Here is a 40,856-nt window from a genome sequence, read left to right on the forward strand (position 1 = left end):
GTCCTCAGTCGAGCCAGCGGTCCCGTGCCAGTTCGTCCGTCCTGGACGGGTCCTCGAGCAGCGCGGCGACCTCGAAGCGGCGTGGCCACTGGCCGGCCGCCCAGGCGAGGCCCGCGGCGACGCCCTCCACGGTGGCGGCGTGCAGGACTCCGTCGCGGGTGCGGCGCCAGTCGAGTTCGGTGCCGCCGACGAAGAGTTCCTCGTGCTCGACGTACGTGGTGGGGGTCGAAGGGCCCAGCAGGACCCGTACGGAATCGGGCACGTCGTGCTCGACGCCCTCGCTCGTCACCTCGCCGGTCACGGACTCGCTCAGCCGCCGGACCTGGAACAGTTCGGCGAGGTCGGCGGCCCGCGACGGCCGTACGGGAAGCAGGGGCGTGCCGCCGGTGAAGGGCAGCAGATCGGGCGAGTCCACGACCACGGCGTCGGCCGCGTCCACGACCGTGACCTGCCCGTCCACGACGGCCCGCAACTCGTCCGGCAGGGTGACCTGCTCGGGGTCGAGGTCGGCCAACGCGCCGTAGAGGGCGTGCAGTTGGGGCGCCGTGACCTCACGGTCGGGGTCGGCCAGGCGGTCTAGGAGCTCGGCGGCGCCGCCCGGCTCGGCGAGGAGTGCGGCGACCGAGGTGCGGACGCCGAGGGCCCGCAGCACCTGCTCGTCGTCGAAGCCGGTCGCGTCGGCGGCGTCGTACAGGCCGTGCAGGAGCGGGTCGCCGCCCTCGGCGCGCAGGCCTGCCGGGCGGCGGCCGTCGAGGACCGGGTGCCCGCGCAGCCACCAGGCGGTGTAGGGCCGGACGATCTCGTGCGTTCCGTCGGGCAGCAGGATGCGCACCGGCTGGGTGATGGCGTCCCGCAGCGGCGGGCGGGAGAGCAGGGCGAGGGCCTGGGGCCAGCGGTCGTCGTCCACCAGGTCGAGATCCCGTACGGCGACGATCTCCGGGGCGACCGGCGGGACCGGAGTCTCAGGGAGCCGGTCGAGGACGTCCTCGCACCACACGTCGACGGCGTCGAGCAGTCCCGCGTCGTCGGGCTCGGCGAAGTCCCCTTCCCTCGGCTCCAGTTCGTCGGGGTCGAGGACGACGTCGGTGGCGCGTACGAGGGTGAAGCTGGCCAGGACGCCACAGGCGGCCAGCGGCTGCTCGCCCCAGCGGTCGGCCAACTCGGCGTCCACGGAGGCGAGTTCGTTCTCGCGCATGACCTGGGCGAAGTGGCTGCCGGGGAGGACGAGTTCGCCGGCCGGGGCGAGTTCGCCCTCCTCGTCGGGGAGGGCGAGGGCGCCGAGCCAGGGTTCGTCGCCGGGTTCGAGGTTGGCGTCACGGACAAGGGCGAGGACGGTGTCGGCCAGCTCCTCGGCGTCCGGGGTGTCCTCTTCCCAGCCTCTGTCGTCGTCGAGGGAGGCGGCGACGGCCGCGCGGACCTGCGGGGTGGTGAGGACGGCGCGGGGCGTGGCCGGGAGGGCGCCCAGCTTCTCCAGGAGCGGGTGGGCGGCGTCCTGGTGGGCGACCTTGAGGCCGAGGCGGGCGAGGGTCTCGGAGGTGGCGGCCCAGGTGTCGTCGGGGGTGGGCCCGTCGGGGACCGGCAGGAGGATCTGGCGGGGCCCGATCGTCGTACGCCCGTCCGCGAGCGGCACGGGCAGCCCCGACAGGCGCTCAGGGTCGACCCCGGCGAGGCTGTCGTACAGCCGCCGCCACCAGTCCGGGGCCTTCTCCAGGCCCGCGAGCCGGTCGATGGCTTCCGTCAGCGGCACGCGTGCCACGCCCAGCGTGCGCAGCTCCACGCGTCGTTCGAGCCCGGCGGGGAGAAGGCTGGGCAGCACTTCTGCGAGGACGCGTACGGTCTCGGCTCCCGCCCCCTCCACCACCTCGGCGTCGCGCGGGCGCAGCGCCTCGGGGAGGTCGGGGTCGTCGCCCGGCTCGACCGCGGGCGGCAGGAAGGCCGTACGCGGCAGCCGGTCGAGGATCGCCTGGCGCAGGGACCCGTCCAGCTCACCCTTGCCGAGCGGGCCCGGCACCAGGCCGATGATCCCGGGGGTCACCGGCCGCCAGGCGGCCAGCAGCTCGGCGTACGCGTCCGCCGCACGCTGCACCAGGAAGTCGGTCAGCGGTCCGGGGGCGGCGTGGCGGCGGGTGGTGTCGAGCGGGAGGGAGGCGATGAGCAGGGCGGGTACCCCGAGGGCTTCGTCGCTGGGCGTGGGCGCGTGCACGACGGGGCTGGTGCGGGGGCGAATCGGTGCCCCGTCGGCGTCGACCGGGACGGCCCAGGTGACCGACCAGTGGGGGCGTAGCCGCTCCTCTACGGGCCGGTCGGCGAGCAGGGCGGGCTCCAGCGGGCCGTGTGCGGAGACGGTGCGCCAGCGGGTCGTACCGTCGCGGGAGTCCTCGACGAACACGCCGCCGCCCTCCGCGTCGGCACGGCGCCGGATCGTCCGTACGCTCCCGTCCCCGACCTCGACGACGACTTCCTCAAGGCCCGGCAGGGCGAGCAGCAGGGCATCGTCGACGGCGCCGAGGAGCCGCTCGGCGAGATGCTCGGCCGCCGGGTCCCGCAGCGGCAGGATCACGACGGTGTCGTACGGGTCCGGGGCGGTGCCCTCGGCCGCGAACGGCAGCCGGAGCAGGGGCACATGGCCGTCGCGGCGCCGCAGCTCGTCGCCGAGCCCCGGGCTGTGGCGGGCGGTGTCGACGGCGAGTTCGCGGGCCTCGGCGAGGGACCAGCGGACTCCGCCGTGCCGCCCGACGAGGGCGGGCTCGTCGGTCACGGCGAGCACGGCCGCGAAGCCGACGCCGAACCGGCCGACCGCGCTGTCGTGGTCGTCCCGCTTCGCGGAGGCACGCAGCGTGGACAGCGACTCGACGCCCGTCGCGTCCAGCGGGGCGCCGGTGTTGGCGGCGACGAGGACGCCGTCGCGGAGGGTGAGCCGGAGCCGTCCCGGGACACCTGCCCGGGCGGCGGCATCGGCGGCATTCTGCGCGAGCTCGACGACGAGGCGGTCCCGGTACCCGCCGAGAACCAGGTCCTCCTCGGCGTTGGCGTCCTCGCGGAACCGCGCCGGGCTCGTCGCCCAGGCGTCCAGCACCCCGCGCCGCAGCCTCGCCGTCCCGAACGGGTCCGCACCCTCGGCAGCCGGCCGCACGAACTTGCTCACGGTTCACTCTCCTACTCGGGTTGTACGGCCGCACGCGGTGGCTCGGTCGCGGCAAGAAGGTACCGCGCGGGGTGGGATGCGGGTTCCCGGAGTGAGGGCAGGTAATGCCCGACTACCTAGGGGCGCGAGGCCGTGACATTTGCGGCTCCGCCGCGTGGGCGCGACCAGCCACACTCAGCCCGCACTCGCCAACGCACTGCTCCCACCACCCCCGTAGGCGTACCGCCCAGCCGCCGGAGGTCAGGAGTGGCCGAACTCCGCAGACGGCTCATCCGGAGTCAGTGGCACGGACCCCGAGTCCGGCGACGGACGCAGGGGGAACGGGTCAACCCGGGTCTCGTCGATCACCGGCGGAGCCGGCCGTGGCGGCTTCGGCATGACCGCCGCCTCGGAATGCCCCCCGCACCCGTAGGACAGCGACACCACACGACCGTCCGCAGGCGAGAACTCATTCGCACAGACACCGAACGCCTGCCCGAGCGAGCCGCCGATCGGATTCAGGAAGCCGCAGCTGACGCACGTGGCAGGCGCGGCCTGGGCCATCGCCGTCTTGGGCCCGTACGACTCCTCCCACCGGTCCGCCGCGACATGCAGCCCGTACCGCGACAGCACCCGCGCCCGCCGCATCCCGAGCTCCTCCGCCACGGAGGCGATCGAACCGCGGGTCGGCACGGCGGGAAGGCTGGCCGGCGTCCCGGCCGTCACCTCGGCGTCCTCCGCCTCGGCGAGCTCGGCCATCTCCTCGGAGATCGGCGAGTTCGGGGCGGGTTCGTCCTCGCCGGAGTACCCGGGCTCCAGACGCAGATCCTCCGCGTCCGTGGGAAGAAGATCACCCGGGCCCATGTCCCCGGGCCGGAGCCGCTCGCTCCACGGCACCCACTCGGGTGCGAGGAGGGCGTCCGGGCCGGGCAGCAGCACCGTCTCGTCGAGGGTCACGACCTTCGCCCGCGAGGCCCTGGCCACGGTCACGGCCCAGCGCCAGCCTCGGTAGCCCAGTTCCTTGCACTCGAAGAAGTGCGTGACGACGCGATCCCCTTCGCTGACCATCCCGGCGTGCTCCCCGACCACGCCGGGCGCGGCGGCCTCCTCGGCGGCGGCCCGGGCGAGGTCGATGGCCTCGGCGCACAGACGGTCGGGGGTGCGGCTTCGCGTTGTCGCGCTCACAGGTATCGCTTCTCTCCTACGCCGTCTCACGAGTGCGCCGTCCCTCGACGGGGGTGCGGACGGAGCGGACCAGTGGGCCGCGTCGACGTCCGCGCCCGATCGCACTCGGGCGCACCTACACCACCCATTCTGCGGGATGGCTGAGAGGCGCGCGGCCGAGAACAACCGCCGCGGGCGCGCTACGCACGCTACCGTCTCGCTGGCGCTTGGCCTACACCGCGGTCTCTTCGCCGCTCCGCGGCGTGGCCTTTGCCGCTCCGCGGCCCGGCTTTGCTCGCTCCGCGAGCTGTGTCTTCGCCGCTCCGCGGCGTTTTCCCGCCCGCCCACACTTTTTTCGACCGCTCCGCGATCCCCGTCACCCGCCGCTCCGCGGCGAACTCACAGCGTCCACTCAGCCCCTATACGCGCGGTAACCGCACTACATACGCCATTCTCGGGGCACTATTGCGGAGTGGCAGCCGCGAGGTCGCCCCAAGGTGCCACCGGGATCGGTGGAGGCGGGGCGGGACGTACGAGCGGGTCGGGCCCGGTGCGCGGGGCCGTCCGGTCCGTCGGGCGTGCCCTGCATCTGCCGTTCACGGGGACGGCGAAGGGCATCAGAAAGGCGACTCACGCGCACGGCGCGGGCGAGTCGGGCCTCGGCAAGCTGATCGAACTGCATGGTGTGAACGGCGCCGGCGACATGATGATCACCGTGGCGCTCGCCTCGACGGTCTTCTTCTCGGTCCCCACGGACGAGGCCCGCGGCCGCGTGGCGCTCTACCTCGCGATCACGATGGCCCCGTTCACGCTCCTCGCCCCGATTGTCGGCCCCCTCCTGGACCGCCTCCCGCACGGCCGCCGCGCGGCGATGGCCGGCGCGTTCATCGCTCGCGCCTTCATGGCGCTGCTGCTGTCGAGCGCGGTCGTCACGGGCAGCATCGAGCTGTATCCGGCGGCCCTCGGCGTCCTGGTGGCGTCGAAGGCGTACGGCGTGGTCAGAAGCGCCGTGGTGCCCCGGCTGCTGCCGCCCACGTTCTCCCTGGTGAAGGCGAACTCGCGGGTCACGCTGGGCGGTCTGCTGGCGACGGGTGTGGCGGCCCCGATCGGGGCGGGGCTCCAGGCGCTGGGCCCCCGCTATCCGCTCTACGGCGCCTTCTTGATCTTCGTGGCGGGCACGGTCCTGTCGTTCCAGCTGCCCCACAAGGTCGACTCGGCGAAGGGCGAGGACAAGGCCCTGCTCGCCGCGGACGAGCAGCATCTGCACGGGCCGCACCTGAAACCGCCGAAGCGCCCGGGCCTGCGTACGGTCGGCACGGCGGTCACACACGCGCTCGCCGCGAACGCCGCGCTGCGGTGCCTGTCCGGGTTCCTGATCTTCTTCCTCGCCTTCCTGCTGCGCGAGCATCCCCTCGCCGGTGCGAGCGCGGCGGTCTCGCTGGGCATAGTGGGCGTCTCCGCGGGCGTGGGCAACGCGCTGGGCACGGCGGTCGGGGCGGCCCTGAGATCGCGGGCACCGGAGCTGATCATCGTGACGGTGGTCGCGGTGGTGATGGCGGTGGCGATCACGGCGGCGGCGTTCTTCGGAGTGATCCTGGTGGCGATACTCGCCGCGTTCGCCGGGTTCGCCCAGGCGCTGTCCAAGCTGTCCCTGGACGCGCTGATCCAGCGGGACGTACCCGAGCTGGTGCGGACGTCGGCGTTCGCGCGCTCGGAGACGCTGCTGCAGATGTCGTGGGTGGTCGGCGGTGCGATCGGCATGGCGCTGCCCCTCAACGGCACGCTCGGGCTTTCGGTGGCCGCCGCGATCGTCGCCGCCGGCTGGCTCACCACGGTCCGCGGCCTGCTGAGCGCGGCCAAGAGCGGCGGCCGACAGCACGCGCGCGTGGCGTGAACGGGGACGTTGTGGGGCGGCGTGAACCGGACGTGCGGGCGGCATGCGCCTAGCCTGCGGGCGGCGTGAGCCGGACGTGCAGGACGGCGGGAACCTGGCCTGCAGGTGGCCCACGCGGGGACTGCGGCACGCCGCGTACCCCACCCACGTAGCCGGGCCGCAGGAGGCGCCCGATAGCCTTCGCCCATGAGCTCCCAGCGTCCCCTTGCGCGCCGTCGCCGCGCCGTCGCCGTCGTCGGCGCCGTTTCCGCCGGACTTCTCGTCCTGTCCGCCTGTGACAAGCCGACGCCGATGGCCACCGTCACGATCGGCAAGAACTCGGTCAGCACCGAGGCCGAGTGCTACAAGGACGGCGAGAACATCGGCCGCGAGGAAGCGACCAAGTGCGCCGCCGAGAAGGCCTCCGACACGATCAGCGTCCCGCAGGGCGAGACGCTGCGGATCGGTGTCGACCCGGAGATCGCGGACGAGGGCTGGGCCCTGTGGCTCAACGGGCAGCAGGTCACGTCCCCGTTCAAGAAGACGTACTACGCCTTCGAGGGCGTCGACCTCTTCGCCGACCAGCAGGGCCAGGCCGCCCCGAAGACGATCAACATCAGCATCGTCCAGCAGAACAAGTCCGGTTCGCAGTTCAAGGGCGTCTGGAACTTCAAGCTCGAGAACGCGGACGCTTGAGCCGCCTGATCCGCCGCGCATGCGTGTCCTGGTAGCCACCGCGGTCCCCGCCGAACGGGACGCGGTGGCCGCGGCGTTCGCGCCGTCGGCGCGGGAGTACACGGTGCCGGGAGCGAGCCTGAGCAGGGTGGCGCCCCCGGACGGCCGCTCCACCGTCTTCGATCTGCTCGCCGCGGGCGTGGGCCCCGCGGCCGCCGCCGCGTCGACCGCGGCCGCGCTCACCGCCGCCGCCCTCGCCGAAGCGCCGTACGCCCTCGTCGTCTCCGCGGGCATCGGGGGCGGCTTCCAGCCAGACGCGCCCGTCGGGTCGCTCGTGATCGCCGACGAGATCACCGTGGCGGATCTCGGTGCCGAGACCGCGGACGGGTTCGTGCCGGTCACCGAACTGGGTTTCGGGGTCGTCACCCATCGTCCGCCGGAATCACTCGTACGAGAGGTCGCGGCCGTCACGGGAGCGCGTACCGGTGTCGTCCTCACCGTCAACACCGTGACCGGAAGCGCCGGGCGCGCGGCCGGGTTGCGCCGGTGCCATCCGCGGGCGCTCGCCGAGGCGATGGAGGGGTTCGGGGTCGCGGAGGCGGCCGCCGCGCACGGCGTGCCCGTGCTGGAGATCCGTGCCGTGTCCAACCCCGTCGGCCCCCGCGACCGCGCCGCCTGGCGGATCGGCGATGCCCTCGCGGCACTCACCGGGGCGTTCGGGAAGCTCACGCCCGTACTGGAGAGTTGGAACCCACATGACCGCACCCACTGAGCCCCTGCAGATCGCGTACTCCCCCTGCCCGAACGACACCTTCGTCTTCGACGCCTGGGCCCACGGCCGGATCCCGGGCGCGCCCGCACTGGACGTGACCTTCGCGGACATCGACATCACCAACGGCATGGCCGAACGTGGCGAGTTCGACGTCCTGAAGGTGTCGTACGCCGTCCTGCCGTACGTCCTCGACGAGTACGCGCTGCTGCCCTGCGGAGGCGCGCTGGGGCGGGGCTGCGGGCCCCTGGTCCTCACCCGGGAGCCCGGCGTGGACCTCACCGGGCGCACGGTCGCCGTGCCGAGCGAGCGGTCGACGGCGTACCTGCTGTTCCGCCTGTGGGCCGCGGACACACTGCCCGGAGGGGTCGGCGAGATCGTGGTCATGCCGTTCCACGAGATCATGCCGGCCGTACGGGACGGCAAGGTGGACGCCGGACTCGTCATCCACGAGGCCCGCTTCACGTACCAGAACTACGGCCTGCACAAGCTCGCGGACATGGGCGAGCACTGGGAGTCGACCACGGGTCTGCCGATCCCGCTGGGCGCGATCATCGCCAAGCGGTCGCTGGGCGAGAACACGCTGAGGCTGCTCGCCGAGTCCGCCCGCGCGTCCGTACGCGCCGCCTGGGACGACCCCGAGGCCTCGCGCCCGTACGTCATGGAGCACGCCCAGGAGATGGACCCGAAGGTCGCCGACCAGCACATCGGCCTGTACGTCAACGAGTTCACGCTCGACCTCGGCGAGGACGGCCATGCGGCCGTCAGGGGGCTGCTGACGCGCGCGGCGGCCGAGGGGCTTGTGCCGCCCCTCGGCCCGGATGCGCTTGCCTTTCCCTGAGGCTCTCGGTCCCCGAGGGTCAGACGTCCAACTGGTCGGCGACCGCGCGGAGCAGGCCCGCGATCTTCTTGCCGGAGGCCTTGTCGGGGTAGCGGCCCCTCTCGAGCATGGGCGTGATGCTTTCGAGGAGGGTCGTCAAGTCCTGGACGATGGACGCCAGTTCGTCCGGCTTGCGGCGCTGCGCGGCCGCGACGGACGGCGTGGGGTCCAGGAGCACCACCGAAAGTGCCTGGTCACCGCGCTGTCCGGCGACCACGCCGAACTCCACGCGCTGACCCGGCTTGAGAACATCGACTCCGGCGGGCAGGACCGAGGAATGAACGAAGACGTCGCCGCCGTCGTCGCGGGAGAGAAAGCCGAAGCCCTTCTCGCTGTTGAACCACTTGACCTTGCCGGTAGGCACGTCTGTCCTCGTCCTCGTACTCGTCGGAAACTGCGTCTGACTTCGTCTGGAAACTGCGGCTGAAACTGCTCGGGAAACGGGTCCGTATAGCACTACAGCGGGTCGTCGGACCCGCCGGTACCAAGGCTAATGGTCCGGCGGCTGCTGACAAGACGTCGCCGGATTGTTCCTCCGCGCTGGGAACTACCCTGGTCGGGTGCGTGACAAAACCCAAACGAATTCCGCCGCGACCGGAGACGGACTGATCCGTGCCGGTGCCATCGTGTTCTTCGTCGGTGCGGTGGCCACGTTGGTCACTGTGGCCCCGTTGCTGCTGGGCACGACGCCCTTTCCTACGTACATGTTCGGTCTGAGCATGTTGATGGGGGTTGGTTTCCTCATCGCGGGGGCGGGGGTGTTCCGGTCGATCGCCAGCGGGCGTCGGCAGGCACGTGGCGGATTGTGAGCTGCGGGTCGTTCGTCGGCTGCGGGTCGTTCGTGGCTGGTCGCGCAGTTCCCCGCGCCCCTAAAGGGGCGCCGAAGCCGCTCAAGCCTGTGAAGTCCCCGGAGCCTGCGTCCCCCGAAAACCCGCCAGCCACGCCGGGAACTCCGTCAGGTCCGTGAGCACCACGTCCGCTCCCGCCTCCCGTAGTTCCTCCGCGTCGCACGGGCCCGTGGCCACCGCTACCGACAGCGCCTCCGCCGTGCGGGCGCCGCGTACGTCGCCGGTGTGGTCGCCGACGTAGACGCCGGCCCCGTACTCGCGCAGGGCCTCGGCCTTGCGCTCGGCCCACAGGTCGCCGATGACGGCGTCGGCGTCGATGCCGAGGTGGCTGAGATGCAGCTTGGCGTTCGGCTCGTACTTGGCGGTGACGACGATGGCCCGGCCGCCGACCGCCCGCACGGCCGCTATCGCCTCGCGGGCGCCTGCCATCGCGGGCGTCGCGGCGATGGCGTGTGTGGGGTACATCTCGCGGTAGACGTCGGCCATGGCCTCGACCTGCTCGGCCGGGAACCAGTTGACCAGTTCCTCCGCGAGCGGCGGCCCGAGCCGCGTGATGGCCAGATCGGCGTCGATGTACGTCCCCGTGTGCGCGGAAAGTGCCTGGTAGCAGGCGTGGATACCGGGGCGGGAGTCGATGAGGGTCATATCGAGGTCGAAGCCGACGGTCAGCGCGCGAGATGTCATATGGGCCATTGTGCCCAGCGGACATTGCGCTCATGGGTCCGTGCGATGCAACGAAGGCAGGGCGGACTCCCTGGGCTGCGCTGCGGGCTACCGAGCCCCGTCAGGGGCGCGGGGCTGTGGACACATGCGGCTCCGCCGCGTGGGCGCGACCAGCCACAACCCACCCGCACCCGACGAACGACTCTGCCCGGCCACATACACTCAGCCAAGCCTTACCAAACCAGCCACCCCTTCTCCCGGAGCACCAGCCCATGCAAGCCAGACGAACCGCCGCCCTGGCGGCAGCCGTCGCGGCGCTGGCGCTCGCCGTGCTGTTCAGCCTCGCTGTCGGCGCCCGCGCGATCCCCCCGTCCGCGGTCTGGGACGCCGTCCTGAACGGCGGCCACAGCGACGCCGCCGAAGTCGTACGGGGCCTACGCGTACCCCGTACCCTCATCGGCCTCATGGTCGGTGCGGGACTCGCGCTCGCGGGCACGGTCCTGCAGGGCATCACCCGCAACCCCATCGCCGACCCCGGGATCCTGGGCATCAGCCAGGGCGCCTCGGTCGGGGTCGTCCTCGCCATCGCCTTCGCGGGGATCCACACACTCACCGGGTACGTCTGGTTCGCCTTCGCGGGCGCGGCGATCGCGTCGGTCGCGGTGTACGCGATCGCGTCGAGCGGGCGGGGCGGCGCGACGCCGGTGAAGCTCGCGCTGGGCGGCGCCGCGATCAACGCGCTGCTCGTGTCGGTCACGACCGCCGTGCTCACCACCCAGGCCTCCGCGCTGGACGAGTTCCGGTTCTGGCAGGTGGGTTCGCTCGCGGGCCGGGACGCGGAGATCGTCGGGCAGGTGTGGCCGTTCCTGCTGGTCGGGGCCGTCCTCGTCCTGTCGGTGGCCCGCGGCCTGGACGCGCTCGCGCTCGGCGAGGACGTGGCGCAGGGGTTGGGACAGCGGGTCGCGAGGGTACGGATCGTCGGCGGGCTCGGGGCCACGGTCCTCACCGGTGTCGGGGTCGCCGCGGCCGGTCCCCTCGCCTTCATCGGCCTGGCCGTCCCGCACATCGCCCGCGCGATCGTGGGGTCCGCCCATCGGTGGGTGCTGCCTCTCTCGGCTCTCCTCGGCCCGACCATGCTGCTCGTCTCGGACACGATCGGCCGGGTGCTGTTCCCGCCGAGCGAGGTCCCGGCGGGTGTGATGACCGCGCTGATCGGGGTGCCGTTCCTGGTCGGGCTCGTCCGCAGGAAGGCGGTGCCCGCGTGACGACGGCCGCGACGACCAAACCGACTACGACTACGACTACGACCACATCCGCCGGGTATTCCGTGTTCCGCGCCCGGCGCGCCACCTTCCTGCTGCACCGGCGGGCGGCCGCGGTCGGCGCGGGCCTGGCCGTGCTGCTCGCGGTGACCTGCCTGGCGTACCTCTGTGTGGGCGAGAGCTTTGTGGCGCCCGGTGAGGTGTTCAAGGTTCTGACGGGGCGGCCGTCGCCCGACGAGTTGGTCGTCGGGACGCTGCGGGCGCCCCGGCTGGTCGTCGGGCTGCTCGTCGGGGCCGCCTTCGGGGTGGCGGGCGGGCTGATCCAGACCGTCGCCCGCAATCCGCTCGCCAGTCCGGACATCATCGGGATCAGTCAGGGCGCGAGCGCGCTGACGGTGGGGGCGATGACGTTCGGCGTCACCTCGTACGCCGTCCTGCCGTATCTGTCCGTCGTGGGCGGGCTGCTGGCCGCCGTGCTCGTGTACGTCTTCGCGTGGCGCGGGGGGCTGCACGCCACGCGGTTCGTGCTCATCGGGATCGGCTTCGCGATCGCGCTGCGCTCGGTGACGACGCTCTTCATGACGAAGGGCGACTATCTGGTCGCCCAGCAGGCGCAGATCTGGATGACGGGCTCGCTGAACGGCCGCGGCTGGGCGGAGGCCGCGCCCCTCGGCTGGACGCTGCTCGTCCTCGTACCGGCGGTGGCGTGGGCGGCGCGGGCCCAGCGGACGGTCGGCCTGGACGACGACACGGCGACGGCGCTCGGCGTATCGCTGAACCGGGTGCGGCTGGGGCTCGTGGTGCTCGGGGTCGTCCTCGCCTCGGTGGCGACCGGGGCGGCGGGACCGGTCGACTTCGTGGCGCTGCTCGCTCCGCAGATCGCCCGCCGCATGACCCGTACCGCACAGATTCCTCTCGTCTGCTCGGCGCTGCTGGGTGCCGTGATCGTCGTGCTGGCCGATCTGCTGGCGCGGCGGGTGTTCTCGCCGACCGAGGTGCCGGTGGGGGTGCTCACGGCGGCCGTCGGGGCGCCGTATCTGATCTGGCTCATCATCCGGAGCCGTACCGTCCGTTCTGGAGGCAGGGCATGAGGGGCAGGGCATGAGCAGGCTGTCGGCGCGGGAGCTGACGCTCGCGTACGAGGACCGCACGGTGGTGCGCGAGCTGGACCTCGCGATTCCGGACGGGCGGGTGACGGTCATCGTCGGCCCCAACGCCTGCGGTAAATCGACCACTTTGCGGGCACTCGGGCGGCTGATGAAGCCGAAGGGCGGTGCCGTGCTCCTCGACGGGACCTCGCTCGCCAAGCTGCCCACGAAGCGGATCGCGCAGCAGATCGGGCTGCTGCCACAGACGCCCGTCGCACCCGAGGCGATCACGGTCGCCGATCTCGTCTCGCGTGGCCGGCAGCCGCACCAGAGCTGGTGGCAGCAGTGGTCCGACGCGGACGAGCGGGCCGTGACGGAGGCGATGGAGCGGACGGATGTGGCCGCGCTCGCCGAACGCAACGTGGACGAGCTGTCGGGCGGGCAGCGGCAGCGTGTCTGGATCGCGATGGCGCTCGCGCAGGAGACGGAACTGCTGCTCCTGGACGAGCCGACGACGTACCTCGACATCGCGCACCAGGTGGAAGTCCTGGACCTCGTACGCCAGTTGAACCATGACCGGGGCCGCACGGTCGTGGTCGTCCTGCACGACCTCAACCAGGCCGCCCGCTACGCCGACCACCTCGTCGCCATGAAGGAGGGCCGGATCGTCGCTTCGGGGGCGCCGTCGGAGGTCGTCACGGCGGAGCTCGTAGGGGAGGTCTTCGGGCTGGAGTGTGTCGTGGTGCCGGATCCGGTGACGGGGTCGCCGTTGGTGGTGCCGGGCGCGCCCTGGCGTGGCGACGCCGGTGTCCCGGCCCAGGGGGACACGCGGGAAGACACCCAGGAAGGCACCGCTACCTCGACCGCTGTGACCTCCACACCAGGTACAGCGCCGAAGCGATAGCCGCGCCCCGCAGCACCCACGGCCACGTCTCGGCGACCGCGTCGCTCATCTGCCCCTCCGCGATGGGATCGCCCCAGCGGCCCTCCGTACGGCCCCAGAGCCAGACGATGCCCGCGGTGACGACGAGGCCGGGTACGCCGAGGACGGCCCATTTCGACTCGGTGGGGCTGAGACGGCGCGAGAGGTAGGCGATGAGCCAGCCGAGGCCGAGCATGACGAGGTTGCCGATGGCGGCGCCGGCGACCAGGAGGGCGGCGGCGAGCAGGAGGAGGGGGTTGGTCCAGCCGCCGCCCGCGGGGCGCAGACGGGGGCGGGGGACGAAGCGGCGGGGTTTCTTCGTGGCCGCGTCGACCGGCTCGGCCGCCTCGACGGGCGCCTCGGGTCTGACGACCGGCGGCGCGGGCTTCGGGTCCGGCTCGTCCTCCTCCCCGGGCGGCGGTTTGAGCAGTTCGGGGATCTCGATGCCGCCCACGAAACCCGGCACGCTGTCCGTCGTCCCGAACGGGCTGCTGTCCACCCGCCACCAGTCGGGCTGCTCGGACCCGAGCTCGTCCGTACTCGCGAGGTGCGGCGGGCGGGGCGCGGGCTCGGGCGTCTCGGGTACGTCGGGTTCCGCGGGGCGTGGCCGCGGGACCACGCGACGCAGGCCCTTCGGCCGCGGCTCGGGCTCCTGGACGCGCTGGACGGGGACGGCGGCCCTGGTCTCTGTCGGGCTGTCACCGCTGCCCTTGTCGGCGTTCGCGGCCGCCACCACCGACTCGGGGCTGCCCAGGCGGTCGAGGATGCGGCGGACCGCGGCCGGGCTGTCGACGGTCGTCTTGGCCCGGCGCCGGTCGATCTCGCTGCGCAGCTCGGACACGAGCCGCATCCGCGTCCCGGACGGCAGCTGCCGCTGCTGGGCCAGGTCGCCCACCCGGCTCAGATAGTCGAATACGAGCTGATCGCTCTCGATCCCCACGAAGTCCCCTCCGGGGCGGCTGTGTTGGCGTCCTCGGGCGCGGGCCTCAGACACGTCCTGGGGCACCCCGACCACAACCGACCGTACCGCGCCCGCCACAGGTCACGTGGGTCGGCACAGCAGCGGCTTCGCCAATTCCGAGCAGGGGCGGTGCCCGTGGGAGCGCAGGATGTCCTTGCCGACCTCGTTGGCGAGGTAGCGCAGGAAACCCGCGGCGATCGAGTCGGCGGGCGGCTCGCCGTACGTGTACGCGAACTCGGTCTGCCAGTACGGGTACGCGCCCTCGTCGGCGCCCTCCAGCGTCGCCGGATATCCGTCGATCCGCACCTGCTGGACGCCGTCGTGCGCGGCGGCGGCACCGACCTCGCTGTGCCCGAGGGCGCCGCGGGTCGTGGCCACGGTGTTCAGGAGTGTCCCGGTGTCGCCGACCTCGCAGCGGCCGGGCCGGTCCTGGTCCAGGGCCGCGCAGTCGTCGACGGTGACCCTCATCGGCTGTTTGCCGTCGAGGACTTGGCCGACCAGCGTGGTCCGGGTGCCGGAGCCGGGGCTGCGGCTGACGAGGTGGACGGGTACGTCATTGCCGTTGGCCTGGCTCCAGTTGGTGATCCTTCCCGCGTACAGGTCCCTGACCTGCTTGAGGGAGAGGTCCTGGACTCCGGCGTCCTTGTTCACGACCAGGGTGAACAGGGAGAGGGCGACGGGCCTGGGCAGCAGTTGCGGACGGCCGTCGCTCTTGGCGCCGTCGGTGAAGGCGAGCCGGTCGGGGAGGCCTACGCTGCCCGTGAGGTGAGCCGACTTCCCTGCCTCGGCAAGGGAGTCGAGCCCCGCGACGCTGCCTTTGAAGGAGTCGTCGGATATGGGGATACGGGCGTCCGGGCAGGTCTCCTCGTACTGCCTCGCCGCTTCCCGGACGACGGGCTCGAAGGCCGTGGAGCCGGACAGTGTGAGGGTCCCCTCGGTGCAGTCCAGCGGGGCGGCGACGGCGTCGTCCCTGGTGAAGGTGAGGACGGACTGGGCGGCGGCCACCAGCACCAGGGCGGCCATGAACACCCGTACCGACTTCGAGGCGAAGACATGGCTCTTGGTCTTCTTGATCGTCCCGCGGCGCACCCCGCCCACGATGCCCGCGACGACCTCCGGGTCGGGGAACCTGGCGTCCGTGAAGCCCTCCTCACGTTCGAGAACCGCCAGCACCTTGTAGTGGGCGCCGCGGTTGAGCATCACCTTGGGCAGCGTGATGAGACCGTCGGTGGTTCCCAGGCCGGCGGCGTGCTCGGGAAAGAAGTCGCGCAGGTATTCGTCGCTGAGCTCGGTCACGACCATGCCGACGACGCGACGGCCCGGGAACCCGACCCGGATGCCCACCGGGTCGTTGTTGGGCCGCATGTAGTCGTCCGCGACGATCGGGGTCCAGCCGCTGTTCTCGATCCGCAGCAGCACGAACGAGGGGTCGACCAGCGCGGTCCCGTGCGGGTTGCCCTGCCGCTGCATCCGGTCCAGGACCCCCGCGAGCGGCGAGTGGGACACGTCCGTGGCGGTGGTGTCCATCTGCACCCGGTAGCCGAGCCGCTTGCGCCCGACGAGAGCGAACTCCCACAACGCCGCACACACCGGAACCGCCAGCCCGAGAACGGCGATCACTGACTCCCAGGGGAAACCCTCCACCGTCGAACTCCCTGACGAATACCGGCAGTTGAACAGGGGCCCAAAGGTACGAGCACAAAGCCGGAGCCGCCGGTTCAGCCCGGGATCCTCCAGATCAATTTCATCCCACCGTCATCTGCGCCACGCGACGTTCGCCTCGCAGCGGCTCAGGCCCCCTTCTTCCCGGCGCAGGTGAGCGCCCCGTCAGGGGCGCGGGGCTGTGACATCTGCGGCTCCGCCGCGGGGCGCGCCCAGCCCCCACCCACCCGCAGCCAGACCACAACCCTCAGCGCACCCCCCAGCGGAGCGAACCCGCTACCGTGGATCGGATGAGCGTCCAGGAGCAGTCACCGGAGAAGCCCGGCGGGAAGCCCGCGGGTGCGTACCCACGCTCGCTCGCCGAGGACCTGCGGGCCCGCGACGACGCCTCCCTCGCCGCACTCCTGCGGGCCCGCCCGGACCTCATCACGCCCGTCCCGACCGACCTCACCCAGCTGGCCACCCGCGCCGGCACCCGCGCCTCGGTGATCCGCGCCCTGGAGCGCCTGGACCGGTTCGCCCTCCAGACGGCGGAGGCGCTGGCGGTCGCCCCGGAGCCGGCGCCGTACGGCACGCTCCTCGCCCTGCTGGCGGGGGACGAGGACGACCCGGCGGTCGTCGGAGCCTTCCCCCGCGCCCTGGCCACCCTGCGCGAGCAGGCGCTGGTGTGGGGCGCGGACGACCGGCTCCGCCCGGTCCGTACGGCCCGCGAGCTGCTCGCGGTCTCGCCCCAGCACCCGTCCCCGACGGGCCTGGGCCCGACCGCCGCGGAGGCCACGGCGGGCATGTCGCCCGGCCGTATCCAGGAGATCCTCACGACGGCCGGGCTGCCCACGACGCACGACGCGGTCTCGGCGGTGGCGTCGCTGACCGAGCTGTTCACCGACCGCTCCCGGATGGCGGCCCTGCTCGGCACGGCCCCGCCCGACTCCCTGGAGGTCCTGTCGCGGCTGGTGTGGGGCCCGCCGTACGGCCAGGTGACGGCCGACCCGGCCCCGCGCCTGCGCTGGCTCCTGGACCGCGGGCTGCTGCTGCCGACGGCGCCCGGCACGGTCGTACTCCCCCGCGAGGTCGCCCTCCACCTGCGCGCGGGCCGCGCGCACAAGGACACACAGCCGCTGCCGCCGGCCGTCGAGCCCGCCGCCACGCACCGTCCACAGGTTGTGGACGCGACGGCGGCCGGCCAGGCGTACACCGCGCTCGCCACCATCGAGGAGCTACTGAAGGACTGGGACGAGGGCGGCCCGTCCGTCCTGCGCGCGGGCGGCCTGAGCGTACGGGACCTGAAGCGGACGGCGGTGGCCCTGGACCTGTCGGAGCCGGTCGCCGCCTTCTGGGTCGAACTCGCCTACGCGGCGGGCCTGCTGGCCTCGGACGGCGCGGCCGAGGAGCGGTACGCGGCGACCCCGGCCTACGACGAGTGGCTGGAGCTCCCGGCGGCCGAGCGCTGGACGCGACTGGCCACGGCCTGGCTGACGGCCACCCGCACGGCGGGCCTGGTCGGCGGCCGCGACGCCAAGGACCGCACCCTGTCGGCCCTGGGCCCGGGCCTCGACCGCTCGGCCGCGCCGGAGGTCCGCCACCGCGTCCTCTCACTCCTCGCCGCACTCCCCGAGGGCGCCTCCGCGTCCGCCGACTCCCTCGTCGCCCGCCTCCATTGGGAACGCGCCCTGCGCGGCACCATCTCCTCGGACGACCTGCGCGCCCGCCTCGCCCGGTGGACGCTGACCGAAGCCGAGTCCCTGGGGATCACGGGCCGGGGGGCGCTGTCGGCGCACGGGCGGGCGCTGCTGGGGGCGGAATCGCCCGGGCCCGCTCCGGAGCAGGCCGCCGGCCCGGGCGACAAGCTCCCCGTCCACCACAGGCAGCACCACCCCACGCCCACCCCCGAGCCCCGCTCCCCCGCCGAGCTGGCCTCCGCCGCCGCCCGGGCCGTCCGCCTCCTCGCGCCCCTCCTCCCCGAAGCCCTCGACCACGTCCTCCTCCAGGCGGACCTCACGGCGGTCGCCCCCGGCCCGCTGGAACGCCCTCTGGCGGCCATGCTGGACGTGCTCGCGGACGTGGAGTCGAAGGGCGGGGCGACGGTCTACCGCTTCACGCCGGGCTCCGTACGCCGCGCCCTGGACGCCGGCCGCTCCGCCTCGGACCTGCACGCGTTCCTGGCCGCGCACTCGCGTACGCCGGTGCCGCAGCCGCTCACCTACCTGATCGACGACGTGGCGCGCAGACACGGCCACCTGCGGATCGGCGCGGCCTCGGCGTACGTCCGCTGCGACGACGACGCGCTTCTGAACGAGATCCTCGCCGACAAGCGGTCGGCCGGCCTTCGCCTGCGCCGCCTCGCGCCCACGGTGCTGGCCGCCCAGGCCGACCCGGCCACGCTCCTCGACGGCCTGCGCGCGATGGGCCTCGCACCGGCCGCCGAGTCCGCCGAGGGCGACGTACTGATCACCCGCGCACACGCCCACCGCACGCCCCCGCGCACGGCGCCCGAGCCGGTCCCCGACGGCCCGCCGGCCCCCGACACCACCCTCCTGGGCGCCGCGATCCGCGCCATCCGCGCGGGCGACCTGGCCTCCACGACCCCGCGCAAGCCGTCCGCCGCCCCCTCCGAGAACGGCACCCTCCCCCGCACCACCTCCGCCGAGACCCTCGCCACCATGCAGGCCGCCGTCCTCACCGGCGAGACCCTCTGGATCGGCTACGTCAACGCCGAGGGCTCCGCCAGCCAGCGCGTCATCGCCCCGATCCGCGTGGAGGGCGGCTACGTCACGGCGTACGACCACACCGCGGACGAGGTCCGCACGTACCCCCTGCACCGGGTGACGGGCGTGGCCGAGCTGGCGGACGAGCAGGCCTGAACCCCGCTCCCACCTCACTCATCCGGGTGTACGCGGCCGTTCATGCGCGCCACGCCGGAGACTTCCCACCCATGAGGGACCTTGGGAGACCTCTCGCATCGCGGCGCGAGTCGCGGGGCAGCCACTGGGCGTCCTGATCAAGCTCGGGCGGGCGCACGGCCCCTACGGCTGCCGCGGTCGCGCGAGTGCAACAGAGAGGTAGTCCCATGAACACTGCTCGCCGTGTCGCCACCGTCCTGATCAGCACCGCCGCGCTGCTCGGCGCACTCGCCGCGGAGGCCGCGGCGATCGGGATCGATCTCAGCGGCGGTCTGACCTTCTGATCCGCCCCCGCCCACCCGGCACACCCCGCGGGCCGGACTCGGCACCCCGAGTCCGGCCCGTCCCCTCCGGGGGTCCCCACCCCCTGCTCAGCAGCGTTCGAAAGGCTTCAGAAACCTCATGCGTCCCAAGCTCCGGACCCGTACTCGCACCCACACTCGCACTCGTACGGCCGCCACCACCGCCACCACCGCGCTCTTCGCCTCGGCCGTGCTCATCGGCGTACTCGCTCCGCAGGCCGCCGCCGCTCAGCCCGCTCTCCCGCTGCCCCTCCCGGTCGCCGTCGCCGAACCACTCGTCACCGAGGCGGTCAACGTCGAGGGACCGCTGGCCAACAACGTCACTCTGCCCACGCTGAAGTAGCCCGGCGCATCCGGTAGCTGTCCCCGTCGAGGCGGACGATCTCCGCGTGGTGCGCGAAACGGTCGACCATCGCGGGGGCGGCGCCGCCGAAGATCTCGTCCCAGCGGCCGAGCGGGCGGTCGCTGGTCACGATCAGCGAGGCCCGCTCGTAGCGGTGCGCGACGAGCTGGAAGAACAGGTGGGCGGTGTCCGCGTCGAAGGGGGTGTAGCCGACCTCGTCGACGATCAGGAGGTGGTGTGCGTCGAGCGCGGTCAGCTCCTCGGCGAGCCGGCCCGCCGCCCGCGCCTCGGTCAGCCGCGCGGCCCACTCCGCGGCGGTCGCGAACAGCACCTGGTGCCCCGCCTGGCAGGCCCGCACGCCGAGGCCGACGGCGAGATGCGTCTTGCCGGTGCCGGGCGGGCCGACGAACACCACGTTCCGCCGGGCGGCGACGAAGTCCAGTTTGCCGAGCCGGGCCAGGGCGTCCCGGTCGAAGGCCCGGGGATGGTCCTCGTCGAACTCCTCCAGCAGCTTCCGGGAGGGGAAGCGGGCGGCACGGATCCGGGTCTCGGCGCCCGTTTCGTAGGAGGGCTCGTACGAGGGCTCGTAGGAGGGAGAGGTCACCGACGGATTCCGGTGCTCGTACGACTTCTCGTGCGAGTACGAGGCCGGGGCCGTGGCCTGGGCCGGGATCGAGACCGGAGTCGGCGTGGCCGCCGCGGGAATCGCGAACTCGGCCGGGGCGGTGGAAGCCGGAGGCTCCCCCTTGTGCGCACGGTCCCCGTGCTCGGCCATCGGCCCCGACATGTACGCCAGGATCGCCGCCGAGACGATGAAGGCCATGTGGATCACCGTCCCCCACAGCAGCGAGTGCTGCGAGGTGTGGTGCACGTCCACGAACATCTGGAGCAGATGGACGGAGGAGATGCCCACGATGGCGGTGGCGAGCTTCACCTTCAGCACGTTGGAATTGACGTGCGAGAGCCATTCCGGCTGGTCGCGGTGGCCCTGGAGGCCGATGCGCGAGACGAAGGTCTCATAACCCCCGACGATCACCATGATCAGCAGGTTGGCGATCATGACGACGTCGACCAGCTTCAACACCGCGAGCATGACGTACGTCTCGTTCGCCTGCCCGGTCACGCACCGGAGGATTAAATTCCACAGCTCGTTGAAGAACTTGTAGACGTACACGCCCTGCGCGGCCACCAGCCCGAAGTACAGCGGGGCCTGGAGCCAGCGAGTGGCGAAGAGGGCGTACCCGAGCGTCGTGGACGGCGGGGACGCGGCGGGCAGAGCAACGGGCAACGGGGCCAACGGGGGCGCGGGCGGCGGGGCATGGCTGTGACCGGACAACAGGGCTCTCCCTGGGCAGCGACCTGGGGCAGTGACTTCAGTGACCTGCGGGGATCGCCATTCTTCGGGGCCGCGGCGGAAAATCTGAATTCCCACCACTCATTGGAATGAATAGACATCCAGTAGGACAGGACGGGGCGTCACCCACTTCACAGCGTGCCGCGCCGTTGATCAGGCACACTGGACGTTTGGCCGTGCACACCGCACAGCTGTGCAGAAGGGGACGCGCGTGAATGGTCCACTCATCGTCCAGTCCGACAAGACCCTGCTCCTGGAGGTCGACCACGAGCTGGCGGACGAGTGCCGCCGTGCCATCGCGCCCTTCGCGGAGCTGGAGCGTGCGCCGGAGCACATCCACACCTACCGGGTGACGCCGCTCGGGCTGTGGAACGCGCGCGCGGCCGGGCACGACGCCGAGCAGGTCGTGGACGCGCTCGTGCAGTACAGCCGCTATCCGGTGCCGCACGCGCTGCTGGTCGACATCGCGGAGACGATGGACCGCTACGGACGGCTGACGCTGTCCAAGGACCCGGCCCACGGGCTCGTCCTCACGACCACCGACCGGCCCGTGCTCGAGGAGATCCTGCGGTCGAAGCGGGTGATCCCGCTCATCGGCGCCCGGATCGACCAGGACACGGTCGCCGTGCACCCCTCCGAGCGCGGCCAGATCAAGCAGACGCTGCTGAAGCTGGGCTGGCCGGCCGAGGACCTCGCCGGGTACGTGGACGGGGAGGCGCATCCCATCGAGCTGGCCGAGGACGGCTGGGCGCTGCGGCCGTACCAGAAGCAGGCGGTGGAGAACTTCTGGCACGGCGGGTCCGGAGTGGTCGTACTCCCCTGTGGAGCGGGGAAGACGCTGGTCGGCGCCGGGTCCATGGCCCAGGCGAAGGCGACGACCCTCATCCTCGTCACGAACACCGTCTCGGCCCGGCAGTGGAAGCACGAGCTGGTGAAGCGGACGTCGCTGACCGAGGAAGAGATCGGTGAGTACAGCGGTACGCGCAAGGAGATCCGCCCGGTCACCATCGCGACGTACCAGGTCCTGACGACGAAGCGGAAGGGCATCTACCCGCACCTGGAGCTGTTCGACTCGCGCGACTGGGGCCTGATCGTCTACGACGAGGTGCACCTGCTGCCCGCACCGGTCTTCAAGTTCACCGCGGACCTCCAGGCCCGCCGCCGCCTGGGCCTGACGGCGACGCTGGTCCGGGAGGACGGCCGGGAGTCGGACGTCTTCTCGCTCATCGGCCCGAAGCGGTTCGACGCGCCGTGGAAGGAGATCGAGGCGCAGGGCTACATCGCGCCCGCCGACTGCGTCGAGGTGCGGGTGAACCTGACCGACGCCGAGCGGCTCGCCTACGCCACCGCCGAGCAGGAGGAGAAGTACCGCTACTGCGCGACGACGGAGACGAAGCGCAAGGTCACGGAGGCGATCGTCCGTCGTTTCGCGGGCCAGCAGATCCTCGTCATCGGCCAGTACATCGACCAACTCGACGAACTGGGCGAGCACTTGGACGCGCCCGTCATCAAGGGCGAGACGTCGAACGCGCAGCGCGAGAAGCTCTTCGAGGCGTTCCGGCAGGGCGAGATCAGCGTCCTCGTCGTCTCGAAGGTCGCGAACTTCTCGATCGACCTGCCCGAGGCGACGGTCGCCATCCAGGTCTCCGGCACCTTCGGCTCCCGCCAGGAGGAGGCCCAGCGCCTCGGCCGGGTCCTGCGCCCCAAGGCCGACGGCCACCAGGCCCACTTCTACTCGGTCGTCGCCCGCGACACCCTCGACCAGGACTTCGCGGCGCACCGCCAGCGCTTCCTGGCGGAACAGGGGTACGCGTACCGGATCGTGGACGCGGACGAGCTGCTGGCGGACAGCTGAGCCGGTCGCTCCGCGGGAAGGGCGGTACCGGGTGCTCCGCGGGAAGGGCGGTACCGGGTGCTCCGCGGGAGGGGCGGTACGGAGACTGCGGGCCGTCCGTGGCTGGTCGCTCCCCCACTCTCGGCTTCGCTCGAGCGGGGGGACCCCCATCGCGGCGGAGCCGCATATGTCACAGCCCCGCGCCCCTAAGGCTCCTGCGGCTCGGCGTCAGAGACTGGAGCGGCGTCAGAGGCCGGTGCTCGGGCACTCCGGCGGCGGGCGCGCAGCCGGAGGAAGCCACCGCCGCCGGCGATCAGTACGAGGGCAGTCCCGCCGACCAGCCACCACAGCCATGACCTACTGGGGCTCGTGTGCCCCGAGACCGTCATCAGGTCGACGTCCCCCGACCTTTCGGTCGAGGGGAAGTTCCGCGGCACAAGGATCTTGTCGCGCTCGCTGAGAAGGTTGTTGTTCGCGCGGAAGTCGGCCAGGTCGTCATAGGCCTGGCCCTCGTGGTCCACGATCTTCACGTGGCCGTTCGGCTGGCACACGAGGAACACCGTGATCCAGTCCAGCCGCTCGTCCTCCTCGTCCTTCTCGTACTCAACGAGGATCTTCTGGGCGTACACCTTGCCAGGGGATGCACAGTCGCTCTGGGCCGCGGGCGAACTGTGTGCCGTCATCAGCAAGGCGAGAAGAATCGCGATCGCCCCGCACAACGCGCGGGCCGTGTTGCGGATGGTCGTCCCCACACCGGACACGAACGGTCTCCCCTCACCCCGCTCATCGAGAGGTCAGCGTTTCAGCACCCGCGCGGGACCGGTCCCAGGGTTCCGTCGTTCTCGCGATCGGCAAGGGCTGGGAGAGGACTAGGAGTTGGGGTCCATCGCGACCAGTACCGGCGCGAGGAGCAGCAGCGCGTACTCGCGTACTCAGGAGGCGGGGGCTTCCGTACTCAACCTGCGCGGCCCCGCAGAAGCCGCCCCCGTGTGCGGGCCGGCCGCCCACGCCATCAGAGCCAGCCCCAACAGCGGATACGGCGACGCCAACACCTGCTGCCACCAAGGGAGTTGAAGATGGGCGCCCGTCGGCCGGGTGAGGTCCCAGAGGATCAGACAGGCGAGCGCGAGGTTGACCTGGCCGAATCGGAATGCGCTGGACGACACACAGCGCGAGGAAGGCCGAGAGGGAGAGTGCGAGGAGAAGGAAGGGAACCGCGGAAGTCAGGGGAGTTGCCGGGGTCGCGGAGACCGCGAGGCGTGATCGGATGGTCACGTTCCGGAAGGGTACGGGCGCGACCCTAGTGGATCAGCACCCGGGGAAAGGGGCGCCTACCGGCGGCGTACGCCCGCTTCTTCCTCGTACTCGCCGAGGAGCACCACACCGAAGGCGGCACTCGCGAACACCTTGACGGCACGCAGGGCGTCGCCGAGGCGGTGCCGGTGGCTGCCCTGGAGGGCGGTGGCCCCGGACGGCGGGCTCGGACGGACGGGGGCTGGAGTGAAGGTCGCTGCGCTCATGTATCCATAGTGGAATTCGAGCCCTCCGTTTTCATCGGTCTGCGGGCCGAACCCCGGTCGTCTCCGCGTACGACTCCGGGTTGACCCGTCCCCCTCAGGGAGGGGGACGGTGCCCCCTAGGGGACGGCAGTTGTCGTACGACACCGGGGGCACGGCGGCGGACGCGGCAACGGGCACGACAGGGACGGCACAAAAACGGTTGGCCCCGGCCACCACCGCTCGCCTAAAATCTCCGCTCTTGCCCGCCTCCCGTCGTGGAGCGCCGCCGACCGGACGGAAACCGGTCGGCCCACCACCACTCTGCAGGCCACACCAGGCCCCAGCAGGTCCCGCAGGTCCCCGGAGGCATCACCCGTGTCCACCCCGCCCGACTCCGCCATGTCCGACCCCGCGTCCGACGACGCCCTCGCCGACGACCCCCTCTCCCGCGAGCGCGCCCACCTGACGCACTCCCGCGCCGCCCTCCGTTCGATGCGCGAGGACGTCGAGTCGCTCGACATCCGGGACGTCACCGCGAACTGGGTCAACGCGGAAGCCCTCACCCATCAGATCGACGAGCGCATCAAGGCACTCGCCGACCTGTCCCACACCCCGCTGTTCTTCGGCCGCCTCGACTACCTGTACGCGCCCGGAGCCGAGAGGGCGGAGGGCGCGGAGGGCGAGCGCTTCTACATCGGGCGCCGGCATGTGCACGACGCCGACGGCGACCCGATGGTCATCGACTGGCGCGCCCCGGTGTCCCAGCCCTTCTACCGGGCCTCCAAGAAGTCCCCGATGGACATCGCGCTGCGCCGCCGCTTCGGGTACACGGGCGGCGACCTCACCGCGTACGAGGACGAGCACCTCTCCGACCCGACCGAGGCGGCCGCCACCAGCAAGCTCCTCCAGCAGGAGATCGAGCGCCCGCGCGTGGGCCCGATGCGCGACATCGTGGCGACGATCCAGCCCGAGCAGGACGAGATCGTACGGTCCGGTCTCGGCGGCACGGTCTGTGTGCAGGGAGGTCCGGGCACCGGAAAGACGGCCGTCGGTCTGCACCGGGTCGCGTACCTCCTCTACGCCCACCGCGAGCGGCTCGCCCGCACCGGCACCCTCGTCATCGGGCCGAACTCGTCCTTCCTCCACTACATCGAGCAAGTGCTGCCCGCCCTGGGCGAGTTGGAGGTCAAGCAGGCGACGGTCGACGATCTGGTCGCGCATGTGGAGGTGCGGGGTACGGACGAGGCGGCCGCCGCGGTCGTCAAGGGCGACGCGCGGATGGCCGAGGTCCTGCGCCGGGCCGTCCGCTCGCACGTGACCATGCCGACCGAGCCCGTCGTGGTCGTGCGCGGCTCCCGGCGCTGGCGCGTTCCGGCGTACGAACTGGAGGACATCGTCCGGGAGTTGCTGGACCGGGAGATCCGTTACGGCGCCGCCCGCGAGGCCCTGCCGCAGCGCATCGCGCACGCCGTGCTCGTGCAGATGGAGCGGTCCGGCGAGGCACCGGACGACCGCGTGCAGGACGCCGTCGCCCGCAACCCGTCCGTGAAGGCGGCGGTGAAGGCGATCTGGCCGCCGGTCGACCCCGCGAAGCTCGTGCTGCGCCTGCTCTCCGACGCCGACTTCCTGGCCGTCCACGCGGCGGGAATCCTCACCGAGGACGAGCAGAAGACGATCCTCTTCGCCAAGCCCGTACGCTCGCCGAAGTCCGCCAAGTGGTCAGCCGCGGACGCCGTGTTGATCGACGAGGCCACGGACCTCGTACAGCGCACGCACTCCCTCGGACACGTGGTGCTCGACGAGGCGCAGGACCTCTCCCCCATGCAGTACCGGGCGGTGGGGCGGCGCTGCACGACCGGTTCGGCGACCGTCCTCGGGGACCTGGCTCAGGGCACGACGCCCTGGGCGACGCGGAGTTGGGACGAGGCACTGGCCCACCTGGGCAAGTCGGAGGCCGTCGTCGAGGAACTGACGGCGGGTTTCCGAGTCCCCACGGACGTCATCACGTACGCGTCCCGGCTGCTCCCCCACATCGCACCGGGCCTGACGCCGGTGGCCTCGGTTCGCGAGAACCCGGGCTTCTTCGAGGTCCGCGGGACCACCGCGGACGCGGAGGTAGTGGCCGCCTGCGAGGAGTTGCTGCGCAACGAGGGTTCGGTGGGCCTGATCGCGGCCGACGCACGCGTGCCGCTGCTGGCCCAGGCGCTGACGGCGGCCGGTCTCACCCACCTCGGCCCCGGCGAGGAGACCACCCTCACTACCCGCCTCACCCTGGTACCGGCCTCGCTCGCCAAGGGCCTGGAGTACGACTACGTGGTCCTGGACGAGCCCCAGGCCGTCGTCGACGGCGAACCGGACGAACGCACCGGCCTGCGCCGCCTGTACGTGTCCCTGACCCGAGCGGTCTCGGGCCTGATCGTGACCCACGCGGCACCGCTGCCGCCCCAACTGGCGGAGCGCGCAAGGGCATTGTGAGCCCGGGTCGGTGGCGGGCGCGGCGGAGATGCCGGGCGGCAGCCGTCTGGAAGGCGGCGTGGGCTTCGCACACCCGGCCGCCCGGTCTCCCGGTCGCTCGCGGTGTCGACCGCGGTATCGACCGCGGCGCGGTCGTCGAGGCCCGCGTCCGCCAGTACGCTCAGCCGCGGTCCAAGGCCGACCGCCACTCCCGTACCGCCGCCGCCGAGACCGGCGTCTCCCAGCCGCCCGGCCGGGCCGCGCCGCCGATGTGGAAGGCGTCGATGCCGGCCGCCCGCAGGCGCGGGAGGTGGTCGAGGCGGAGGCCGCCGCCGACGAGGAGCCGGGGCTCGTAGCCCGGCTCGCCGTGACGGGCCGCCTCGGCGAGCAGCGTCGGCAGGCCCTCGTCCACACCCTCCGCCGACCCGGCCGTGAGGTACGTGTCCAGGCCGGGCAGGTCGGAGAGCCGCTTGCGCAGGGCGTCGCGGTCCGCCGCGCGGTCGATCGCCCGGTGAAACGTCCAACGGCAGCCGTCCAGTTCGGCGAGCACGGCCTCCAGCGCGGGCAGGTCCGGCTCCCCGGCCTCGTCCAGGAACCCGAGCACGAACTCGTCCGCCCCGGCGGCACGCAGCTCCCGCGCCGCCCGTACGAGCCGCCGTACCTCCCCGGCCTCGAACCCGTCGGTCAGGCGCAGCATCACGCGCAGCGAGATGCCGACGGCGGCCCGGATCCCCACGAAGGTCTCCACCGGCGGGGTGAGCCCGTCGGCGGCCATGTCCGTGACCAGCTCCAACCGGTCCGCACCTCCGGCCTCGGCGGCGACCGCGTCCTCGACTTCGAGGGCGATCACCTCCAGGACTGCACGCTCACTCATAGGACCTCTTCCCTCGGGCGGCTACAGGTCTAGTCCAATAACCAGCCTACGCGCATGAGGGAAGATCCGGCCGCGGCCGACGGGGCCGGGGCCGAGGCGGGGGCCGCACCGGCCGGAACCGGGCCCGGATGCGGGACCTGGACCTGGACCGAGGCCGGGCCCGGAGCCGGAGCCGAGACCAGGACCAGGACGGACCGGGGCCAGGCCGGGACCAGGGCCGGGGCCGGGCCGGGACCAGGGCCGAGGCCTGAGCCAGGGCCGGGACCAGGGCCGGAACCGGAGCCGGACGGGAACCGGGGCCAGGGCCGGAGCTCAGCCGTACAGGTTGAGCTCGGCCTCCGCGGCCCCCGCCAGCTCGTACCGTGTCCCGGTCAGCGGGCGTGCCGCGTAGAGCCGTACGAGGGTCGTCGCGTCGCCGATATAGCGGGCGGGCGGGCGCTCGCCGGAGGGCGCGCCGAGCAGCAGGGGCTCATCGACGTCGTCAAGGTCGGCGTGCAGTGCGAGGTGCCCCCGATCGCGGGTGATCCACGCCAACAGGTCGAGCGCGAGCCCCACTTGAGCGCCGCCGTACGCTGTGGGCTCGCCCCAGGCCTCCCGTACGTCCCCCGCGTGCACCCACTCGCCGAGCGCGACCCCGTCGAGTACGCCGCCCGCCTTGGCGATCACCGGACCCGCGTCGGTCATCCCCCGCTCCAGCTCGTCGACGACCTCCGCGACGGACCAGCCGTCCCGCTCGGCGATGTCCCGGTCGTTCGCCTCGGGGCTGAAGACCCCCTCCTCGTACCGGCTCTCCACGACCCGCGACAACGCGGCCGAGCAGTGCGCGAGCACATGCCGCACCGTCCACCCAGGACAACAGGTCCTGATCGCGAAGTCCTCCTCCGGCCGCCCCCGAAGAAGCGGCATCAGCACGTCCCGCTCGGCGGCCAGCAGCCGCCCGGGCAGTTCCGGATCCCGTACGCCGTGCGCGTCAACAGCAGTCATGAGGCAACGCTAAGCGCTCCGCTGGAAGATCGGTGATGAACCCGCGGGCCGGTGGGGGCTGGTCGCGCAGTTCCCCGCGCCCCTTACGGGGCGCGGTACCGCACCGGACTTCACCAAGGCCGCTTCGGGGCGACGGGCGATCACCGACGGTGGACGGCGGAGAATGGCGCGCATGGCCGACCTCGACACCGCCGACACCGCCGATGTGCTCGACGCCCTGCGCTCCCGCTGGCGACACACGCTTCACCGGATCCGTGGGACGGATGCCCCCGACCCCACCCCCTACGCCGACAACCTCCTCGCCCGCTGGTCGGAGCCGCAGCGGCGCTATCACACGCTCGACCATCTGACCGCGGTCCTGGATCACGTCGACGTGCTGGAGACGTACGCGGCCGACCCGGACCTGGTCCGGCTGGCCGCCTGGTTCCACGACGCGGTCTACCTCCCCGACCGGTCCGAGAACGAGGAACGCTCGGCCCGTCTCGCCGAACGCGCCCTCCCCGAGGCGGGCGTCTCCCCCACCGCCACAGCCGAGGTCGCCCGCCTGGTCCGCCTCACGATCACGCACGCCCCGTCCGACGACGACCCGAACGGCCAGGTCCTCTGCGACGCCGACCTGGCGATCCTGGCGGCACCCCCGGCCGCGTACGCCGCCTACACGGCCGCCGTCCGCGAGGAGTACGCCTTCGTCCCGCCGGACGCCTTCCGCGAGGGCCGCGCGGCGGTACTCCGCCAACTCCTCGGCCTGCCGCGCCTCTTCCACACCCCCTACGGGGCGGCTCAGTGGGAAGCCACGGCCCGCTGGAACGTCCGTGGCGAGCTGGACCTCCTCAGCACCTGAACCCGGTTCCGGCGGCGGCGTCCTGGGCGGTCGCCGCGGCGTCCGCGATCGCCCTGGTGGGGTGGCGACCCTGATCCCCCGTACCCCTCGCCCGGCCGAGAAGCCGCAGCTCGGGCGTGAGCTGCGGATCTACCGCGACCGGCAGGTCTGGCTCTCCAAACGAGCCGGTCAATCAGTCTCGTTCGGGAAACTGATCACCTATTCTCGCCGTCATGCGAGCAATGGGCGGGGATCAGGTGGCCGAGGCCGTCGCGGGTGCGGTCGCGGTGCTGCGGGGAGCGGCCGGCCGGGACTGGAGCGTCAAGGCGGGCCGTGTCGACTGGAGTTGCCGCAGGACGGCGGAGCACATCGCGTCGGATCTCATCGCGTACGCGGGGCAGTTGGCGGGCCGGCCCACCGACCGTTACGTACCGTTCCGCATCAACTGCGACGAGTGCGAGAGCGTCGAGGACCTCCTGCAGGTCATCGAGGCGACCGGCGCCCTCCTCGCGGCCGCCGTCCGCACCGCCCCGCGCGAGGCCCGTGCCTTCCACCCGTACCCCTTCCGCAGCGCGAACCGCGAGGGCTTCGCCGCGATGGGTGTCGCCGAGGTGCTGCTCCACACGCACGACATCGCCGAGGGCCTCGGTATCGCGTACGAGCCGCCGGCCGCGCTCTGCGAGGACGTGCTGACCCGGATCTTCCCGCACGTCCGGCCCGATCCCGGCGCCGGCCACTGGCGCATCCTCCTGTGGGCCACGGGCCGCGGCGACCTGCCCGGCCGCGCGCCCCTCACCGACTGGCGCTGGAACAACAACCTCGTGATCCCCGCCGAGCGCCTCACTCTCCAGGGTGTCGCCCCCGCGTCCGCCGCCGACCTGAGCACGGGCGGCACCGGCGGCTTCGAGTGGATCGAGGGAGGCCCCTTCGAGGGCACACGCGATGCCGCCGGGGCGACCGTGAAGGCGTACGAGTCCGGAGTGCACCGGCCGGAGTGGGGCATGTTCGTCCTCGTCCGCCGCGAGGACGGCCGCGCGGTCGGCGGCATGGGTTTCCACAGCGCGCCGGACGAGGCCGGCCGCGTCGAGATCGGCTACGACCTGGCCGAGTCCGCCCGCGGCAACGGCTACGCCACCGAGGCCCTGCGCGCCCTGTCCGCCTGGGCCCTGGCCCGCGAGGACGTCACCTCCCTGTTCGCGACGGTGGACCGCGCCAACTCCCCTTCCCAGGGCGTGATGTCCCGCGCCGGCTTCATCCAGGTGCCGGCGGAGGACGGGGACGGCGAGCAGTACGCGTACGAGCTGCGGGGCTGATCCGAGGCATCGTGGTGGCCCTGCGCTCCGGCAGAACCCTGCGCAAGGTCGCCTCGACGGGAACGGAGACGGGCATCCGCCACGAACTGGAGACGTGGTTCAGCCGACCCCGTCCTGAACCCGCCGATGCTTCGGCCGCCGCAGCCCCGCCTCCGTGAGCCGCCGCACCAACTCCTTCGACCCGACCTCCACAGCCCCGGCCGCCACCGCCTCCTCGTACCGGTGCGACGGGATGTCGTAGTGGTCGCGCTCGAAAGCCCGGGCGGGCGCCCCCAACCGGCTTGCGAAGTCGTGCAGTTCGTCGAACGAGACGTCGCTGACCAGGTGGGACCACATGCGGCCGTGCCCCGGCCAGTTCGGAGGGTCGATGTACACCGTCACGAGGGAGGTGTCCCGCCGCCGGCCTTCCCGAGCGCGCCCACCGCCGAGACCTTCACGCCCGCCTTGTGGCACACCCAGTGCGGGTCGGGCCCCAACTCCGGCTCCACATCGAGGGCATGGGGGTCACCGGCACCGCAGACGGGACACAGCGGCCAGCGCCCGTACCGCTCCAGCAGCGCGTCCTGTACGTCCTGGGCGATCAGCCCCGCCACGTAGTCGACCCCTTCCGGCCACTGCTCCACCCACCACCGGCGCTGTACGACCGACTCCTCGACCATCGACACCACATCGGCCTCGGCGACCTGGCCCGCGACGAGATCCGCGAGCACGAGCGCACGGGCCGCGTGCAGCGCCTGCTCCAAAGAGCTGATGGGGTCGGGGGAGGGGGGAGAATTCATACTCCCATTGTGCGCCTGCCGCACAATCGGAGCGCGCCCCGTCAGCCGTGCGCCAGTCGGGGGCGCGTCCGTCAGCCGCACGCCCGTCAGCCGCACGCCCGTCAGGCGCGCGCCCCGTAAGGGGCGCGGGGAACTGCGCGACCAGCCCCCACGAACCCGCACATACCCCCCGGCCTCGCACCCCCCTTCCCCTTGACCCTCCTCCCGCCCGAAAATATCTTTCATACGTGACCCAAGAAGTGAAGGAAATTTTCGCGGGCGGGGCCCCGCCCGCACCCGCGGCCCTCGCGGCCAAGGTCCGCACCCTCGCCCCATCGATGACCCGCTCCATGCAGCGGGTCGCCGAGGCCGTGGCCGGCGACCCCGCGGGCTGCGCGGCCCTCACGGTCACCGGCCTCGCGGAGCTCACCGGCACCAGCGAGGCGACAGTGGTCCGCACCGCCCGCCTCCTCGGCTACCCCGGCTACCGCGACCTGCGCCTCGCCCTCGCCGGCCTCGCCGCCCATCAGCAGTCGGGCCGGGCGCCCGCCGTGACGGCCGACATCGCGGTCGACGACCCGATCGCGGACGTCGTCGCCAAGCTCGCGTACGACGAGCAGCAGACGCTCGCCGACACCGCGGCGGGGCTGGACACGGTCCAGCTCGGGGCCGCGGTGGGGGCGCTGGCCACGGCCCGTCGTATCGATGTGTACGGCGTCGGGGCGTCCGGGCTCGTCGCGCAGGACCTCACACAGAAGTTGCTGCGTATCGGGCTGATAGCGCATGCCCACAGCGATCCCCATCTCGCGGTGACCAACGCCGTGCAGTTGCGGGCCAAGGATGTGGCGATCTCGATCACGCACTCCGGGTCGACGGGGGATGTCATCGAGCCGTTGCGGGTCGCCTTCGAGCGCGGGGCCACGACGGTCGCAATCACGGGGCGTCCGGACGGGCCCGTCACTCAGTACGCGGATCACATCCTCACCACGTCCACGGCTCGGGAGAGCGAGTTGCGGCCGGCGGCGATGTCCTCGCGTACGAGTCAACTGCTTGTGGTGGACTGCTTGTTCATCGGGGTGGCGCAGAGGACGTATGAGACTGCGGCGCCGGCGTTGTCGGCGTCGTACGAGGCGTTGGCCCATCGCCACCGTTCCGCTCCGCGATAGCGGTTTGCTTGCGGCCAGTGGGTATCTGCGGGTCGTGGGGGCTGGTCGCGCAGTTCCCCGCGCCCCTATCGGGGCGCCAACCTGCACCGGAGATTCAAGAACCAGAACGCCAAGTACCAGAAAGAGCCGCCGCACATGACCTCCAGCGCCGATGCCACCGACGCCGCCTCTCCCTCACCCTCCCCCTCCTCCCCTCCCTCCGCCGACTACCGTGATCTGCGGGCCGAGTTGGAGAGCCTGACCACCGAGGCGTTCCGGCCCGAGCTCTCCGAGATCGATCAGCTGTCGACGCTCGGTATCGCGGAGATCATGAACGGGGAGGACGCGACCGTGCCGGCGGCGGTCGCCGCGCAGTTGCCGCGGATCGCCGAGGCGATCGACGCCATCGCGGAACGGATGGCGCGGGGCGGTCGGCTCGTCTACGCGGGCGCGGGTACCGCCGGACGGCTCGGGGTGCTGGACGCGTCGGAGTGTCCACCGACGTTCAACACGGACCCGTCCGAGGTCGTCGGGCTGGTGGCGGGTGGTCCGACCGCGATGACGACGTCGATCGAGGGCGCGGAGGACTCCGCGGAACTGGCCGTCGAGGACCTGTCCGCCCTGGACCTCACGGCGGACGACGTGGTCGTCGGCGTTTCCGCCTCGGGCCGCACCCCGTACGCGATCGGCGCGGTCGAGCACGCCCGCGCGCTCGGCGCCCTCACCGTCGGCCTGTCCTGCAACGCGGACAGCGCCCTCGCGGCGGCCGCCGACCACGGCATCGAGGTCGTCGTGGGCCCCGAGCTGCTGACCGGCTCCACCCGCCTGAAGGCCGGTACGGCGCAGAAGCTCGTCCTCAACATGCTCTCGACGATCACGATGATCCGCCTGGGCAAGACGTACGGGAACCTGATGGTCGACGTACGCGCCTCGAACGAGAAGCTGCGGGCCCGCTCCCGCCGTATCGTCTCGCTCGCCACCGGCGCCTCCGACGAGGAGATCGAGGCCGCCCTCGCCGCCACCGACGGCGAGGTGAAGAACGCGATCCTCACCATCCTGGGCAACGTGGACGGCCCAACGGCGGCCCGCCTCCTGGAGGAGAACAACGGCCACCTGCGCGCGGCGCTTGCGGCGGCGACCGGCTGACCGGTGACCGATCAGACCTGTATGGCCTGCCGACTCGTCGCCGGGACCGAGTTCCTCCCGGGCGGGACGATCCACCGCACCGCTCTATGGGTCGTCGAGCACTGCGTCGGCCCGCTGGGCCTCGGCACACTGATCGTCAAGCCGGTCCGGCACGTCCTGCACGTGGCCGACCTGACACCGGAGGAGTCCGCCGAGCTCGGCCCGCTGCTACGCCGGGTCAGCCGCACCGTCACCACGGTGATGCGGCCCGAACAGGTCTACGTCTGCCTCTGGTCCCACGCGGGCGCCGAACCGGGCCACATCCACTTCGTGGTGCAGCCGGCGCTGAAGGCGGACCTCGAGCGGTACGGGGTCCACGGTCCCGCGCTGCAGATGGCCATGTTCGACGCGGGTGCCGTACCGGACGAGGAGGCGGTGGCCGACGTGTGCCGGCGGATGCGGGTGGAGCTGGGCTGTCAGTGGGGCGTGGGAGGCTGGAAAGGTCACGAGGAAGGGGTATGAGCGTCGTGAACCATGCGCAATTGACCGCTCTGGGCCGGGCCCTGCGGGTGCTCGGGGAGCACGGGGACGCGTTGTCCGCCGAGATGCCTGACGCGAAGCTGCACGAGGTGAAGGCCGATCTCAAGCGGGCTCTTGACCTGCTGGAGGAGACCGTCACCAAGGCGGCGCCGACCACCCGCTGCCCGGAGCACCCCACGGGACCGGTCGACGAGGACGCCCCCGACCTGTGCCTGCTCTGCGAGACCCGTCGCCGTATCGCCCGCCGCTCGAAGGTCAACGACTCGTTCAACGACTCGTTCCCGCAGGGCCGGGCAGCCGCTTCGGACGAGGCTGCGGAGCGTACGAAGTCCCGCTACGGCGTACGGGGCGACCGGCCCCAGCCCCAGCAGCGCTGGCTCCCCGAGATGTGGACCGGCCAGGCCTGGCAGCTCTGCGGCACGCCCCGCCGCGACAAGCAGGAGGCCGAGATGTATCTCTCCGCGCAGCGCCGGGGCCCGCGCCCGAGCATGGCCTACCGCCTGGTCCACGAGTTCACCGACTACGAGGTGCTGCGGATCTGGGGCACACCCGTGAAGATCGACATCGAACCGATGGGAAACCTCTAGGCGACCTGCCGCCGGACCACGTGATGAAGGGGTTCGCGGCCAGGTAGGTCGCGCGGTCCGCGCCGGACAGCGCGGCGAGGTACCTGGTCGCCGACGGCTTGAGGTGGGTCTTCACCAGGACTCGTCGAGGTTGCGCGCGGTGGGGGATACCAAGCCCTTCCCGATCTCAGCTACGCCTCAGCTGCTCCTGGGCTGTGCAACCGACGCCGGTCACGGCAACCGCCCCTCCTGATTGATCCGCCGCACCCGCGCCCGCAGCACCTCCCCGGGCGGCGCCTCGCCCATCGCCTCCGGAGGACAGTCCCACTCCCGCCCACCACCCACGGGCCGCAGCTGTACGTATCCGCCCTCGTGCCCCATGACCTGCCCGACCCGCCCGTCGCGTACGTCGACCACGTACGCCCCGACCTCACCGTTCACGCCTGCTCACCCGCACCGCGCAGCGCGTCGGCCAGCCGAACCGCCGTCCGTACGTTGCACCGCCCCAACTCCACCAGCGCGTACGGCTCGCCGGTCGCCGCCGTCACCGGATCGACGCCGAGTGACGGCAGCGCGACGCCCGCCCCCTCCAGGGCCGCCCGCAAGCACTCCACCGCCTCTTCCGTCGACCGCACCCGCTCACTCGACGTCATCCCCATCGCACCCGGCCTCCACTCTGAGTGTTCGCGTTCACCACACAGCGTGGCCACCGCGCCTCTAACCTGGCCAGAGACGGCGCCCCAACAACCCCGCCTGTGTGACAGGGAGTTGCGCATGCCAGGACCGAAGGACCTCGACCCGTCCTCGTCACCACGTGCTCTGATCGGCTCCGAGTTGCGTCACGCTCGCGAACGGAAGGGCCTCAGTCAGAGCGAACTGGGCGAGCCGTTGTTCGTCAGCGGCTCGTTCATCGGCCAACTGGAGGCGGGGACACGGCGCCTGCACCTCGAATACGCCGTCCAGATAGACGAGATCCTCGACACGAACGGCTTCTTCGAGCGCAACTGCTCAGCTCTGGCCAAGTCCAAGTACCCAGACCACTTTGAGGAGGCGGCGGAGGCCGAGGCAGTTGCTACGGCGATCAGGCACTACCTCCCGCTACTGATCCCAGGCTTGTTGCAGACCCCGGCGTACGCCGCAGCGCTGTTCCGCTCCTACCGGCCGATGGTCTCGGGTGCCGAGATCGAAGAGCTGGTGGCGACCCGAATGGAACGTGCCCACCTCCTCAGGGATCCAACAACCCCGCTGTTGTGGGTGGTCCTCGACGAGGCCGCGGTCCGGCGACCGGTCGGCGGAGCGACAGCGATGGCAGAGGCCCTACGCCATGTGGCAGACCTGGCACGTCGCCACCGGATCATCATGCAGGTGCTGCCGTTTGACGCCGGAGCGCATGCCGGAATGGGCGGTTCCTTGAAACTCATGGAGTTCGCGGACGCCCCGCCGCTCTGTTTCGTCGAGGGGCTGGACATGGGCAAACTGCTGGACGACCCCGCTACGGTCGCCCGCCACACGCTCACGTTCAACCTTCTCCAGGCGGCAGCACTTTCACCTCAGCGTTCGCTGGCCCTGGTGGAGTCAGCGGCGCAGGATTACGAGCATGAAGACCAGCACCCGTGAGTACGACCTGCCCTCCACCGCCTGGCTGAAGTCCAGCTACAGCGCCGGCGACGGCGGCGACTGCCTGGAGGTGGCCCCCGGCCACCCCACCCACGTCCCCGTCCGCGACTCCAAGAACCCCCTCGGCCCGAAGCTCAAGTTCCGGGCCGAGGCATGGTCGGCGTTCATCGAAAACCTCAAGCGGGACTAGCCAGCCGCTGCCCGAAGCTCAAGCGCCGAGCTCCGAGCCCTGCTTCTGAGGATTGGGGGGTGGGTCTCAACCCACCCACCCTCCCTGCGAGTTGACTCGACGCGTTCGGCTTGCCACGCACAGTCACATGGGTCTAGCGTGCCCGGATAACGAACAGCCCCCGCCAGGTGCTAGCAACACCTGCGGGGGCTTGACCAACGAGATCGAAAGCGACTCGATCCCATGGCTGATGCCAAGCCTAGTCCTGCCTTCGTGCCCGCGCACGCATCCCCGCACCCGATGGCCAATCCGGGTTACGGAAAACGCGGCGCCCCGGACCAACTCCCCCGCACGGCCCACGACTTCGCCCACCTCCCACCCCGCGAAGCCGCCATCGCCGCGTACATCGACCGCCTTCCCAACGGCGCCGACATCTCCGTAAAGACGCTGGCCAAGACGCTCCCGTACGGCCAGTGCGCCCTCCGCACAGCCCTCAACAACCTCCAACGGGCAGGCCACTTGCGCCGGGGCCGCGAACACCTGGCCGACTCGGGGAGTCCGCGCTGGATCACCCGAACGTGGTTCTCGCGAACGGCGCGGGACGACGACTGGTGGGCGGCGTTCACGCGGGGCGACGTACCGCAGGAGCCTCCAGGGGATCGGCGGGGCCCCACCCGTTCCCGCGCCCACATCCTCCTGGCGGCCCTCGGCCGTACGACTCCGCCCCTGTCCCTCTCCGCCAAGGAATGCGCGGACCTCGCCCCGCTCCTCACAGAGTGGTTCGCGAGGGGTGCCACCGACGACCACGTACTCCAGTCCCTGACCGCAGGCCTCCCCATCCCGGTCCACAGCCCGGCCGCCCTCGTCCGCGCCCGCCTGATCGCGAAGCTCCCACCAGAACCGGAACCCGCCCCACGCCCACCCCTCCGCGTACTGGAATGCGCGAAATGCGGCACACCGGGCCACCCGGAGGCCCTGCCGGGCGGCACCTGCGGGCCGTGCCGGGGCGAGGCCGCCCCACCCCGGCCCTCCGCCCCCTTGACGTCCACCGCAGTCCACGCCCACGCCGCCGCAGCCCGCGCGGCGATGGTCGACCGACGAGAAAGGCCACGCGTATGACCGCTCCAACAGTCCGAAAGCACACAGCCGGGGCACGATGGGAGGGAGGAGGCAACACCATGACCCCTGGTACCACCGAACGCCCGCAGATGTCCGTCGAGGACTTCGAAGAACTCGTCCGCCGGGCTCCGAGGGAGCTACGGAACAGGCTCGAATTCCTCGGAGGAAGGCTGCGCGTCAGGCACGGTCCCCTCGATGTCGACGAATTCGAGGAGCTCGCCGCCGTCGCCCCCGAAACCGTGCGGCTGGAATACATGAACGGAAAAGTAGGGGTCAAGGCAATGCCGGACGGCAAGCACACGTCGATCTTCATGTGGCTGCTCCGCCAGTGCATGCAGCAACGCCCCGACCTGGATCTCGCGCCCGAACGGGGCGTCAAGGCCGAGGCATACCGCAAGGGCCGCGCACGCACGGACGGCTTCCTGGCGCCTGTGGACCACTTCCAGGAAGACGGCGAGTGGTCCGAGACCGACGGCGCTCTCATGGCCGTCGAAATCACCTCCCACGACCGCGACACCGACCAGCGCGACCGCATCGACAAGCCCGTCGGCTACGCGGAGGCCGACATCCCCGTCTACCTCCTCATCGACCGCGACAACAACACCCTCACCGTGTTCAGCGAGCCAAAGGACGGCCGCTACCAGCAGGCGCCCTCCTACCCGTGGGGATCCACCGTGGAGATCCCCGAGCCCGTCGGCATCACCCTCAAAACCGAGAAGCTCAAGGACTACGCGGACTGAGCCACGTAAACCCGCGAGGGGCACCCCCGGAAAAGGGGTGCCCCTCGCTCAGAATTCATCTCAGCTCAACGACCCCAGCGCCGCCGGATCGAACGCCCCCAGCTCCCCGAACCGCCCGCCCAGGACCTTCGCCGCCCACTCCGGGTCCTGAAGCAGCGCACGACCGACCGCGATCAGCTCGAACTCCTCGCTCTCCAGGCGGTCGAGCAGGTCGTCGATGCCTTTGACCGGGGCGCCTTCTCCCTGGAAGCCCTTGAGGAAGTCGCCGTCGAGGCCGACCGAGCCGACGGTGATGGCGGGCTTGCCCGTCAGCTTCTTCGTCCAGCCCGCCAGGTTCAGGTCCGAGCCGTCGAACTCCGGCAGCCAGTAGCGGCGCGTCGACGCGTGGAAGGCGTCCACGCCGGCCGAGGCGAGCGGGGTCAGCAGGGCCTCCAGCTCCTCCGGGCTCTCCGCCAGGCGGGCCCTGTAAACCTCCTGCTTCCACTGCGAGTACCGGAAGATCACGGGGAAGGACGGCGAGACCGACGCCCGGACCGCGGCCACGATCTCCGCCGCGAACTTCGTACGGGCGACGAGGTCACCCCCGTACGCGTCCGTACGGCGGTTCGTGCCCGACCACAGGAACTGGTCGATCAAGTAACCGTGCGCACCGTGCAGTTCGACCCCGTCGAAGCCGATCCGCTCGGCCGCGGCCGCGGCCTCGGCGAAGGCGGCGATGACGTCGTCCAGGTCGGCCTGGATCATCTCCTTGCCCTGGCCCCCGGTGCCGTCGAGCCGCAGACCGGACGGTCCGACCGCGGGCGCGTCCGTGAACGGCGGCTGCCCGGCGGACCGCACCATGCCGATGTGCCAGAGCTGCGGCACGATCCGCCCGCCCGCCGCATGCACGGCCTCGGCGACCTTCGCCCACCCCGCCAGTTGCTCCGCACCGTGGAAGCGCGGGATCCGGTCACTCTGCCCGGCCGACTCGTGCCCCACATACGTGCCCTCGGTGACGATCAGACCGATACCGGCGGCGGCACGGCGCGCGTAGTACGAGACGACGTCCTCCCCCGGCACCCCACCCGGTGAGAACTGCCTGGTCATCGGCGCCATCACGATCCGGTTCGGAACGGTCAGGCCGTTCAGGGAAACAGGCCGGGACAGAATCCGGGCCGCGCGGGAGGCGGGTTCGGAAGCGGAAGCAGCGGCGGATTCTGCGGCGGAGGCGGGGGCAGTCACGTATGGGCTCCTCGGAGAGGTCGGACGGGCATCGAGCAGTCGGGATTCCAGCAGGTATGTGCACATGCATCAACCCACCCCGCATATCAACCGCCCTAGGGCCTGTGTGACGTCGTGATCAATCTTGCCGATCCGGATCCGTCTGGTATGCGGATCCGGTAGAAAGACAATCGTGACGCGCAGNCTAGGGCCTGTGTGACGTCGTGATCAATCTTGCCGATCCGGATCCGTCTGGTATGCGGATCCGGTAGAAAGACAATCGTGACGCGCAGGCAACTCACCGACGAACAGTGGCAGTTGATCGAGCCGTTCCTGCCGATAGGCGAGTACGGTCCATACCCTGAGCGGCTGCGTGAGCAGTTCGAGGGAGTGATCTGGCGGTTCCGCACCAGCAGCCAGTGGCGGGAGATGCCGGGTGAGTTCGGTCCGTGGCCGACGGTCTACGGCCGTTTCCGGGTGTGGAGGGACGCCGGCGTCTTCACCGCACTGCTGGAAGGCCTGATCGCCGAGGCCGCCCGCCAGGGACAGACGGACTTGTCCCTGGTCAGCGTGGACTCCACGACCACCCGCGCCCACTACGACGCCGCCGGGATGTGCATCGGCAAGGAGGTCATGGACGCCCTTGAGGAAGCCGCCGCCGACCAGGAACGGGCCCGGCAAAAGGGGGCGGCCCGCCGGAACAGAACGGACAGGACGGAAGCGACGCCCCCGGCCGGGAAGAGCGGCGGCGCATCAGGCGACGGCGCAAGCTCCGTCTGAAGGAGGCCCTGCTCGGCAGGTCCCGTGGCGGGCTGACGAGCAAGATTCATCTCGCCGCGGACCGCAAGTGCCGTCCGTTGTCGTTCGTCCTGACCGCAGGACAGGCCGCCGACAGCCCGCAGTTCGTCCCCGTGCTGCAGAAAGTGCGGATCCGTCTGCCGGTCGGCCGTCCCCGGACCCGGCCTGACGCTGTCGCCGCGGACAAGGCCTACTCATCCCGCGCCAACCGCTCCTACCTGCGTAAACGCAACATCAAGGCAGTCATCCCGGAGAAGAAGGACCAGGCCGCCAACCGGAAGAAGAAAGGCAGCCGGGGCGGCCGGCCCACACGCCACGACGCCGGTCTCTACAAGGAACGGAACACCGTCGAGCGCCTGATCAACAAGCTGAAAGCCTGGCGGGGCATCGCGACTCGATACGACAAGACACCCGAGAGCTACCTCGCCGGCCTCCACCTCCGCGCCTCGATGATCTGGATCAACGACCTTCTGAAGGCAACCGGCTGATCACAACGCCACACAGGCCCTAG

At 71.7% G+C, this 40,856-nt stretch carries 39 protein-coding genes and 1 pseudogene; 23 read left to right on the plus strand and 17 right to left on the minus strand.

The genetic code is table 11. From position 1 onward, the window contains the following. Positions 1-4: 4 nt before the first annotated feature. The gene (locus GAS53_RS25745) at positions 5-3,145 is read right to left on the minus strand and encodes a sacsin N-terminal ATP-binding-like domain-containing protein (protein ID WP_151480077.1); all 3,141 of its coding nucleotides are present in this window, start codon (positions 3,143-3,145) and stop codon (positions 5-7) included. Positions 3,146-3,385: 240 nt separating this feature from the next. After that, complete coding sequence (locus tag GAS53_RS25750; RefSeq protein WP_151480078.1) at positions 3,386-4,309, minus strand: DUF3027 domain-containing protein; 924 nt, start codon at positions 4,307-4,309, stop codon at positions 3,386-3,388. Positions 4,310-4,760: 451 nt separating this feature from the next. On the opposite strand from GAS53_RS25750, the gene GAS53_RS25755 reads away from it, so the two are divergent. The 4 genes from GAS53_RS25755 (at position 4,761) to GAS53_RS25770 (ending at position 8,446) form a co-directional block, all read left to right on the plus strand. Next, positions 4,761-6,182 (plus strand): MFS transporter, encoded by a 1,422-nt coding sequence (locus GAS53_RS25755; RefSeq protein WP_151480079.1) that lies wholly within the window; start codon positions 4,761-4,763, stop codon positions 6,180-6,182. A 186-nt stretch (positions 6,183-6,368) separates the two neighbouring features. Next, a complete protein-coding gene (locus GAS53_RS25760; protein WP_151480080.1) occupies positions 6,369-6,857 on the plus strand; it encodes a hypothetical protein in 489 nt (162 codons plus the stop codon). A 19-nt stretch (positions 6,858-6,876) separates the two neighbouring features. Beyond that, on the plus strand, positions 6,877-7,608 hold the full coding sequence (locus GAS53_RS25765) for a futalosine hydrolase (protein ID WP_151480081.1): 732 nt from the start codon (positions 6,877-6,879) through the stop codon (positions 7,606-7,608). Beyond that, the gene (locus GAS53_RS25770) at positions 7,592-8,446 is read left to right on the plus strand and encodes a 1,4-dihydroxy-6-naphthoate synthase (RefSeq protein ID WP_151480082.1); all 855 of its coding nucleotides are present in this window, start codon (positions 7,592-7,594) and stop codon (positions 8,444-8,446) included. The genes GAS53_RS25765 and GAS53_RS25770 overlap by 17 nt, the downstream gene beginning before the upstream one ends. Positions 8,447-8,465: 19 nt before the next feature. Here GAS53_RS25770 and GAS53_RS58035 read toward each other — a convergent pair whose 3' ends face one another. Further along, positions 8,466-8,849 (minus strand): cold-shock protein, encoded by a 384-nt coding sequence (locus GAS53_RS58035; protein ID WP_151480083.1) that lies wholly within the window; start codon positions 8,847-8,849, stop codon positions 8,466-8,468. Positions 8,850-9,045: 196 nt separating this feature from the next. On the opposite strand from GAS53_RS58035, the gene GAS53_RS25780 reads away from it, so the two are divergent. Next, a complete protein-coding gene (locus tag GAS53_RS25780; protein ID WP_151480084.1) occupies positions 9,046-9,294 on the plus strand; it encodes a hypothetical protein in 249 nt (82 codons plus the stop codon). 81 nt (positions 9,295-9,375) lie between these two features. Here the strand turns inward: GAS53_RS25780 and GAS53_RS25785 are convergent, their stop codons facing one another. Continuing rightward, complete coding sequence (locus tag GAS53_RS25785) at positions 9,376-10,026, minus strand: HAD family hydrolase (RefSeq protein WP_151480085.1); 651 nt, start codon at positions 10,024-10,026, stop codon at positions 9,376-9,378. Positions 10,027-10,268: 242 nt separating this feature from the next. On the opposite strand from GAS53_RS25785, the gene GAS53_RS25790 reads away from it, so the two are divergent. The 3 genes from GAS53_RS25790 to GAS53_RS25800 are packed head-to-tail and all read left to right on the plus strand — an operon-like array spanning position 10,269 to position 13,250. Beyond that, positions 10,269-11,261, plus strand: a complete 993-nt coding sequence (locus GAS53_RS25790) for a FecCD family ABC transporter permease (protein WP_151480086.1) — start codon at positions 10,269-10,271, stop codon at positions 11,259-11,261. After that, a complete protein-coding gene (locus GAS53_RS25795; protein WP_151480087.1) occupies positions 11,258-12,349 on the plus strand; it encodes a FecCD family ABC transporter permease in 1,092 nt (363 codons plus the stop codon). Before GAS53_RS25790 ends, GAS53_RS25795 begins: the two co-directional genes overlap by 4 nt. 10 nt (positions 12,350-12,359) lie before the next feature. After that, a complete protein-coding gene (locus tag GAS53_RS25800) occupies positions 12,360-13,250 on the plus strand; it encodes an ABC transporter ATP-binding protein (RefSeq protein WP_151480088.1) in 891 nt (296 codons plus the stop codon). Here GAS53_RS25800 and GAS53_RS25805 read toward each other — a convergent pair. Together GAS53_RS25805 and GAS53_RS25810 are read right to left on the minus strand one after the other, a co-directional pair. Next, complete coding sequence (locus tag GAS53_RS25805) at positions 13,201-14,208, minus strand: hypothetical protein (protein WP_151480089.1); 1,008 nt, start codon at positions 14,206-14,208, stop codon at positions 13,201-13,203. The two genes, GAS53_RS25800 and GAS53_RS25805, sit on opposite strands and share 50 nt — an antisense overlap. A 102-nt stretch (positions 14,209-14,310) precedes the next feature. Further along, positions 14,311-15,873, minus strand: coding sequence for a substrate-binding domain-containing protein (locus GAS53_RS25810; protein ID WP_151480090.1), 1,563 nt, complete (start codon positions 15,871-15,873; stop codon positions 14,311-14,313). Between the two features lie 308 nt (positions 15,874-16,181). Here GAS53_RS25810 and GAS53_RS25815 point away from each other — a divergent pair, with 308 nt between their 5' ends. Beyond that, positions 16,182-18,752 (plus strand): helicase C-terminal domain-containing protein, encoded by a 2,571-nt coding sequence (locus GAS53_RS25815; RefSeq protein WP_151480091.1) that lies wholly within the window; start codon positions 16,182-16,184, stop codon positions 18,750-18,752. A 441-nt stretch (positions 18,753-19,193) separates the two neighbouring features. Further along, positions 19,194-19,436 (plus strand): hypothetical protein, encoded by a 243-nt coding sequence (locus GAS53_RS25825; RefSeq protein ID WP_151480093.1) that lies wholly within the window; start codon positions 19,194-19,196, stop codon positions 19,434-19,436. Here GAS53_RS25825 and istB read toward each other — a convergent pair. Next, complete coding sequence (istB, locus tag GAS53_RS25830; protein WP_151480120.1) at positions 19,414-20,733, minus strand: IS21-like element helper ATPase IstB; 1,320 nt, start codon at positions 20,731-20,733, stop codon at positions 19,414-19,416. The two genes, GAS53_RS25825 and istB, sit on opposite strands and share 23 nt — an antisense overlap. Positions 20,734-21,001: 268 nt before the next feature. On the opposite strand from istB, the gene GAS53_RS25835 reads away from it, so the two are divergent. Then, positions 21,002-22,645: a DNA repair helicase XPB gene (locus tag GAS53_RS25835; protein WP_151480094.1), complete on the plus strand. Its 1,644-nt coding sequence runs from the start codon at positions 21,002-21,004 to the stop codon at positions 22,643-22,645. A 185-nt stretch (positions 22,646-22,830) separates the two neighbouring features. Here the strand turns inward: GAS53_RS25835 and GAS53_RS25840 are convergent, their stop codons facing one another. The 3 genes from GAS53_RS25840 to GAS53_RS25850 all read right to left on the minus strand — a co-directional run bounded on the left by GAS53_RS25840 (position 22,831) and on the right by GAS53_RS25850 (position 24,144). Further along, positions 22,831-23,385, minus strand: coding sequence for a hypothetical protein (locus GAS53_RS25840; protein WP_151480095.1), 555 nt, complete (start codon positions 23,383-23,385; stop codon positions 22,831-22,833). A gap of 171 nt (positions 23,386-23,556) precedes the next feature. Next, on the minus strand, positions 23,557-23,790 hold the full coding sequence (locus GAS53_RS55310; protein WP_192583278.1) for a hypothetical protein: 234 nt from the start codon (positions 23,788-23,790) through the stop codon (positions 23,557-23,559). 165 nt (positions 23,791-23,955) lie between these two features. Next, positions 23,956-24,144, minus strand: a complete 189-nt coding sequence (locus tag GAS53_RS25850; protein WP_151480096.1) for a hypothetical protein — start codon at positions 24,142-24,144, stop codon at positions 23,956-23,958. Between the two features lie 378 nt (positions 24,145-24,522). On the opposite strand from GAS53_RS25850, the gene GAS53_RS25855 reads away from it, so the two are divergent. After that, a complete protein-coding gene (locus GAS53_RS25855) occupies positions 24,523-26,598 on the plus strand; it encodes a HelD family protein (RefSeq protein ID WP_151480121.1) in 2,076 nt (691 codons plus the stop codon). Between the two features lie 160 nt (positions 26,599-26,758). Here GAS53_RS25855 and GAS53_RS25860 read toward each other — a convergent pair whose 3' ends face one another. Together GAS53_RS25860 and GAS53_RS25870 are read right to left on the minus strand one after the other, a co-directional pair. Continuing rightward, positions 26,759-27,451 (minus strand): copper homeostasis protein CutC, encoded by a 693-nt coding sequence (locus tag GAS53_RS25860; RefSeq protein WP_151480097.1) that lies wholly within the window; start codon positions 27,449-27,451, stop codon positions 26,759-26,761. Positions 27,452-27,763: 312 nt separating this feature from the next. Next, positions 27,764-28,435 carry a maleylpyruvate isomerase family mycothiol-dependent enzyme gene (locus GAS53_RS25870; RefSeq protein WP_151480098.1) on the minus strand — a complete coding sequence of 224 codons (672 nt, stop codon included), beginning with the start codon at positions 28,433-28,435 and terminating at the stop codon, positions 27,764-27,766. A 172-nt stretch (positions 28,436-28,607) separates the two neighbouring features. Here GAS53_RS25870 and GAS53_RS25875 point away from each other — a divergent pair, with 172 nt between their 5' ends. Together GAS53_RS25875 and GAS53_RS25880 are read left to right on the plus strand one after the other, a co-directional pair. Next, a complete protein-coding gene (locus GAS53_RS25875; RefSeq protein WP_151480099.1) occupies positions 28,608-29,276 on the plus strand; it encodes an HD domain-containing protein in 669 nt (222 codons plus the stop codon). Positions 29,277-29,488: 212 nt separating this feature from the next. Beyond that, complete coding sequence (locus tag GAS53_RS25880; protein ID WP_151480100.1) at positions 29,489-30,568, plus strand: GNAT family N-acetyltransferase; 1,080 nt, start codon at positions 29,489-29,491, stop codon at positions 30,566-30,568. A 99-nt stretch (positions 30,569-30,667) separates the two neighbouring features. On the opposite strand, the gene GAS53_RS25885 is transcribed toward GAS53_RS25880, so the two are convergent. Together GAS53_RS25885 and GAS53_RS25890 are read right to left on the minus strand one after the other, a co-directional pair. Beyond that, entirely contained in the window at positions 30,668-30,949 is a 282-nt protein-coding gene (locus GAS53_RS25885; RefSeq protein ID WP_151480101.1) for a DUF4031 domain-containing protein, read from the minus strand. After that, on the minus strand, positions 30,946-31,347 hold the full coding sequence (locus GAS53_RS25890; protein ID WP_151480102.1) for a hypothetical protein: 402 nt from the start codon (positions 31,345-31,347) through the stop codon (positions 30,946-30,948). Before GAS53_RS25890 ends, GAS53_RS25885 begins: the two co-directional genes overlap by 4 nt. 227 nt (positions 31,348-31,574) lie before the next feature. On the opposite strand from GAS53_RS25890, the gene GAS53_RS25895 reads away from it, so the two are divergent. From GAS53_RS25895 to GAS53_RS25910, 4 genes are all read left to right on the plus strand, one after another. Then, positions 31,575-32,492: a MurR/RpiR family transcriptional regulator gene (locus tag GAS53_RS25895; RefSeq protein ID WP_151480103.1), complete on the plus strand. Its 918-nt coding sequence runs from the start codon at positions 31,575-31,577 to the stop codon at positions 32,490-32,492. A 135-nt stretch (positions 32,493-32,627) separates the two neighbouring features. Continuing rightward, entirely contained in the window at positions 32,628-33,617 is a 990-nt protein-coding gene (gene murQ / locus GAS53_RS25900) for an N-acetylmuramic acid 6-phosphate etherase (protein WP_151480104.1), read from the plus strand. A gap of 3 nt (positions 33,618-33,620) precedes the next feature. Then, on the plus strand, positions 33,621-34,118 hold the full coding sequence (locus GAS53_RS25905) for an HIT family protein (RefSeq protein WP_225859083.1): 498 nt from the start codon (positions 33,621-33,623) through the stop codon (positions 34,116-34,118). Between the two features lie 5 nt (positions 34,119-34,123). Next, positions 34,124-34,723: a hypothetical protein gene (locus GAS53_RS25910; protein WP_151480123.1), complete on the plus strand. Its 600-nt coding sequence runs from the start codon at positions 34,124-34,126 to the stop codon at positions 34,721-34,723. A gap of 210 nt (positions 34,724-34,933) precedes the next feature. Here GAS53_RS25910 and GAS53_RS25920 read toward each other — a convergent pair whose 3' ends face one another. Together GAS53_RS25920 and GAS53_RS25925 are read right to left on the minus strand one after the other, a co-directional pair. Beyond that, positions 34,934-35,143 (minus strand): hypothetical protein, encoded by a 210-nt coding sequence (locus GAS53_RS25920; protein ID WP_151480105.1) that lies wholly within the window; start codon positions 35,141-35,143, stop codon positions 34,934-34,936. Next, positions 35,140-35,355 (minus strand): hypothetical protein, encoded by a 216-nt coding sequence (locus GAS53_RS25925; RefSeq protein WP_225859084.1) that lies wholly within the window; start codon positions 35,353-35,355, stop codon positions 35,140-35,142. Before GAS53_RS25925 ends, GAS53_RS25920 begins: the two co-directional genes overlap by 4 nt. 121 nt (positions 35,356-35,476) lie before the next feature. On the opposite strand from GAS53_RS25925, the gene GAS53_RS25930 reads away from it, so the two are divergent. The 4 genes from GAS53_RS25930 (at position 35,477) to GAS53_RS25945 (ending at position 38,347) form a co-directional block, all read left to right on the plus strand. Next, a complete protein-coding gene (locus tag GAS53_RS25930) occupies positions 35,477-36,319 on the plus strand; it encodes a helix-turn-helix domain-containing protein (protein ID WP_151480107.1) in 843 nt (280 codons plus the stop codon). Then, positions 36,300-36,509, plus strand: coding sequence for a DUF397 domain-containing protein (locus GAS53_RS25935; RefSeq protein ID WP_151480108.1), 210 nt, complete (start codon positions 36,300-36,302; stop codon positions 36,507-36,509). The genes GAS53_RS25930 and GAS53_RS25935 overlap by 20 nt, the downstream gene beginning before the upstream one ends. A gap of 222 nt (positions 36,510-36,731) precedes the next feature. Continuing rightward, entirely contained in the window at positions 36,732-37,607 is an 876-nt protein-coding gene (locus tag GAS53_RS25940) for a hypothetical protein (RefSeq protein WP_404829285.1), read from the plus strand. Positions 37,608-37,666: 59 nt separating this feature from the next. Beyond that, complete coding sequence (locus GAS53_RS25945; RefSeq protein ID WP_225859085.1) at positions 37,667-38,347, plus strand: Uma2 family endonuclease; 681 nt, start codon at positions 37,667-37,669, stop codon at positions 38,345-38,347. 60 nt (positions 38,348-38,407) lie between these two features. Here GAS53_RS25945 and GAS53_RS25950 read toward each other — a convergent pair whose 3' ends face one another. Further along, the gene (locus GAS53_RS25950; RefSeq protein ID WP_225859086.1) at positions 38,408-39,568 is read right to left on the minus strand and encodes an NADH:flavin oxidoreductase; all 1,161 of its coding nucleotides are present in this window, start codon (positions 39,566-39,568) and stop codon (positions 38,408-38,410) included. 261 nt (positions 39,569-39,829) lie between these two features. On the opposite strand from GAS53_RS25950, the pseudogene GAS53_RS25955 reads away from it, so the two are divergent. Beyond that, positions 39,830-40,833 (plus strand): annotated as a pseudogene (locus tag GAS53_RS25955) (IS5 family transposase). Positions 40,834-40,856: the final 23 nt, after the last annotated feature.

This window comes from Streptomyces albicerus, from assembly GCF_008905045.1.
Taxonomy (GTDB): Bacteria; Actinomycetota; Actinomycetes; order Streptomycetales; family Streptomycetaceae; genus Streptomyces; species Streptomyces albicerus.

What these genes read in the sequence shown, in the direction of transcription:
- GAS53_RS25760 (WP_151480080.1), top strand. Translation starts at nt 6,369, where the DNA reads ATGAGCTCCCAGCGTCCCCTTGCGCGCCGTCGCCGCGCCGTCGCCGTC.
- GAS53_RS25765 (WP_151480081.1), top strand. Translation starts at nt 6,877, where the DNA reads ATGCGTGTCCTGGTAGCCACCGCGGTCCCCGCCGAACGGGACGCGGTG.
- GAS53_RS25770 (WP_151480082.1), top strand. Translation starts at nt 7,592, where the DNA reads ATGACCGCACCCACTGAGCCCCTGCAGATCGCGTACTCCCCCTGCCCG.
- GAS53_RS25785 (WP_151480085.1), bottom strand. Translation starts at nt 10,026, where the DNA reads ATGGCCCATATGACATCTCGCGCGCTGACCGTCGGCTTCGACCTCGAT.
- GAS53_RS25790 (WP_151480086.1), top strand. Translation starts at nt 10,269, where the DNA reads ATGCAAGCCAGACGAACCGCCGCCCTGGCGGCAGCCGTCGCGGCGCTG.
- GAS53_RS25800 (WP_151480088.1), top strand. Translation starts at nt 12,360, where the DNA reads ATGAGCAGGCTGTCGGCGCGGGAGCTGACGCTCGCGTACGAGGACCGC.
- GAS53_RS25815 (WP_151480091.1), top strand. Translation starts at nt 16,182, where the DNA reads ATGAGCGTCCAGGAGCAGTCACCGGAGAAGCCCGGCGGGAAGCCCGCG.
- GAS53_RS25825 (WP_151480093.1), top strand. Translation starts at nt 19,194, where the DNA reads ATGCGTCCCAAGCTCCGGACCCGTACTCGCACCCACACTCGCACTCGT.
- GAS53_RS25850 (WP_151480096.1), bottom strand. Translation starts at nt 24,144, where the DNA reads ATGAGCGCAGCGACCTTCACTCCAGCCCCCGTCCGTCCGAGCCCGCCG.
- GAS53_RS25855 (WP_151480121.1), top strand. Translation starts at nt 24,523, where the DNA reads ATGTCCGACCCCGCGTCCGACGACGCCCTCGCCGACGACCCCCTCTCC.
- GAS53_RS25860 (WP_151480097.1), bottom strand. Translation starts at nt 27,451, where the DNA reads ATGAGTGAGCGTGCAGTCCTGGAGGTGATCGCCCTCGAAGTCGAGGAC.
- GAS53_RS25870 (WP_151480098.1), bottom strand. Translation starts at nt 28,435, where the DNA reads ATGACTGCTGTTGACGCGCACGGCGTACGGGATCCGGAACTGCCCGGG.
- GAS53_RS25875 (WP_151480099.1), top strand. Translation starts at nt 28,608, where the DNA reads ATGGCCGACCTCGACACCGCCGACACCGCCGATGTGCTCGACGCCCTG.
- GAS53_RS25880 (WP_151480100.1), top strand. Translation starts at nt 29,489, where the DNA reads ATGCGAGCAATGGGCGGGGATCAGGTGGCCGAGGCCGTCGCGGGTGCG.
- GAS53_RS25890 (WP_151480102.1), bottom strand. Translation starts at nt 31,347, where the DNA reads ATGAATTCTCCCCCCTCCCCCGACCCCATCAGCTCTTTGGAGCAGGCG.
- murQ (WP_151480104.1), top strand. Translation starts at nt 32,628, where the DNA reads ATGACCTCCAGCGCCGATGCCACCGACGCCGCCTCTCCCTCACCCTCC.
- GAS53_RS25925 (WP_225859084.1), bottom strand. Translation starts at nt 35,355, where the DNA reads ATGACGTCGAGTGAGCGGGTGCGGTCGACGGAAGAGGCGGTGGAGTGC.
- GAS53_RS25930 (WP_151480107.1), top strand. Translation starts at nt 35,477, where the DNA reads ATGCCAGGACCGAAGGACCTCGACCCGTCCTCGTCACCACGTGCTCTG.
- GAS53_RS25935 (WP_151480108.1), top strand. Translation starts at nt 36,300, where the DNA reads ATGAAGACCAGCACCCGTGAGTACGACCTGCCCTCCACCGCCTGGCTG.
- GAS53_RS25940 (WP_404829285.1), top strand. Translation starts at nt 36,732, where the DNA reads ATGGCTGATGCCAAGCCTAGTCCTGCCTTCGTGCCCGCGCACGCATCC.
- GAS53_RS25945 (WP_225859085.1), top strand. Translation starts at nt 37,667, where the DNA reads ATGACCCCTGGTACCACCGAACGCCCGCAGATGTCCGTCGAGGACTTC.